We start from the raw sequence: 57,671 nt of genomic DNA, 5'->3' as shown, positions 1-57,671 counted from the left end.
GCACGCTGATGATCATCGGCGGCACGTCGACGCTGTACATCTTCGTGTTCTATATGCCGGCCTATGCGGTACGCACGCTCCACCTGCCGATGGCGACGTCGCTGCTCGCCGGCTGCGCGTCGGGGCTCGCGATGATCGTCGCCGCCCTCGTATCGGGACTGTTGGTCATCGACCGCCTGCCGCGCCGCAAGCCGATGATCGCCGTCACGTGGCTGCTGTCGCTCGCATGCGTGTATCCGGCATTCCGGCTGCTGATCGCCGCGCCGTCGGTCGGGCTGATGGTCGCGATCGTCACCGTCGTGATGGCGTTCGCTACCGCCGGCAGTTCCGCCTTCCTGCTGCTGATCATGGAAGCGTTCCCGCCTCGCGTGCGCGCCACCGCGCTCGCGACGATCTACAGCTTCGGCGTGACGATCTTCGGCGGCTTCGCGCAGTTCAACGTCACGTGGCTGCTGCATCGCACCGGCGACCCGATGTCGCCCGCATGGTATGTGCTCGCGTGCGGCACCGTCAGCATGATCGCGCTGTGGCGCTTCCGCGAACGCCCGGCAGATTCGCTCGACGACGGCCGCTGACCGGCGCACCGCTTCATTCACGGCGACGCCGGGCACCGGCTCCGCCCCTTTCTACCCGACAACAGAATCCGCGACGTCGACGCGTGCGCGGGCGGGCCGTTGCACGCCTGCGATTCGCGCGCCGACGATCGCGACACCACGAGACAAACGTGCGCAATTCAACCCTGATGGCCGCGTGCTTCGCGGCAACCTGCATGTGGGCCGCGCCGGCCCGCGCGAACGTCCAGATCTACGGCGCACTCGACAGCTTCCTGCAATACGCGCGCGTCGGCAGCCAGACGAGCATCGGCCTGATGAGCGGCGGCGCATCGACGTCGCGCTTCGGCTTCATCGGCAGCGAGGATCTCGGCGGCGGCCTGCGCGCGAGCTTCCGCCTCGAAAGCGGCTTCGACCTGATGTCCGGCCGTCAGCAAAGCGCGGCGTCGTTCTACAACCGCGAAGCCAACGTCGCGATCGGTTCGGACGACTGGGGGACGATCAAGCTCGGCAAGCAGTATCCGGCGATCGTGCCGGAAGCGGCCGATCCGTTCTACCTCGTCGGCCAGTTGTCGCCGTTCGCGAGCACCGCGCTGATCGGCAGCGACCTCGGGCGCGGCGCCGCATCGCTGCCGGGGCGCATCGAGAACGCAATCAGCTACAAGACGCCGACCTACGGCGGGCTCGACGTCACCGTGCTCTACGCATTTCGCAACGCGGCGGGCGCGAGCCCGATCGCGAGCAACGCAGGCGCCGTCGCCAACTTCGCGCGCGGCCCGGTGATGCTGAGCGGCGCGTACAACGCGATGTGGGCCGCCACGCAGTCGACACCCGGCGGCGCTCCCGACGGCCCGCGCACCGACTCGGTGATGGCCAGCGCGTCGTACGCGTTCGGCCCGACGCTCGCGTCGTTCGCGTACACGCTGATGCGTCCCACCGCGCCCGGCACGCTCGTCGCGCAGGTCTATTCGCTGGGCGCGATCTGGCAGCGCGGCCCGCACGCACTGCGCGCCGATCTCGCCTACCGCACGATCGCCGGCCAGGCGAGCCACGCACTCGGTGCGCTGCTCGGCTACGACTACCAGTTCTCGAAGCTTACCGGCATGTATGTGCGAATCGGCGGCTTCAGGAACACCGGTCAGTCGGCGCTGTCGTTCGGCTCCGCGCCGATGTCCGCCCCCGGCATGAGCAGCACCGTCTTCGCCCTTGGCCTCCGGCAGAAATTCTGACCGCGCCAGCCTCTTTACAGGAGCAATTCATGACTTCACTCGCCCTCGATTTCATCGACAGCCAGCGTACGCAATTCACCGAACTGTCCGACCGGATCTGGAATCTCGCCGAGCTGCGCTACGAGGAATTCGCGTCGACCGACCTGCACGTCCGGATGCTCGAAGACGCCGGGTTTCGCGTGACGCGCGGCGTGGCCGACATCCCGACCGCGTTCGTCGCCGAAGCCGGCCACGGCGGCCCCGTGATCGGTATCCTCGGCGAATACGATGCGCTGTCCGGGCTCAGCCAGGAAGCCGGTGCGCTCACGTGCCGGCCGTCGGGCGAGATCTCGAACGGCAACGGCCACGGCTGCGGCCACCACCTGCTCGGCACGGCCGCGCATCTCGCCGCGGCCGCGGTGAAGGCGCATCTCGAGCGTACGGGCCAACCCGGCACCGTGCGCTTCTACGGCTGCCCGGCCGAGGAAGGCGGCTCCGGCAAGACCTTCATGGCGCGCGCGGGCGTATTCGACGATCTCGACGCCGCGCTGTCGTGGCATCCGCACGTGTACACGGGCATCTTTCCGGCTGGCTCGCTCGCGAACATCCAGGCGTACTTCCGCTTCACCGGCAAGGCGTCGCACGCAGCCGCGTCGCCGCATCTCGGCCGCAGCGCGCTGGACGCAGTCGAGCTGATGAACGTGGGTGTCAACTACCTGCGCGAGCACATGCTGCCCGAAGCACGCGTGCACTACGCGGTGACGAACACGGGCGGGCTGTCGCCGAACGTCGTGCAGGCGAATGCGGAAGTGCTGTACCTCGTGCGCGCGGCCCGTAACGACCAGGCGGCCGAACTGTTCGAGCGCGTGAAGAACGTCGCGCGCGGCGCGGCGCTGATGACCGACTGCCAGCTCGAGATCGTGTTCGACAAGGCGTGTTCGAACCTGCTGGAAAACGCGGTGCTGAACCAGGTCATGTACGGCCATCTGCAGGCGATCGGCACGGCCGGCTTCGACGCCGACGACGCGGCGCTCGCCGATGCATACCAGCGCCAGACGCTGACTGCGCAGGATATCGAAACGTCGTCGCGTTCGCTGAACCAGGCATGGCGCGATCCGAAGGCGCTGTTCGACGGGATCGACCCGTACGAGCCGGGCAAGGGCCGCCCGATCTGCGGCTCGACCGACGTCGGCGACGTGAGCTGGGTCACGCCGACCGCGCAATGCCACACGAGCTGCTATGCGTTCGGCACGCCGCCGCACTCGTGGCAATGGGTCGCGCAAGGCAAGACGGCACTCGCGCACAAGGGGATGATGCTCGCGGCGAAGACGATGGCCGCGACCGCGATCGACCTGCTCGGCGCACCCGACACGCTCGCCAACGCGAAGGCGGAACTGCTCGAGCGGCGCGGCGGCCGGCCGTACGTGTGCCCGATTCCGGACGACGTCGCGCTGCCGTTCCGCCGCTGAGCATGTCGTGCCGCGCCGGTTGCGTCGTCACGCGAGCGTGGGCGGCGCAGCCTGGCTGACGTCGACGCGTTTCGGCAGGATGCCGGCTTGGTAAAACACGTCCGCGATGCGCTGCTGATACGCAAGCGTGTCGCGCGTGACGGGCTCGACACCGAAGCGTGCGCGGCGAAACGCGAGCGCGACGGCCGGCTCCGGAATCCCCCAGAGTTTCGAGAATTCGGCCGCCCCCTGCGCGCGGTTCGCATCGAGCCAGCGCTGAACGGTCGTCAATTCCGACACGGCGACGTCGAGCACGTCGGCATTGTGCTGCGCATACGTGCGCGACGCGAAGTAGTAGCCGCGATTCTCGACGAGCCCCGTGCCGTCCGCGACGATACGCGCGCCGAACGCCTGCTGAACCACCGCGAGAAACGGATCCCAGATGATCCACGCGTCCACCGAGCGGTTCTCGAATGCGGCGCGCGCATCGGACGGCGACAGCCAGACAGGCGTGACGTCCGCATAGTCGAGCTTCGCGGCCTGCAGCAGCCGGACCAGCAGGAAGTGCGTATTCGATCCCTTCACCAGAGCGATGCGCTTGCCGCGCAGGTCCGCAAAGGTCTTGACCGGCGAATCCTTCGGGACGATCAGCGCCTCGGCTGCCGGACCCGACGGCGTTTGTGCGTAATAGACGAGCGGCGCACCAGCCGCGAGCGCGAAGATCGGCGGCGCTTCGCCGACATCGCCGAAGTCGATCGATCCCGCGTTCAGCGCCTCGAGTTGCGGCGGCCCCGACGGGAACTCGGTCCACGTGACGGTCACGCCGAGCGGCGCGAGCTTGCCTTGCAGCGTGCCGCGCGCCTTCAACAGGCTAAGCGGCCCTTTCTGATAACCGATGCGCAACGTCCGCGCGCCGGCCGCACTCGCCAGCGCGAAGCCCGGGTGCGTGGCGCCGGCCGCAATCGCCAGGCCTGCTTGAAGGAGCCGGCGGCGGGTTCTTGAGTGTCGATCTGCCATGTCGTTTCGGGTTCGATGAAGGGGGCGCGGAGGGCGCGCGCCTGCGATGAAGCAGGTCGAACCGATTCTAGGAGGTTGGCGCCGTGCATCGAACCAACGATGTTCGATATCGAAAGCAAGCGTTCTCATAAGGGCGCGCCGGTTGCACGGGAAACAGTTCCCGGAACCGGCGAGCGCTCACATTCGGCATTCCCTTAAATACAGGACTGCGTACTATTTTCACCGATCAGGCAATGCATGTCACTCACGCACCGGCGATGGCTGAATCAGGCATTGCGTGACGCGCAGGACGCGGCCAGCGCAGCCTCGTCGGCAGCCAGCAACTCGGGCACGCATTCGCGCAGGAAATCGACGAACGTCCGGATCTTGGCGTCGAGATACTGACGCGACGCGTACAGCGTGTAGACCGTCAGCTTCTGCAACCGGTATTCGGGCAGCACGCGTACCAGCGCACCGCTCGCGAGCCCGGGCAGCGCGGCCGACATCGGCAGCGAGCCGATCCCGAGGCCGGCACGCAGCGCGGCGCCGAGCGCATCGGCGATGTTCACCTGGAAATCCGGCAACGGCAGTTCGAACGTTTCGCGTCCGTTGGGGCCGTCGAGATGCCAGCGGTCACGCGGAAAGAGCGGCGTGACGATCTGCAGGCACGCATGCCCTTCGAGATCGCTCACCGTACGCGGCGTGCCGCGCGCCTTCAGGTACGCGGGTGACGCGCACAGCACGCTGCCCACGTCGCCGAGCCGCTGCGACACGAGCCCGGAATCGGGCAGCTCGGTCGTGCTCAACTGCAGCGATACGTCGTAGCCTTCGTCGATGATGTCGGGCACGTGCTGCGACAGCGTCAGTTCGACCGCGACCGACGGATAGCGCTCACGGTAGCGCACGACCGCGGGCACCACGTAGGACTGGCCGAAACTCGTCGTCGCGTGAACGTGCAGCCGTCCCGACGGTTTCGCCTGCGCGTCGGCCGCCTCGGCTTCCGCTTCGTCGATATAACCGAGGATGCGCTGGCAGCGATCGAGATAGCGCTGCCCGGCGTCGGTCAGCGCAATGCGGCGCGTGCTGCGGTTGAGCAGACGCGTGCGCAGATGCGTTTCGAGTTGCGCGACCGAGCGCGATGCATAGGCCGTCGTGATGTCCAGGCGATGGGCCGCGCTCGTGAAGCTGCCCTCCTCCGCGACCCGGACGAAAATGCGCATCATCTGTAACGTGTCCATCGACCTGTCCCCGGGATTGAGATCACGTCGCGCCACCGTGCGGCCTGGGTGCCGGCGGCTCCGGCACCGGCCGGTCTGGCGCGAATTGTGCGGAACAGTACAGCAGCGCTGCAGGCGTGTCCAGTTCGCCGTACGCGGCGTGATCCGGATGCCGAATCATGCGGCGAAACCGCTCGCCTCATGGTATCCGGGCCGCGCGTGCACGCGCCCGAATGCGACTGAATGTTCCAACGGGCAAACGGCATCGAGCCGGCAAAAACTACTCGCCGGCCGCGATGCCGCGGCTCAATTTACGTCCTTCCTGTCTCGCACGTTACGCAGCGGCAGCCACATCGAACGGATTGCGCAACACGATCGTGTCGTCACGCTCCGCACCGGTCGTGATCATCGACACCGGCGCGCCCGCGACCGCTTCGATGCGCACGATGAAATCCTGCGCGGCGCGCGGCAGCGCCGCACGCTCGCGCACGCCCTTCACGGTGCCGCGCCAGCCGTCGAATCGCTCGTATACAGGTTTCGCGCGCGACTGTGCATCAAGGCTCGCAGGCAGATGGTCGACGCGCGCGCCGTCGAGTTCGTAACCGACGCACAGCTCGATGGACTCGAAGCCGTCGAGCACGTCGAGCTTCGTGAGCGCGAGCGAATCGATGCCGGAGATCCTGACGGCCTGACGCAGTTGTGCGGCATCGAGCCAGCCGCAGCGTCGCGGCCGGCCCGTGTTGACACCGAATTCCTTCCCGCGCGCGCGCAGCGTTTCGCCGGTGACATCGTTCAGCTCCGTGAGGAACGGGCCGCCGCCGACACGCGTTGCATACGCCTTGGTCACACCCAGCACATGGCCGAGCTTCGATGCGCCCAGCCCGGTGCCGGCCGCCGCGGCCGAGGCCACGGTGCCCGACGACGTCACGAACGGATACGTGCCCCAGTCGATATCCAGCATCACGGCCTGCGAACCCTCGAACAGGATGCGCTCGCCGCGATCGGTTGCGTCGTTGAGGTCGGCCCAGACGGGGCGCACGAACGGTAGGATCTTCGGCGCGAGGTCGACCAGCGCCGCCAGCATCGCGTCGCGATCATATTCGTCGAGCCCCAGGCCGCGGAACCACGCGTTGTGATGGTCGACGAGCACGTCGAGCTTGGCGGCGAGCCGGCCGGGCTCCGCGAGATCGCCGACGCGCAGTCCGCGGCGCCCGACCTTGTCCTCGTAGGCCGGCCCGATCCCGCGCAGCGTGGTACCGATCGGCTCGCGGCGCAGGCGCTCCTGCGCCTGGTCGATTGCGCGGTGAATCGGCAGCACCAGCGTCGCGTTCTCGGCGATCGACAGATTGTCCGGCGTCACCGACAGCCCGAGCTCGGCCATTCGCCCGATTTCCGCGAGCAGCGCTTCCGGATCGAGCGCCACGCCGTTGCCGATCACGCCGCGCTTGCCGCGCACGACGCCGCTCGGCAGCAGCGCGAGCTTGTACGTCTTGCCGCCGACGACCAGCGTATGGCCCGCGTTGTGGCCACCGTTGTAGCGCGCGACGAGATCGGCCTGGGCCGCCAGCCAGTCCACGACGCGCCCCTTGCCCTCGTCGCCCCATTGGGCGCCCACTACCACCACGTTCGGCATGCTCCGCACTCCATGTGAGAATTTCAGACACTCGTTCGGCCGAGCCGGCCGTTTGTGTGCCATATTGGCGGAGCTGGATCACCCGATCAAACGATTAAACCTGAACCTTCGCGTGAGTAAATCTCACTCGAAACGATGCGATGGCCCGACGACTCCCTCCGTTGAATTCACTGCGCGCTTTCGAAGCTGCCGCGCGGCTCGGCAGCTTCACGCTGGCCGCCGACGAGCTGTGCGTGACGCACGGCGCGATCAGCCGGCACGTGCAACAACTCGAAGCATGGCTCGGGCGGCCACTGTTCGAACGCCACAACCGGCGCGTCGAGCTGACCGACGCCGGCCGCGCGTATCTCGCCGAGGTCGGCGCGTCGTTCGACCGGATCGCGCTCGCCACCGCGCAGCACTTCGGTCACGCGCAGCAGCGCGTGCTGCGCGTCAGCGCGCCCGCGACGTTTTCGCTGCGGTGGCTCGTGCCGAAGCTGTCATCGTTCCAAGTCGCCCATCCGGCCATCGAGGTACGGTTATCGACGTCGAACGAGCCGATCGAGAAATTGCGCGACAAGGTCGACCTGATCGTGCGCGGTGGCCCGCAGGTCATCGACGGGTACGTCGCCGAGGAATTCCTGTCCGAAGTGCGGCTGCCCGTGTGTGCGCCGAAGCTGCTGGAGGGCCGGCCGCTGGACACGCCGGCCGATCTCGCGGGCTTTACGCTGCTGCACGCGGCAACCTATCCCGGCATGTGGCCCGAGTGGCTTGCGGCGGCCGGGTTTCCGAATCTCGTGCCGCGACACTCGCTCACGCTCGAGCATTTCTACCTGACGTTGCAAGGCGCGCTCGACGGGCTCGGTGTCGCGATGGGGCCGATCGCGCTCGTCGCGGACGACATCGCCGAAGGCCGGCTCGTGCAGCCGTTCAGCGAACCGGCACTGCCCCCGTGGCGCTACTTCACCTACGTGGCATCCGCGCGTGCGAACGACGATGCCGTGCGTGCATTCAAGGACTGGCTGAAAATGACGGGGAACGCGACTGCGCAGGACACGCGACACTGACCACGTCGAGGTGCCGGTCGTGCGCGACGAGAAAAGAAGGATTCCAAATCAAATGACGAAAATCAACGGAACGTGATTTTCGGTGTGCATCGCGTGACCGTGATGCATGCGGCAAGCCGCGGTGCGAGCCGCGGCTTGCCGCCGGACGACGCTTACTGGCTTGCTGCGGCGCCGGCCTTCTTCTCTGCGTTTTGCAGGTTCTGCGGATAGTTCGGATCATTGGCCGCCGGCTTGTAACCGGCATCTTCGAGTTTCTTCAGTTCGGCGGTGTTCTTCGCACGTGCAGCCTTGTGCTCGGCCTTGCGTTTGGCCCTGGCCGCCTTGCGTGCCTCGCTCTTCGCTGCCTTGGCATCCTGTGCAGCAGGTGCGCTGGCGGCGTCGGTCTGTGCAAACGCGGGAACTGCCGAGCCAAACAGGAAAGCGGCTGCCGTAGCAGCCAGCGCGAATTTTCTGATCTGGATTTGCATCGCTGAACTCTCTTTTTTGATGACTATCACGGATTGAAAAACCATCGAGATACCGCCCCTGTCCTGATCGGTCGTCATGTCGCGATCAGGACCTGTGCATCATAACCGCGTCGCGAAAAATGTGGCGTGAACGTGCGGACGGAATCGGGATACACGTATGGGAGAAGACGGCGGCTCTGCACGGCCGTCGCATGACAGAGACAGGGCGGCCGTATCGCGCGCTTCGGTAACGGCAATGGGTTACGCACGCGCAGTACGATCCACGACCGATGTGCGACATCGACAGTTGTTTCACTGGTGGTGATGTCGACACGCTTATGCGTGACGTGAGCCTCGTCGCGCATCCACGATCACCGCAGCAGCAGTCGACCTGTGCGTCACGTTGTCATTCGACGCGGCTTGAACGACGGTTCCTCCCATAAACGACCACGATTCGGTTCATCCGGCGACCAATACGATCGCGTCGAGTCGCCGCGCAGTAATGACGGTGGTTACCTGTGGCTTTGGTTATCGGTACGGGTGACGCTCGTCATCGACAGGTACGTATGACGAAAAGCCGAACGTAGTGTGTGAGGTGAAGATGTCGACGGGCATCGCTTCACGCATGCGTCGAGGAACCGCGCGAACGCGTGCTGCTCATCTGGCAGACGTTGTTTCGGTGTCGAAGTCGCGAGAAAGCTTGTCGGTTCGCGCGGCTGTGCACGCGATTACCTCGCACAGCGCGCGTTTGCCACAGGCTTTTCATTTGTCCGCTTCGGTGGTCCGCCAGCTGGACGATACGGCGATCTTCACAGCTTGCTTATACCTGTAGTAATGCCGACCGGTGAGCTTTTACGGGACAAGGCCATCCCGGATGGGTGAGCATGTTCGGGAGCCACTCGCAATTCGACTACGGTGAGCTTCATCGTCGACCGAATCTTCACGTCGGCTCGAAACGATCTCCGGATCGGCCCAGGAGCCGACGACCTGTGCGGATGGCGTTCCGGGCACGACGATCGCTCCAGATCGGTTGTGCGGGCCTCTCGCAGCTTGCCAGGGGCACAGCGCGACGCCTCCACTGATGCATAGGTAGAAAATCGGAAGGCTGCGGCGTGGCGAAGCAGTCCGAGGCGATTTCCTCTGCGCACAGTCCACAGGCTAAATTTGTCGATGCGCGTCGACAGGCGACCGGTAAAAACTTATCCACGGACGGGGAAGCGCGAGTACAAAAAACCACTGACATGCAATCCACGATGATTTCGAACTGCGGCCGGTGAATCCGAAGATGTCGGCTGCCCCGGTTGCGAATCGGCTCCGCCGGCCAATCGCAGTCGCTCTGATGATCGGGAAGTGGATTCTTCGGTCCCATAACCGGGAACCTGTGCGCCAAGTTGGAGGATTTTTTTGCGATTTCCTCCCATAGGTTTCTACGTTTCGGCGTTTGTGAGTAGGTACTCACCTCTCTGGGAAGCCTTGTCGGGCCTGAAGTCCCAGTGGAACAAGGGGCAACCTGATGTTCCGCAGGCCTGGATCGAAGGATCAACGCGCTTTCCGTACCACAGACGGCTCCCATTGGTAGCGGTTTATGGGGTTCGTCTTTCTGTGGCAGCACACGTGTGTTTACATCTTTTGTAAACCACGTTTACTTCTTTAACTACTTTTAGACGGCTCACAGCCTTGTGCCACAAGGGTTTGAGCGGTGTTCGGTACCCATTTATGGGAGCACAGGTGGAAGGGTCTGGGGTTTCAGGTCTGTGGATTTGGGGAATGGGGTACCGCGTTGTGGGGATTCGGGGTTGTGGATATGGGGCGAGCGTACCCGGTTATGGGAAAGGGGTCATAAATCGCACAGGGTAGTCGTCTATGGGAACGTATCAAGGTAGCCTTTTATGGGCCAGTTTTCTCGATCCTCGGGTGCCTCGAGGCACAGCGATTTTCTTCGGGTAGACGTTTATGGGGAATCTCGGAGGTACCTGTTTATGGGAGGAAGTCTGGGCCAATCGGCTACATTTCACCAACCTGCTGCGGAAACCTTTCCCATGGACAGGATCGTTGCTACGGATAGGTTGCCAGCTATGGGGGAACCGGAAGGTTGCCATTTATGGGAGCTATTTCTACCGTCGGGATCGAAAACAACGAAATCGATGAAGTCGACAGGTACCCTCCTATGGGAAACGATGAAGGTAGCAAGTTATGGGAGAAAGACGCGGCTGTGCTGCAGAGCACCACGAATCCGGCCGACGATCTCGATTACGGTCGTTTGTCTCCCATGGATGGTTACCTTCCCGAGGGCAAATCTCGTGCCGGGTTTTGGTGTCGGGACATTAAAGGTAGCGGCTTTTGGGAAGTTTTTTTTTCCAAAGGTAGATGGATATGGGGCTCATCGCAAGTCTAATAAACATGAGTTTCCCTTTAATATCTGATGGTTACACGCGATAGTGAAAGTGATGCTGGAGCGAGGACGTTGCTCCGGCGCGAGAAAAGGTATAAAGTCCGCTATCAACAAGGTCACCTTATCCGGACATCACGATGCCGCGCAAGCCCGCAAGCAAAGGCTCAGACAAACAGGTTTCACTGTTTCAGACACCCGAGCCTCCCGACTTGCTGCGCAAGGCGGTCCAGGCGATTCATATCGCGCCCAAGTCGGGAAAGATCGGGCTGCAGCAGCGCAAGATGTTCAGTTCGCTGATCAAGAACGCCCTTCGGCAGGAGGCGTTCGAGCCTGGCCGGACCAGCTTCTCGATCTCGATCGCTTCGCTTTCTCACGAGAGCGGGTTGAACAGCAACAACACGAAGTACGTGAAGGACACGGTCAACTCGCTGATCAGTACCGTCGTCAACTGGGACTACCTGGCCGCGGACCGTTCGACGGTCTGGAAAGCGTCGGGCCTGCTCGCCGGCGCGGAGCTCGAGCAATCGGTGCTGAAGTACAGCTTCTCCGACCAGATTCGCAGCGAATTGCTGAACCCCGAAATCTACGCGCTGATCGATATGCGGATCGCCCGCGAGTTCCGGCGGTCGCACTCGCTCGCGCTGTGGGAAAACACGGTGCGCTACGAAGGGATCGGCATCACCGCGAAGATCCCGCTGCCGAAATTCCGTGACCTCATTCTCGGCCAGGACAAGGCGTCGCAATCGTACAAGGAATACAAGCTGTTCAAGAGCAAGGTCCTGGTCCCGTGCATTCAGGAGGTGAACGAAGTATCGGATCACACGCTCGAGCTGATCGAACACAAGTCCGGCCGCAGCGTGGAAGCCGTGCAGTTCAAGGTGACGCGCAAGCAGAGCGCTGATACGGTGGAGGACGGCGACGTCAAGAACGAGGCGTTGGTCGAGGAAGTCGCCAAGTTCGGCATTCCGCGTTCGGAGGCGCGCCGCTTGATCACGCAATACGGCGTGCAGCGCATCAAGGCGGCGATCGCCTATACGCTCAATCGGACAACGAAGAAGAATGCGGCGCCGGTCGACAATGTGGCCGCGTATTTCCGCAAGGCACTGACGCACGGCTATACGCTGGCCGACGGGCAGGGAACCGAGGCAGCCGCACCGGCGAAGGAATCCGCGCAGAGCAAGCAGGAGCAGATTCGCGACAAGTATCTGGCGGCGAAGGTCGAGGAAGCCGGCGCGTATTTCCGCGAGCTGGAGATCGACGACCAGACCAAGCTGCTCGAACGCTACAACGAGACGGTGGCGGGCTCGAAGGACCTGACGCTGTCGCCGAAGAAGAAGGCGAGCAAGCTCGCGCAGACCAGCTTCTTCCGATGGCTCGCACTGGATACCTGGGGCGAACCGACCTCGGACGACCTGCTGGAATTCCTGCTCAAAAGCAGTCTCGCAGGTAACTGATCAAGGCCTCGCAGCCGAGGGTGCGTCGTGCGCCGGACTTGGTGTCGTCCGGCTTCGCGGTGCAAGGCGGATGCGAGGCCTTCTGCTTTTGGCGCGTTACTTTTGCGCGGCCGTCGCCAGCTCGGCGACGTAAGCATCGATGACGGTCTTGAGCTGGTCGGCAAGCGCTTCCTGATGGGACGCGTCGACGCCCTTGAGCTGCAGATCCAGACGGCCATCGGGGTAGGTCTTCAACTGGCCGATCGCGCGCGACTCGAGTGCGAAGTCGTGACGAACGCTGTAACGCGTGCGGCCCGTTTTCTTGTTGCCGTCGCTCTGTGCCCGCAGGAAATTCTCGAGATCGCGGACCGATTTTTTCCGGTCGATCACGGCCGTCAGCAGCCGGTCGGCCGTCGGCTCGCCCAGGCGTTCGAAGATCAGCTTCAGGAAATACGCCGCCTGCAGGCCGACCACGTCATTCGCGCTGGCCATCCGCTCCAGCAGCGTGTTGGGCAGTGCGTTGAGCGACAGCGTCTTGCTGATCGATGCCTTGTCCTTGCCGATCTTTTCCGCCAGCGTGTTCTGGTCGGAAAAGACCTTCTCGTCGAGGAGGCGCTTCCACGCAACCGCATCGTCGAAAATCGTCTGGCGCTCGTGGTCGTGGTTCGCGCGATACGCGATCGTATAGAGCTGCTCGGGCGTGTGATCCGTGCGGAACGTGGCGTTGATGGTCTCGTCGCCGTTGATGCTCGTCGCGCGCAGCCGACGCTGCCCGTCGATCACGACGAGCTTGCCGGGAAATTCCGGGAGCCGCGTGACCTTGATCGGCTCGATCTGCCCTTCCCGTTTCAACGTCAGCGCGAGCTCGTGCAAGCTCGACTCGGAGTAGAACACGCGCGGGTTGAACGGGTTCGGGATGCAGTCCTTGACCAGCACCTTCTGCGGCGCGCCGAGATCCGACGTACCGGCGGGCGTGACTGCGGCCGGCGCGCCGGCAGGCGCCGCCTCGACGGCAACATTCGCAGCGGTCGTAGGTTCGGGCAGCCGCGTTTCGAGGGCGGCATTTTCCTGCGCGAGTCCGCGCAACAGGCCGGCAGCGAGGTGCAGGTTGCCGGTCGGCTTCTTGTCTTTCGAAGTGTCCTTAGCCATGGGCGGCTCCGGTAGCGCGCGTCGACGCGATGTATTGGGCCATTTCCGTGACCAGCTTTTCGATTTCCGCGCGGGCTTCTTTCAGGCCCTTCAGGTATCGATTGTGATGGTGGATCGTGGTGCCGAGCGCGAATGTCTGACGGTAGACCTCGCGTTGCGCGATCTGGCTGTCGAGCAGATGCTCCCCTATTTCTTCAGCTCTTAGAATTTTTAAAATTTCTTCACGCATTTTAGTTTTTCCATTGACGCTATTCAGCATCAATGCGGAAGAAAGATTAGGGTTTCGAACGGAGCGCATCGATTCGATCATGCGGATCATCGCGACGGTGCTGTACAGGTCGGCCGGCGACGGCGACAGCGGTACCAGGCAAAAGTCGGCTACTTCAAGGACGGAGGCGATGCGCGGATCTTCGAGGTTGCCAGGACAGTCGACGACGATCACGTCGAAGTTCGCGTCCTGCTTCTTGATCTCGCCACCGATGCCGCGGCCGGCGGGCGCCAGCGAAAGGACCGTCATAGGCAACGTGTTCTCGCCACTCGTTACCCAACGAACAGAAGTGCCTTGAGGGTCGGCATCTATCAGGGCGACCTTGTTGCCACCGGCTTCGAACGCAGCCGCGATGTTGACGGAGATGGTCGTCTTCCCGGTCCCACCTTTTTGATTACTGACGGCGATCTTGAAAGCCATTAAATTCCTCCAAGGAGTTTTGCGTAATATATGCAGTTATTGTTGAAATGTCCAGAAAAGCATTGAATGCAATGCATACCTTGATGGTCGATGTGGTTGTCACGTGACAAGTTGGCCAAACGGCCTACCTGTCATCATCGACAAATGATCGAGTAAAAATAAAATTGTCGATCACACCAACAATGCATTCACTAGAGTGTGGAAAATTCACCTGATTTTAATATCGACGACGAAGGTGAAGCATGGAAGCCGATCGTCACGACTTTTCCATTTCTATCGAAACTCGCTGAGATTCCGATTGACTGGAATCTCGAACGGCGACAGGTTGGTAGTTGTCACGTGACAAGTGGCTGGACATCGATTCGCGTCGTCGCTTTACATCGCTAGGTCGCTTTTGATCACGGAATGGTGCCGGCCTCGGCAGCGCCACTTCTACATTCGATATGCGGCTTTGGGCCTCATGCGATTACTTGCCGACAAGGTGAGTTGTCACGTGACAAGCGCCCGTGATGTGCGCCAGGGTTGGCTTCGTAGCGTCTTCCGAAGATAGTGAGATCGAACAGCGTGTAGAGCGTAGACGCAGTCTATTAAGGAGAGGCTTCGCGGGTGACGGTTCGCCGTTAAACGTGGCTTGCTGAACGGTTCGCTGATGAGTTGTCACGTGACAACCGAAACTCCGGGCGAGGTCGTTTGATCGACAGGAAGTCCTCAGTTGTCGTTGTAGATGCACGCCTGAAGATGGTGAGTCGACGAGTGACCTATCGGTCTGGAGTCGGTGTCACCGGCTACCTGCCCACGCACGCGCTCGTCCTCGCGTGAGCTTAGCGGCTGCACGGACAGATATATCCGGCGAAGCGCGTTGCGGATATCCATGATATGGCCCCATTTATAGAGAGGCCCCGCCGTAGCTCCGTCTCGTCCAACCGTCAGCAGGGGAGGGGTGTGGCTTCGTCGTACGCTCGCGTTGCCGCCAATACATCCTGGAGTCCTGTCTACGACCGCGACGCACTGGAGCGGGCGAATCGGTGGGAATTCGCCCGTCGAGGGACCTGCGACAACGCAAACGGGCCGGATCGTGAAACATTTTCGAAAAATGGAGCGTTCTCGGAAATCCTTGTGTGGCAATGGCTTGCGCTACATTCTTCATGTTGTTTCACGCGAAATGAGCAGGATCGCCGGCGGAAATAGGGGCGTATGATATTTCCACCCGCCGTCGTCATCGATGCACTCATGAGCGACACGATTTGTAGGTTTGGATACGTATTTCGTAGTTAATAAGACGTTTTCGATGATCCAGACCTGAAGGAAGCAGATTTGCTACTGGTCGGGGCCATCATGGAACCATGTCGACGCCCAGATCCGACACGTCATGCCGATAATCAACCCGAGTTGTCACGTGACAACGCATCGCGTCAGTCGCACGATCCGTTGAACCGCGACGTCTCAGGAGAAATCGATCGATGAGAAATTTGCGACCAGGGACGTGAACACTGGAACAGGTGCCTCGGTCGTCGAGAGAGGTGAGCCCACATAGGTTCAGGGATGAGATGGGTGACTGCCTGTCAACAACAGATCGCCCATGAGTCTGGATGCGCGCCCCCTTGAATGCGGTCGTCACGACGCTCAAGGCCTTCAAAGGGAATTCGCCGGACAGATGCTGAACAATTGATCGTGAGTGGGAAAGGCACACACGCCCTGTCGCGCACTCGATTCAACCGACCTGATCACTTACGCATTGAGCCGATCCTGCAATGCTGTGGATCCCGCCAAAGCAGGGCGCCCCGCATCTCCGAGATCGTTGCCTGCGATCAATAGCTTGCCGCGATTGACAGAACGACATCCGTCCCGCTCCGCAGGCTATCGATATCTCGCCGCGGTGAATTGCCGAACAACCGGCTGTATTCCCGATTGAACTGGGTCGGGCTCGCATACCCGACCCTGAACGATGCCGACGCAGCGTCGAGTCGCTCGGACAGCATCAGCCGACGTGCCTCGTTGAGCCGTATCCATTTCTGGTACTGCAGCGGACTCATGCCCGTGAGCTGACGGAAGTGGTGATGGAAGGTCGAACTGCTCATCTGAACCTGCGCCGCGAGATCGTCGACCCGCAGCGACTCGTCATAGTGGGCCCGCAGCCAACGGATCGCACGTGACACGCGGTTGCCCTGGCTGCCGGCGGACGCGATCTGACGCAGGCGAGCGCCCTGGTCGCTCGTCAGCAGCCGATAGTAGATTTCCCGCTCGACGTACGGTGCGAGAACGGGGATGGCGTTCGGGTCGTCCAGCAACGCCAGCAACCGGTTGAGTGCATCGAACAGCGGTTCGGTCATGTCGCCGACGACGAGGCCGCGGCCCACGGGCGCATCGTCGTGATCCGGTGCGACCTGCATCATCAGTTCCGCGAGGACGTGAAAATCGAGCTTGAGCCCGATCCCGAGAAACGGCTCCTCGTGGCTGGCCTCGATGACTTGCGTCGAGCCAGGCAAATCGAGCGACGTGATCAGAAAACGGTTGGCGTCGTAGATATAAGCGTCGCCGCTCTGAATGACCCGCTTCGTGCCCTGAACGACGAGACCGAAGCTCGGCTCGACCATGCACTCCATCGGCTGCGTCGGCGCTTCCCTGCGATGGAAGCTCAGGTTCGGAATGGCCGTGGTGACGTGGTCGGCGCCTTCGGTCCATCTCGCGACGCGCGTTGCGAGTGCCTGCCGCAGATCGCACACGCGGCTGCGGTTGGTCGACTGTTGGTCTGCCTGGTTGGATGCAGCGATGGCGACGTCGTCGTCTCGTTGGCCGGGTGTGTATCGGACGGGTGCCAGATGCATGACTTCTCTATTCAGGTAAGCGGGTGGTCAGGCAGGCCGTCGGTGTACAGGTGCCCCGGCAACACATGCGCCTTTCTTCGGGAGTCGCGGCATGGGCGCGCTCCCGGACGGCAGGCACAACGACCGACGGACCTACTTGGTCGCCTGCGACGCGCAAAATTGCCAGCGGCGCGATTTCGTTGCCGGCGCCGCCGCGTGCTCGTCGACGGCGCGCCACCACCGCTCACCGCGGTGCGGCGTGCCGAGATCGAGGCGCTCGCCGATCCTGGGCGTCGACAGTTCGATGCCGCGCACGAGAGCCAGTGCCGTGACACGCTCGAACGGCTCCTGCCAGCGATGCATTGCAAGATCGAACGTGCCGTTATGGATCGGGACCAGCCAGCGTCCGCGCAAATCGATGTGCGCCTGGACGGTTTCTTCCGGCTGCATGTGCACGTACGGCCATTGCGCATCATAGGCGCCTGTTTCAATCAACGTCACGTCGAACGGTCCGAGGCGCTCGCCGATCGTCCGGAACCCGTCGAAGTAGCCGGTGTCGCCGCTGAAGAACACGCGCAGGTCGTCGTCGACGATGACCCACGATGCCCACAGCGTGCTGTTGCCGTCGAACAGGCTGCGCCCGGAAAAGTGCTGCGCGGGGGTTGCCGTCAGTGTCAGGCCGGCCACGTCGACACTCTGCCACCAGTCGAGCTGCCGGACCTTTGTTGCGTCGATGCCCCATTCGATCAGGCGGTCGCCGACGCCCAGCGTGGTCACGAACACATCGGTGGTTGCGGCAAGCGCCAGCACCGTGTCGCGGTCGAGGTGATCGTAGTGATCGTGCGACAGGATCACACCGCGCAGCGGCGGGAGATCCTCAAGCGCGATCGGCGGCGCATGGAAGCGCTTGGGGCCGACGTGCCGGAACGGCGACGCACGCTCGGCGAATACGGGGTCGGTCAGCCAGAATTCGCCGCGCAGCTTGAGCAGCAGCGTCGAATGGCCAAGCCGGTACAGGCTGCGATCGGGCGCCGCGTCGAGCGCCGCGCGAGTCAGCGAATCGATGGGCAATGCACTGGTCGGCACGGTGTTGCGCGGCTTGTTGACCAGCATGTTCCACGCGATCCCGAGCGTCTTGCCGAATCCTTCGACCGGACGCGGCGCGACATTGGCGAAGCGTTCGCCGTTGTGCTGCGGCGAACCGCCGGACAGCGCGCGGCCGCGCCGGGCGGCCGCAAAACCCAGAATGCGGTGAATCAAAACGAGAGGCGATGCCATGTCGGTTCGTCCGGAGGATAAAGTACACTAAACAGTGTAGTTTATTTTTTGGATAAGTAAACTGTCCGGTGTAAAATTTTCGTATGGATACCAGCACTCCCCACCTGCGCCTGACTGATCGAAAGCGCGCGGCCATCGTCGATGCGGCGATCGAGGAATTTCTCGCGGCGGGCTACGATGCGACCAGCATGGATCGTATCGCTGCGCGCGCGGACGTGTCGAAGCGCACGGTCTATAACCACTTTCCCGGTAAGGAAACGCTGTTTGCAGCGATCCTGCACAAGTTGTGGGAGGCGACGCAGACCGGCGGTTCGCCGACCTATCGCGCCGACGTGCCGCTGCGCGAGCAACTGCTCGCGTTGCTGGACCGCAAATTGCGCTTGCTGAACGACGAGGCATTTCTCGCACTTGCGCGCGTGGCGATCGGCGCGGCGATCCATTCGCCGGAGCGCGCGCGCGACATGGTCGAGCGTCTCGGCGAGCGCGAGGAAGACATGACGGTCTGGGTGCGGGCGGCCGCGGCGGCCGGCCGCCTGTCGGTCACCGATCCGTTGTTCGCCGCGCATCAATTGCATGGCGTCGTGAAGGCATTTGCGTTCTGGCCGCAGATCACGATGGGCCAGCCGCCGCTCACGGCGCAGGAGCAACGGAAAGTCGCGGAATCCGCGGCCGACATGTTTCTCGCGTACTACGCGCGGCCGGACGACGGCGATGCAATGCGCGCCACGCAGGATTGACCATGCATCGGGATGCCCTGCGCGAAGCGGAGCCGGCGCGATGCGCGCGAGCGGTGCGCGCAGCATCGATGCGCCGTCGCACCTGAAGCCGAACGCGAGCGATTACGCATGAAGACGCTGTTGATTGTCTATCACACGATGACCGGGGGCACGCAACAGATGGCCGAAGCGGCTGCCGGCGCGGCGCGCGAGCAGGCCGGCATCGACGTCAGGCTGCAGCGTGCGGACGCGACGAGCGCAGACGACGTGCTGGCCGCCGACGCATACCTGTTTGCGACGCCGGAGAATCTCGCGGCGATGTCCGGGCTGATGAAGGACTTTTTCGATCGCTGCTACTACGCGGCGCTCGATCGCGTGAACGGTCGCCCGTATGCGGCAATGATTTGCGCGGGCAGCGACGGACAGAACGCGTTGCGCCAGATCGACCGGATCGCGACCGGATGGCGGCTGAAGAACGTGGCGCCGGGCCTGATCGTCTGTACGCACGCGCAGACGCCGGAGCGTATTCTCGCGGCGAAGACGATCGACGGCGATGATCTCGTGCGCTGCGCGGAGCTCGGTGCAGGTCTTGCCGCGGGACTCGCGCTGGGCGTCTTCTGATGCAGGTTGTGGCTGCGACGACTTGCCGGCGCGGTTCGGCGGACAGCTCACGCGGTCGTGAAGACAAGCAACCGGCCGAATCCCCAAAACCTAGCTGCTTTTTGCCGCTGACGAAGGCCGGTGGTATTCGGGCCAAAGACGTTTCACGAGATCGCGCGATGCGCCGTACGCGTGGCAACTGTCGATCTTGAGCGGCCTTCCTTCGCTGTCGCGGTAGTCCAGCGACGACTGCCGCACGCCGACCATTGTCTGATAGGCCGTGGTGGCGATCGGGCCGAGCAATTCCTTCAGGTGCGTGCACGTATCGCAGGACGGCAGGCGTTTGCGGACCTCGCTGTTCCAGCCGGCGCCGATGTTCAGTCCGACGAGTGCCTGCAGCGAATCGCCGCCGCCCGGACACTGCGCATACGGATGCGCGCGAATGAACGTCGAAACCGCGCGAACGACCATGTCGGCGTCGAAGACCAGCGTCACGCCGAGGTCGTGGATCGGCGACAGCGCCGCGACCGTCCGCGTGCCGCCCGGCGGCGTGAAATCGCTGGTCTTGCGGTCGGCGAGGCAGGCTGTCACTTCGAACAGGCCGTCGCTGCGCCGATAGCCGCGCATGTCGATGTGTCGATGGTGAATTTCCTCGCGCGTGATGTCGTCGTGCGCGATGTCGTGTCGGGGAACCATGTATCCGCTCCGTTTCGTACAACCGGTTCTTTTCGCAGGCAAAGGGCGAGCATCGCCGGCTGACCGGGCGTGCAGCGAAACTGGCCGAGGTGCGCTGCCGACGACGTCGATGCGGCCATACTACGCATTTTCCGGCATTCTCGTACGCGGCACGATCGATGCGGACGCAACGAGTCGACGGCGTGCCCGGTACAACCGGGAGGGCAGGTGACGTGTCGCGCGACGGCGTTCGGCGTCCGCCACGCGGATTGCAGCACGCCGGATGCGGGCCGGTGCCGAAGCCGGGCCTGGCCCGATTTCCGCGACGGCCTCGAATGGCGTGACATCCGGAAACGTATCCATATAATGCGCAACATGACCGCGCGGACGCCTTTTCGGCCTCCGGGGTCGGGCAAATGCAGACCGGCGAGTCAACCGGCCACCGCGCGTACCGGTATACTTCCACTCCTGCCTTGTCCGGCATCGTGGCCGGGTGCCTGAAAACAGAGTGGCGTGCGCGATGCGGCCCCGTCGTGGTCCGCATCGGCGGCAGACGGGCCGCCCGCACGGCGGCGAAGCTTTCGAGCCGCACGGCATGGCCGCACGAACCACACCTTATATTCCTGGTGGATTGAATTTATGGGTTTTGAACAACTTGCCGAATTGCGGGCGCAGCTCGCAGCGAAGGCCAAGCAGGAGCGCAACGCGAAGCGGCCGGCAGCGCCGGCGGACACCGGTGCGAAGCCGAAGTCCGGCGATCAGCCGTCCCGCGGTGCCAAGCGGGGTGCTGGCGCCAAGGCGGGTGCCGGTGCGAAGGCACCGCATCGCGCGAAGCCCGCTTCGGCCAAGCCGTCGGCGCCGGTCGATCCGGTCATCGTCGCGATCGGCAAACTGCAGCGGAAGTTTCCGAGCGCGTTCCCGAAGAATCCGGCCCCCAAAGTGCCGCTCAAGGTCGGCATCTGGGACGACCTGGCGCGCGAAGCACAGGCCGTCGGCCTTACCGAAGCCGAACTGCGCGAAGCCATGTCGACGTGGTGCCGCGGCAACCGCTACTGGTCGTGCCTCGTCGAAGACGCGGTGCGCGTCGACCTGCAGGGCAACGAAGCAGGGCGCGTCACGCATGACGACGCAGCACGGGCACGCCGGTTGAAGGCACGCCGTCCCGGCAAGGGCGCCGCGCAAGCGGCCAAGGGCGCACAGCAGCCGCCGAAGGCCGAGCAGCAGGCCGAGGCCGTTGCCGCACCGCAAGCGGTGGACGCAGCAGAAGCGCAGACCGATACCGCACCACAGGTCGAGCAGCAAGTGGCCGGCAACGAGTAATACCGCCGCTTACTGCACGGCGCGTACCCGCATGAACGTCGTATGCGGCGCATGACACGATGGACTGACCTGCCTCGATAGAGGCAGGTCAGGACTGCCTCCCCGGCGCTTGCCGGCCAGCACCCACTTATCCCGAGCAAGACAGGCAACGCAACCGGACGAAGAACACTCGTCAATCGGCACTGCGGGCGCTCGCTATCTTCAGGTTAACGATTTGCATACCTGAATGTTACGGTGTCGTCACGTAATAATTCGGTTTCCTAAAACAGGTTCGGCGGAACCGCCGGCCAGGATGCGAACGATCCGGTCGGGGGCGTCGCGACACGATGACGCGCGATAATCCCGACTGGATCGTCGTGCTGCACGCTGCAGCTTGCATTTCGAAAGGTGCGAAAGGCCCGTGCCGACTTGATCCGAAGTCACGTCCATCGACTTTCAACGTCAATTCAAGCCGGATCATGAACCCGAGACATTCCGCGATTCTTGTCGCACTCACCGCCGCCGCGCTGTTCGGCGCCGCGACACCGCTTGCCAAGGCGCTGGTCGGCGCGATGTCGCCGTTCATGGTCGCCGGACTGTTCTATCTTGGCAGCGGCGTCGGGCTCGGCATCGGGATCCTGCTGCGCAGGCTGCACAACCGTCGCGCACCGGTGACGGATGCCGCGCCGCTGCAGCGCGCCGACCTGCCGTGGCTGGCTGGCGCGATCGTGGCGGGCGGTGTGGCCGGCCCAGCGTTGCTGATGCTCGGGCTGTCGAGCACACCAGCGGCGACCAGCGCGCTGCTGCTCAATCTCGAGGGCGTGCTGACGGCCGTCATCGCATGGGTCGTGTTTCGCGAGAACGTGGATACACAGGTGTTTCTCGGCATGGTCGCGATCGTCGTGGGCGGCACGCTGCTGTCGTGGGTGCCGGGTCGGGCCGGCGTGCCGGTGGGCGCGCTGCTGATCGTCGGTGCATGTCTGTGCTGGGCGATCGACAACAACCTGACCCGCAAGGTCGCCGCGAACGACGCGATGGTCATCGCGTGCGTGAAAGGGCTGATCGCCGGGCCGGTGAACATCGGTATTGCGCTGGCGACCGGCGCGACGTTGCCCGCCGCACCGGTCACGGCTGCTGCAATGTTGACGGGGCTCGGCGGCTACGGGATCAGCCTGGTGCTGTTCGTCGTTGCGCTACGCCATCTCGGCAGCGCGCGCACCGGTGCGTATTTCTCGATCGCTCCGCTGTTCGGCGTCGTGCTGTCGCTGCTGATCTGGCCCGCGCTGCCGCCGGCAACTTTCTGGGTCGCCGCCGTGTTGATGGCGCTCGGTATCTGGCTGCACGTGCGCGAACGGCATGAGCACACGCATGAGCACGAGCGGCTCGAGCACACGCACCGGCATCGGCACGACGAACATCACCAGCACACGCATGATTTTGAGTACGACGGCAACGAACCGCACTCGCATCCGCACGTGCATCTGCCGATCACGCACAGTCACGCGCACTTTCCGGACATTCATCACCGGCATCGGCATTGACCGCAGTCATGGACGGCAGGCGACGCGCGCTTCAAGGTGACCATTTATGGGATATGCGTCGCGTACCCGTCCATGACGGCGATGACGCAAGCGCTCAGGTCGCCGTGATGGTTATCGCGCGTGAGGAAAGCAGAAACCGAAATCCTCGCAGCCCGGGCATCCGGGTGCCGGGCCTGGCGGTACGCCGAGTGAGGCGGCCACTTCCAGTGCGAGGAATTTCTTCCAGCGCAGGTGGGTGACGTTGCGCGCGGCAAGCGCGGGGAAATAGCGATCGAGCATCGCGGATACCGCGTCGCGCCCGTCGAGCCCGAGATCGCGCCACAGATGGTCGGGGCGCAGGCACGCATGCGCGATGATCGATGCGAGGCAGTCGGCATCGTCGCGGGCGACGGCGGGATTCGCGTCGTCCATCAGTCGCGTGTGCAGCGTCGCGACGAACTCGGCGTGGGCCGCGGGCAATAGTGCCAACGCGACCGTCGGCGTGAGTGCGGTGGTCTCGGCGGGAGTCAGGTGCGAAAACTGCCGGGCAAGCAAGCCGGCGAATTGTGCTGGAGAGAGACCCAGCAGCGCATGCTCGTTGCGACACGCACGTGCGGCGATGAGTGCGCCGAACAGCGGTGCGTCAGGTGCATCGGCGCGGGCCGCTGCTGATTGCAGCGTTTGCAACGCCTGGTCCCGCACGCGATCGAAAGCGGCTGTCATCGGATGTCTCCGGATGACAGCCGGGCCGCGCGGATGCGCGGCGCAGGACGGTTCGCCATCGCGACCGTCACGCGATCACTCGACGCCGACGATCACGCTCGATGCCTTGAAGATCGCGGACGCGGCCGAGCCGCTCGCGAGGCCGAGACGATCGACGCTGTCGTTGGTGACGATCGCGACGATCTCGGCGCCACCCGTGGCCTTGATCACGACTTCCGAATTGACCGCGCCCTTCGTGACCGTCGCGACGGTCCCTGCGACGCAGTTGCGCGCCGATACCTTGCTGCTGTCGACGTCGACCATCACGATCACCGACGAGGCCTTGACGAGTGCGAACGCCTTCGTGCCGGCCGCGAGGCCCAGCGACGCCGCGCTGCCGTGGGTGATCACGGCGACGATGTCGAGACCGTCCTGCGTGCGGAGCGTGATTTCGTCGTTGACGGCACCGGGCTTGACGGCGCTGACCTGGCCGGCGAAATGGTTGCGAGCGCTGGTTTGCATGATGGATCTCCGGAGTGGATGTCGCTGCCGGACCGGCAGCGAAAGATGAGCGGAATGCATCGGCGAGTTTACCGCCAATGCGGGCGTCCGTCGCCCTCCGGATGCTATGGTGCGAATCACGAAAACCCCTTTGTACACGGCGTTTTGCGATGCTGGCGCTATATACCGAAGTCTATGACGCTCGGGGTATTACTCGTTCGTCGCGGATGCCGAAGCGGCGTGCGCGGTGTCGGGCCGGGCGCCCTGCGCGCTCGCCGTGTTGTCACTGTCCCACCCGCCACCCAGCGCGAGGAAGAGCCGGACCTGATCGGCCGCGACCTGGCCTTCGGCCGCCGCAACCTGCGCCTGCACGCTCGTCAGCGTGCGCGTCGCATCGAGATCGGAGAGGAACGACTCGCGGCCGGCCGCATAGAGACGATGCGTTTCGTCGGCGGAATTGCGCGCCGATTCGTACGCCGTGCGCAGCGCATCGGTGCGCTGCACGTCGGCCGCATAGGTCGCGAGGCTCGACTGCGTTTCGCGCAGCGCGTTCAGCACGACGCCGTCGAAATGTGCGAGCGCGCCGCCCGTCGCAGCCTCGGCTTCGCGCACGCGTGCGCGCTGGCCGTTGACGGGGAACGACCAGCTGATCAGCGGGCCGAACGACCAGCGATTCGTGTTGGACGAGAACAGGTCGGCGGCGACACCGACCGAGCCGGCCGACGCACCGATGCTGATCGACGGATACAGCGCAGCGGTCGCCACGCCGATCCGCGCGGTCGAGGCGGCGAGTTGCCGCTCGGCTTCGCGTACGTCGGGTCGGCGGCGCAGCAGCGCGGCGCCGTCGCCGATCGGGATCGGCTGTCGCAGCTTCGGCAGCCGTTCGCATTCGGCAACGGCTTTCGGCAGGTCGGCTGGCGAGCGCGCGAGCAGCGCGGCAAGCTGGTACTGCGCGACCTTGCGGCGGCCTTCGAAGCGCGGGATGTCGGCGGCAAGCGTGCGCACCTGCGTCACGCCGCGCGTCACGTCGGTCTGGTTGCCGCGCCCGGCATCGCGCAGCCGCTGCGACAGCGCGACGCGCTGCTTCTGCAGCGCGAGCGACTGCTTCGCGATCGCGAGTTCGTCACCGGCCGAGCACGATTCGACGTACGCGCGAACGACGTCGGCGACGACGGTGATGCGCGCCAGGTCGCCGGCCGCCTTGACGGCGTCGCTGTCCGCGCGCGCGGCCTCGACACCGCGCCGCAGCTTGCCGAACAGGTCGATCTCGTACGACACGTTGATGCCGACCGCGCCTTCGTTGACGACCGGCAGCTTGTTCTCGAGCAGGTATTGCTCGGCGGATTCCTGCGCGCGCTGCACGGCGGCTTCGGCGCCGCCAGAGAACCCGCCCTGCTGGCTCGCGACTTCCAGCGCCGCGCGCGAACGCGCGAGGTTGGCCGCGGCGACGCGCAGGTCGGTGTTCGATTTCAGCGCGTCACGCACGAGCGCGTCGAGCACGGGATCGTCGTACAGCTGCCACCAGTTGCCGGGCACCGCGTCGCGCGACACGAGCGTGCCGTTCGCGTCGTTGAGCGCATGGTTCGCGAGCGGCGCATTCACGTACGCCTGCTGCGGCAGCGTGTAGTCGGGGCCGACGGACTTGCACGCGCCGAGTGCGAGCGCAAGCGGCGCGAATGCAGCCGCGAGGCGCAGACGGTGCCGGTTCATTGCGATGCTCCCGCCGCGCTGGCGGCTGCCCCGGATGCCGCGGAGAGCGGCGCCGCGGCCGAGGCCGCGCTGGCACCGGCTGCCGGCTTCGCGTTGCCGTTGCGGCGCGTGTCGGCGTCGCGCATCGAGACGGTCGCGGTGCGGCCGGCGATCATCCGGAAATCGTCGGGCACTTCGTCGAGCACGACGCGCACCGGCACGCGCTGCGCGAGCCGCACCCAGCTGAACGCCGGGTTCACGTTCGGCAGCAGGTTCGCGCCCTGCGTGCGGTCGCGATCCTCGATCGCGGCGACGATGCTTTGCACGTGGCCGCGCAGCGCATGCGGCTCGCCCATCACGATGATGTCGACCGGCTGGCCGATGTGGATGCCGCGCAACTTGGTTTCCTCGAAGTAGCCGTCGACGCGGAACGAATTGCGGTCGACGACCGACAGTACCGCGCGGCCGGCCGGCACGTATTCGCCGACGCGCGGCGCGCGGTCGTTCAGGTAGCCGTCTACGGGACTCACGATCGTCGTGCGCTGCAGGTTCAGCTTCGCGGTGTCGAGCGACACCTGCGCGTCGGCGACGCTGGCTTCGCCTTGCTCGACGCGCGTGCGGCTTTCCTCGACCTGCTCGCTCGCGACCAGGTTGCCGAGCTGCAGGTTGCGCGCGTATTCGCGCTTCGCCTGGGCCAGTGTCGCGCGGCGCTGCGCGAGCGTCGCTTCGGCGAGCCGTTCCGCAAGCGTGTAGCGCGCCTGGTCGATCACGAACAGCACCTGGCCGCGCTTGACCTCCTGGTTGTCGGCGACCTGTACCGACGTGATGAGGCCCGATACGTCCGGCGCGACCTGGATCACGTCGGCGCGCACGTGCCCGTCGCGCGTCCACGGCGAGAACATGTAGTAGTTGATGATCCGCCACAGCACGAGGCCGGCCACGACGACGACGATCAGGGTGAGCAGGATTTGTCCTGCCGAGAGCCAGGATTTTTTCACGTTAGGTAGCCACGAGATGGTGGGAAGCGATGATGACGGCGGCAAGCACGAACACGTAGATGCCGAGGTCGAAGATCGAACGGTGCCAGACGAGGCGGTAGAAGCCGACGCGCTCGAGCACGGCGCGCACGACGATGTTGATCAGGTAGGCGATCAGCATCAGCACGAGCGGAGCCGGCACGAATACGCCGAAGATGTCGATTTCGCCGATCATGGTCGCGGTCGGAAGGACAGGTTGGGAAGCCGGATCATGCGCGTGCTCCGTCCGGAGCCTGGGGCGCCTGGCCGGCGGCGGCCGGATACAGCGACAGGCGCAGCCCGACGAGCGCGTGCAGCGTGTCGCGCAGCCGGCGGTGCGTGGCCGGGGCCGCAGGCGCGGCGCTGCCGTCGACCGGCGCTGCGCCCGGCAGGCTGCGGCCGGCCACGCGATGCAGTGCGTCGTCGATCGTCGCGAGCAACGCCGGCGGCGCCGGCTGGCGCGCGTTCGCGGCCGCGCAGCGCGCGTAGTGATCGGTGACGCCGGCGAGCACGCGATCGATCGCGTCGGGCACGTCGCCCGACAGGCGGCGGCGCGAGCGGCGCAGGTCGAGCGCGTTCAGCGCGATGCGCAGGTCGCGGAAGCTCTCGATCGACGGGTGGCGGTGGTCGTCGGATGCGCCGAGGCGCGGCAGCAGCTGCGTGACGCGGTCGAGCATTCGCGATGCGTGGTTGCGCTGGTCGTCGAGCGGCTGGGTCGACGCGGAGCGCGCGACGTCTTCCCAGCCCGAGCGCAGCAGGCGCCGCACCGCGAGCTCCGCGCCGAACGGCCGTGTCGCGCGCGTCCACACGTACGCGAACAGCAACCCGGCGACACCCGCGAGGTTGCTGTTCAGGAACACGAAGAAGTCGGCCTCGTACGCGCTCTGGATGCTGATGAAGGTGGCCGTGTTCACCGCGACGAGCATCGTCACCATGTTGAACTGCGGGCGCGGCAGCAGCGTGCCGATCAGGATGAACGGGCCCGCGAACATCAGTACGAGCATCGCGAAGTCGTGCACGTGCGGCAGCACGACGAACAGGTACAGGCCCGCGAACACGACGCTCGCGGCGGTCGACAGGAAGAACTTGAACACCAGCGGCGCCGGTTCGTCGAGTGCGGCGAAGAAGCTGCACGACACGGCCACGAGCGTGACGGCCGCCGCGCCGTCGTGCCAGCCGGACGAGATCCACAGCCAGCACGCGAACACGATCGCGAGCACGACGGTCAGCGTCGAGAACAGCATCATCCCGCGATCGAAGAAGCGCTCGGTGCCGCCGAGCCGCCAGTGCCGGTAGCGCGGCTGCCACACGCCCGATTCGTTCGCGATCAGCGCGCGCAGCGAGCGGCAGTCCTGCCAGATGTCGATGACCTGGCGCAGCCGCCACAGCGCGTTCGACAGCAGCGCGCCGTCCCAGCTCGCGAGCGCGCTGTCGGCGGGCTGCAGCGCGGCGATGCGCTCGCGCAGGTTGTCCGCGACCGGATCGTGGGCCATGTCGCCGTCGGTGCCGGTCTTCACGGCCGGCAGCGGGGCGTCGAACCATTTCGCGGCATCGGCCAGCAGCGCATCGAGGGCGGGCGGGCGCACGTGCAGGTCGCGCATCAGCGCGATCAAGGGATCGGCGAGCGATGACATCAGCGGCAGGAACAGCTGCATGCGGCCCGCGAGCGCCTGCGCGCGGGCGAGGATGCGCGGGTGCGCATGGTCGTAGCTCAGCTGGCTCAGCAGGAATTCGAGGCCGGTGATCGTCGCCGCGAGCCGTTGCCGGCATGCCGACAACGCCTTGCCGGCGATCTGCCCGGACAGCGTCTCGCGGCCGTAGAACGCGGCGTCCTTGAACCATGCGTCGGTGCGCTCGATCAGCGTCGGCGCGAGGCGGTTCGGGAACACGGCGCTGCCGACCACGCTGGCGCACACGATGCCGAGCACGATTTCCTCGGTCCGTGCGATCGCGACGTCGAACACGGTGGACGGATCGGTCACGGTCGGCAGCGCGATCAGCGGCATCGTATAGCCGGCGAGCATGAACACGTAGCTGCGCGCGGTGCGGTCGGAGATCGCGAGGTAGAGCAGCGTGCCGCACCAGGTCGCGACGATGATGCTGAAGAGGAGCGGCGTCTCGACGAACGGCGGCACGAAGAAGATCGCGGCGGCCGCGCCGAGCGCGGTGCCGAGCGCGCGGTACAGCGCCTTCGAGCGCGTCGCGCCGACGAACGGGTTCGACACGATGTAGACGCTCGCCATCGCCCAGTACGGACGCGGCAGCTGGAAATACAGGCCGAGGTACAGCGCCAGCATCGACGCGGCGAACGTCTTGCCCGAGAACAGCCAGTCGCGAAGGCTCGGATAGGTCATGACGCGGTGTCGTCGACGTGCGGGAGACGCGTGGCGGGCGAGTGCGACTCGGATGCGTTGAACGCTTCGAGCACGCGCAGCGTCGTTTCGAGATCGGCGCGCGACACGCCCTTGAGCACCTGGGCGCGCAGCACGCGCAGGTCTTCTTCCATCTTCGCGGTGACCGCGCGGCCGGCGGCCGTCAGCGAGATCGTTTTCGCGCGGCGGTCGTGCGGATCCTCGTCGCGACGCGCGAGGCCGGCCGCGCACAGCTGGTCGAGCAGGCGCACGAGTGACGGCCCTTCGATGCCGACGTGTTCGGCGAGCGCGCCCTGCCGGACGCCTTCGCCGAGCCGGCCGGCGATCAGGAGCGGCGTCGCGCAGGCCTCGGACACGTTGTACGCGGTCAGCACGCCGTCACTGGTGCGGCGCCACTTGCGCGCGGACAGCACCAGCAGGCTGCTGACGGCGAGGCGGAGGTCGTGCAGATTGGTCATGGCCGAGATGATAGGGGCAAAAATATTCGATAGCAAACTATCGTTTTTTTCACCCGGATGACATGTCGCTCGTGGCGCGGCCGGTCCGTCAGAAGCAATTTAGGCGGCGTGCCGGCGGTGGTCAAGCTGTAAGCTTGGCGCCAGGAATCGCACGCGGCGCGCGTGGCGACTATATTTGAACGGTTCGAATGGTCAGACGAAAATCGTCCGGCAGGACGGGCAGGGCCGCATGCGTTAAGCAAATTCGAAGCCCCGGTTCGGGAAAGCCGACTTCGCGAAACGGCGTGCGGCGTGCATATTAGGGCCATTGCCAGCGCACCGGAGACTCCATCAGTGTCGAACTCATCCTCGCAACCCGCCGCACCCGTGTCACTCGACGCGTGGGCCGGCAAGACCGAAACGCTCGGCGACGACATCACCGCGTTCCCGTTGAACGCGCTGGCCGCCACGCTCGACCGCCCGTCGCCCGGCGACGTCGTGCCGCCGATGTGGCACTGGCTCTACTTCCTGCCCGTCGCACCGCTGGCCGAGGTTGGCCCCGACGGCCACCCGAAGCGCGGCGGCTTCCTGCCGCCGGTGCCGTTGCCGCGCCGCATGTGGGCCGGCGGCCGGCTGACGTTTCATGCGCCGCTGCGTGCGGGGCGGCGCGCGACGCGCGAATCGACGATCGCGAACATCGAGGACAAGACGGGCCGCAGCGGGCGGCTCGTGTTCGTGACGGTGCAGCACCGGATCGAATCCGATGGCGCGCTGTGCGTCGAGGAAGAGCACGACATCGTCTATCGCGACGCGCCGCAGCCGGGCGCGCCGGCGCAGAAGCCGGTCGCGGCGCCCACGGGCGAAACGTGGGCGCGCACCGTCACGGCCGACGCCGTGATGCTGTTCCGCTATTCGGCACTGACCTTCAACGGCCACCGCATCCACTACGACCGCAGCTACGTGACGCAGGAAGAAGGCTATCCGGGGCTCGTCGTGCACGGCCCGCTGATCGCGACGCTGCTCGTCGATCTCGTGCATCGCGAACGGCCGGACGCGACGCTCGCGAGCTTCGCGTTCCGCGCGGTGCGCCCGACCTTCGACGGGGAGCCGTTCACGCTGTGCGGCAAGCCGTCGGACGACGGCCGCACGATCGAGCTGTGGGCGAAGGATCGCGACGGCTGGCTGACGATGCAGGCGACCGCGACGCTTGCCTGACGCGCGTCGGTGCGCTGACGGCGACGGGGCGCAAGACGCGTCACAGGCGCGGCGCCGGCGCGCGGCGACAGACGACATGTTGCGCGAACGGCACGATCCGATTCCGCTTCCGTGTCCGATGATGACGGGCACGATTCCCGCACCCGGCCTCACGCTCGCGCCGTTCGCGGCGCAACAGCGCGTCGCCGCGATTCCGGCCGGTGTCGTCGCGTGCGCGGTCAATCTCCAAGTCGATTGGCTCGGCTCGGCTCTGCGCTGGCCGGCAAGGGCGCATGGCCGCAAGCGTTCCCGTTTGCAGCGGCGGCAGACCGTTGCCGCGCGTTCAGCCCGGCAACGATGCCACGGTGAGCACGGCCTTCACCGCTTCGTCTTCCATTCCCTTGATATCGGACGGGAAGCGATTGCGCTGCGGGATCAATACGCCCAGCCCTTCGATCTGCGCGGTGATCAGTGCCGACCGGCGCGCGAGTTGCTGCGGCGTCAGGCCGGGATTCACCGCCGTGACGAAGCCGGCAATCATCTGGCGCTGGAACAGGTATGCGTCTTCCATCGCCTGCCGCGCAAACTCGTGCGCATGCGCGAGCGCCCAGATGTTCACGAACAGGCTTTGGGTTCGCGGCAGCTTCGCATCCTCGATCAGCATCCGGACCACTTTCTCCAGCCGCGCTTCGGGCGACAGCGTCGCGTCGGTCCGCACGCTGTCGTAGTTCCTCGAATACTCGGAGGTGGTCTCACTGATGATCGCCGCGAAGAGATCCTCGCGCGACGGGAAGTAGTGCTGCAGGTTCGACAGCGCGAGCCCCGCGCCGGTCGCGACCTTGCGCATCGTCAGGCCGCCATAGCCGTCGACGACGAAGATCTCGATCGCACTCTCCAGAATGCGGCCGACCGTGTTGCGGCCGCGCTGGGTCAGCGCACGCGTGCCATCGGCCGACTTCGCGTCTGACGTGGGCTCTGGCCGACGCGGCGACGCAGGTTCCGCGCGAATGTCATCAGGGCTCGTCGATTTCGGTTCCATCGAGGTTTCTCCTCCGGCGGGCAACGCTTGCCCGCGTCTTGCGGATGCAGCGCTGATTGTAGGTTATCCGACCTAGTGTCTCAAGCCGTGCGGGTTGCACGCGTGCGTCGACCGCGGCCGCGCACGCTGCCGGAGCCCGCCGGTGCCAGTTCGCCCCGAACGGCGCTGCGCGAAATTCTACGTGCGTTTCCGGCGTCGCCCGCCTGGCATGAAGTCCGTTGTTTCACTCGCGACGGCATCTTCGGCGCAACTTGCCTTGGTGCGACGCTTGTCAGTAGGTCAATCAACCTAGGTGGTGGTGCGCACGAAGTGTTTGACCGCGCCATTCGAGCGCGCCGATGACGGCCGTCGACTTGCCGACGAGCGACGTAAGGCGCCCGAAATATTCGAAAAATACGCGATAAATCCAACCAACCAGCCTGAACATGCGACACAAGATGCACCTTTCTCAGGCGAGGGTTTCACCCGACTTGTGACAAAAAACTGCCCTGCGTATAACGCTTATTAGGTCATGTGACATATTTAAGGGGTGGTGGAAATGACGTAAGAACAGGCCCCGGCGTGACCCGCCGCACTTTCCTGCGCGAGGCCCGTCCGGCGATCGCATGACGGCGATCTGCTCGCTGAAGGAGGTGTGCCGACATTCGACATCCGGGCCGGAGACACCGACTCCCGGAGGACGCGCCATCGAGCCGATGGCAGGGACAGCTTGGCGCTGCACGGCGGCTGCCGGCAACGAGGATCAGGAGCGAGAACCATGAACAGGAAGCATGCAATCGGAACGTTGACCGCCGTCGCGGCGGCGTTGTGGCTGGCCGCCGGCAGCGCGGCGGCCGAAGAACTCACGGCGACCGGCGCGGAGCGCGGGCCGAGCAAGGACGGCCTCGTGCCGGCCTTTGCCGGCCGACAGGCGCCGCAATCGGGATGGGAGTACGGGAAAGTCCGCGGCGATTTCTGGAAGCACCGCAACGAGCAGCCGCTGTATTCGATCGACGCGGCGAACCTCGACAAATACGCGGACAAGCTGTCGCCTGGCCAGATCCAGCTGATCAGGCAACTGAAGGGCTATCGGATGGACGTCTATCCGTCGCACCGCGAATGCCAGTTGCCCGACGTGGCCGAACAGAACTCGAAAGCGAACCTGACGGCGGCGAAGCTGGCCGCGAACGGCCAGTCGCTGCAGGCGGCCGTGCTGCCCGGGGTACCGTTCCCGCAGCCGAAGACCGGCGCCGAGGCGATGCTGAACTACGAGACGCGTTATCGCGGCGAAGGGATCGAATGGTCGCCGATCGCGACCGTCATTTCACCGCGCCCGGGCAGCAGCGACTGGATCGACGGGGTCGGCCCGCAGGCCGAATACCTGCCGGCCGGCAAGCTCGGCAAGACGTCGCCGCAGGACGTCGACCAGATGAACATGGCCGTCTACTTCTCGATCAATTCGCCGGCCGCGCTTGCCGGGCAGTCGTTCGTGCAGCGCCAGTATTACGACAAGGACTCGGAGACGTACTACTACTTCCCGGGCCAACGCCGCGTGCGGCGCATGCCGGCCTACACGCACGATGCGCCGCTGATCGGCTTCGAGAATCAGTATCTGGTCGACGACTCGAACATGTTCAACGGCTCGCTCGACCGGTTCGACTGGAAGCTGGTCGGCAAGAAGGAAATGATCGTGCCGTACAACGCGTTCGGGCTGTACTCGTTCAAAAGCAAGCTGCATGACGTCGCGACGCCGAACGGCATTTCCACCGAGCACCGCCGCTACGAAGTGCATCGCGTGTGGGTCGTCGAAGCGACGCTCAAGGCGAGTGCGCGCCACGTCGCGTCGAAGAAGACCTTCTACCTCGACGAGGACAGCTGGCTCGCGCTGACGGCCGAGGACTACGACGCGCAGGGCAAGCTCTGGAAGGTGCGCGAGAGCTACCCGATTCCGGTGTTCGAACTGGGCGGCGCGTGCGACAACCAGCCGTTCGTCCAGTACGACCTGAACAACGGCCGCTACGTGTTCGACGGTTCGTCGATCGGGCAGGGCAAGGACATCCGCTACTACGAACGCGCGAACGATCCGCGCTTCAAGCCGGATTTCTACACGGCCGAATCGCTGCGCTCGGTCAGCGAACGATGACGCACACCGCCTAGCGTGAAGATCCGGCGTGCGCGCGACGCGCGCCGGCGCCGAGAAGGGGAGGGACAGGACATGAAACCGAGAATAATGATTAGGCATACTATGATTTTGCTTGCCGTGACGAGTGCGACGGCAACGAATGCATTCGGCTACCAGTTCGCGACCGGGACCGGTGACCTGCAGGGTTCGTGGGTCACCAACCTGACGGCCGGCGCCGGGATCCGGACCAAGAGCCCGAGCTGCTCGCTCACCGGCGACCCGAACGCGTTCGGATGCGGTGCGAGCGCGAATACGAATCAATGGGGCTTCGGCGACAGCGGCAACCTGAACTACCGGAAGGGCCAGCCGTTCAGCACCTACGTCAGCGCGACCAGCGAGCTGCTGCTGAAGATGCCGGGCGAAGGATTGAAGTTCATGGTGCGCGGCACCGGCATGTATGACTTCATGGCCGGGAATACGAACCGCACGCCGCTGTCGAGCACGGCTGCCGCGCAGGTCGTGTACAACGCGCAGCTGCTCGATCTGTGGGGCGAGAAGGATTTCACGATCGCGGGCCGCAATGCGCATGTGCGCGTCGGCAACCAGGTGATCAACTGGGGCGAGAGCATTTTCGCGCAGAGCGGCATCAACGCGACCAACTCGATCGACGTGCAGAAGCTGCTGATTCCCGGCTCGCAGCTCAAGCAGGCGCTGCTGCCCGCGCCGATGGCGAGCTTCGCGGCGGACCTGTCGCACGGGTTCAGCACCGAGGCGTATTACCAGTTCCAGTGGAACGGCAACCGTTACCCGCCGGTCGGCTCGTACTGGTCGACGTCGAATATCGTCGGGCGCGGCGCCGAGCCCTATACGGTGAATACCGCCAACCCGAACGTCGCGGGTCCGAGCGCGGGAACGATCGCGAGCGCGATCGGCGGGACGAACGCCGCAGGCAACCAGGACGCGTTGAACGCGATCAGGAACGGGCTCGTCAACGGGACGTATGCGGGGCCGCCGTTCAACGATATCGGGCTACCGCTCACGACGACGTTGCCGGCGAAATACCGGCCGCAGTTCGGCGTGAAGTTCAACTTCTCGCCGCGCTCGTTCGATGCGAACTTCGCGCTCTACTACGAAAACTATACGGACAAGTCGCCGGTGCTGACCGCGCTGGCGAATGGCGGCATCCGGGCGTCCTATCTCGGCAGCCGCCAGCTGTTCGGCGCGAGCGCGAACTTCGGCGTCGGCCCGTGGGCGATCGGCACCGAGCTGTCGTACCGGCCGCGCGACGCCGTTGCGTTGACGGGCTGCTACGGGCCTGGCGGCCCGCTCGATGCGATCACGAACGGTGTGACCGGCCTCGACTGCCAGCAATGGGTCGACAAGAAGAAATTCCAGTACGACCTCAACGGGCTGCTGGCGCTGACGCGCAGCGAGTATCCGTTGCTGAAACTGCTCGGCGCCGATTCGGCCGCGCTGACGTGGGAGCTGACATGGATCTACTACCCGGGGCTGAGCGCGAGCGGCGTGACGCGCACCGTCGGCGGGCAGACCGTCACGCAGGCGCCGCAGGCCGGCTATGCGCCGTGGCTGAACAACGGTTCGGGGCTCGGCTACCCGATCGCGATGGCGCAAGGCACCGCGAGCTCGGTGGGCGCGACGATCGATTTCAACTGGACCTACGACGGTTCGCTGATCCACGGCTGGCAGGTGACGCCGGGCGTGACGTTCTCGGACGGCCTGTACGGCTATACGCCGACCTTTACCGCGAATTACCTGCAGGGCGCGAAGTCGGTGAACGTCTACGTGCTGTTCAACCAGAACCCGCCGACCTGGCAGGCGGGCATCAATTTCACCGCGTTCTTCGGCGGACACCAGACGGTCGGGCAGCCGTATGCGGACCGCAATTTCGTCGGGATGTTCGTCACGCGGAATTTCTGATGGTGACGGGGGCAGGCGGTGCGCATCGTTCGCCGTGCACCGTCGCAATACATGAAGGGGTAAGGTCGTGCTCAATCGTTTGGTCAGTCGCCTGGAAAGGTTCTTCTTCGGTCATCGCGTGCTCGTGCTCGCGGCGATCGCGCTGTTCACGGTCGTCATGGCCGTGTTCGCCGTGCAGCTGCGCATGGATGCCGGTTTCGAAAAGCAGATGCCGATCGGGCATGAATACATCCGCACGTTCCAGCAGTACCGGAACGATCTGCTCGGTGCGAACCGGATCACGGTGGTCGTGCGGGCGAAGCACGGGTCGATCTGGTCGAAGGCTGGCTTGACGCGGCTGTACGACGTCACGCAGGCCGTCACGTACCTGCCGAACGTCGACCGGATCGGCGTGCGCTCGCTGTGGACGCCGAACGCGTTCGTCAACGAAGTGACCGATGAAGGTTTTCGCGCGGAGCCGATCATTCCCGGCACGATCACGCCCGACCAGCTGACACCCGAGCGCGTGCAGGGCATTCGCCGCTCGACGACGCTCGGCGGCTACGTCGGCACGCTCGTGTCGCACGGCGAGGACAGCGCGATGATCACGGCCGAGCTGAACGAGCGCGACAGCGCCGGCAAGGTGCTCGACTACGTCGCGTTCAATCATTTGCTCGAAAGCAAGATCCGCAAGCCGTTCGAGGATGCCGGCTACGAGATCCAGATCATCGGTTTCGCGAAGCAGATCGGCGATATCGCCGACGGCGCGACGGCCGTGCTCGGCTTCTGTGGCATTGCACTGCTGCTGACGGCACTCGCGGTGTACTGGTACTGCCATTCGGTGCGCTTCACGGTGCTGCTGATCGCGTGCTCGCTGACGTCGCTCGTGTGGCAGTTCGGCACGCTGAAGCTGCTCGGCTTCGGGCTCGATCCGCTCGCGGTGCTGGTGCCGTTCCTCGTGTTCGCGATCGGCGTGTCACACGGCGTGCAGCAGGTGAACTTCATCGTCCGCGAGATCGCGCACGGGCAGAGCTCATACGATGCCGCGCGCCACAGTTTCCGCGGGTTGCTGATCCCCGGCGTGCTGGCGCTGATTACCGCGTTCGTGTCGTTCATCACGCTGCTGCTGATTCCGATTCCGATGGTGCGCGAGCTGGCGATTACCGCGTCGCTCGGCGTTGCATACAAGATCGTCACGAACCTGATCCTGTTGCCCGTCGCGGCTTCGTGCTTCAACTTCACGAAGGCGTATGCGGACCGCGCATTGAAGCGCGCCGAACGCCGCGCGGCGTGGCTGCGGCCACTCGCGCGCGTCGCACAACCGAAATACGCGGGTGCGACCGTCTTGCTGACCGTCGTGGTGTTCGGTCTCGCCGCGTGGCAGAGCCGCGACCGCGTGATCGGCACGCTGCAGCCGGGCGCACCGGAACTGCGCGCGGACGCGCGTTTCAATCGCGACGCGACGTCGATCGCCGGCAACTACGACATGGGGCTCGACTGGCTGACGGTTGCGATCGAGTCGAACGGCAAGGGGTGCGACAACGCGGCGGTCGGCTTGTACGGGGACGATTTCTCGGCCGCGATGCGCACCGAACCGGGCGTCGTGTCGGTGCAGTCGTATGCCTCGATGCTGCGCGCGTACAACCAGGGTTACAACGAGGACTACCCGAAGATGAATGTCGTGCCGATCGCTGCGGAGAACTACGGCGCGGTGTCGGTCGACGTCGGACGCGCGAAAGGGCTCATGAATGCCGATTGCAGCATGACGGCCGTTCATCTGTTCCTCACGGACCACAAGGCGACGACGATCAACCGGATTCTCGACGACGTGAAGCAGTACCGCGCGGCGCATCCGTTTCCGGGCATCACGGTGCGGCTCGCGGCCGGCAATGCGGGCGTGCTCGCCGCGACGAACGACGAAGTCGAGAAGAGCGAGTTGCCGATGATGCTCTACGTGTACGCGGCGATCCTGATCCTCGTGTTTCTCGCGTACCGCGACTGGCGCGCGATGCTGGCCTGCTGCCTGCCGCTGTCGGTCGCCACCTTCATCGGTTACTGGTTCATGAAGGAACTGCAGATCGGGCTGACGGTCGCGACGTTGCCGGTCATGGTGCTGGCGGTGGGTATCGGCGTCGACTACGCGTTCTACATCTACAACCGGCTGCAGGTGCATCTGGCGGGCGGCCAGGACATCGTCAAGGCCGTGCAGCACGCGCTGCTCGAAGTGGGCGTCGCGACCATCTTCACCGCGATCACGCTGGCGATCGGCGTCGCGACGTGGAGCTTCTCGGCGCTGAAATTCCAGGCCGACATGGGCAAGCTGCTCGCATTCATGTTCATCGTGAACCTCGTGATGGCGATGACTGCCTTGCCCGCGCTGGCGTCGCTGCTCGAGCGCTGGTTTCCGCGCCGCAAACCGGCCCGTGCGCCGGGCCTGTTCAGCCACTGACCGGAGTTCCAGCCATGATCAAGACACTCGTTGCAGGTATCGGATTCTTCATCGCCGCCGCCGCGTTCGCGCAGGAGGGGGGCGGCACGGTTGCCGCGTGGGCCAGCCGGCCGGCTCACGCGTGGGCCGCGCCGACGCACATGATGCTGATGGACGCCACACGTGCCGGTTCACGGATCGTCGCGGTCGGCGAACACGGCATCGTGTTGCTGTCCGACGATGACGGCAAGAGCTGGCGGCAGGCGCGGCGCGTGCCGGTGTCGGCGACGCTGTCGGCCGTGGCGTTCGCGGATGCGAAGCACGGCTGGGCCGTCGGCCAGTGGGGCGCGATTCTCGCGACCGACGACGGCGGCGATACGTGGGTCACGCAGCGGCTCGACACGTCGATCGATCAACCCCTGTTCTCGGTGCTGTTCACGAATGCACGGGACGGCATCGCGGTCGGCCTGTGGTCGCTGATGCTGCAGACGCATGACGGCGGCAAGACATGGACGCGCACGACGCTGCAGAAGCCGCCGGGCGGCGGCAAGGCCGACCGCAATCTCTATCACGTGTTTGCCGATCCCGCGCACGCGCTCTACATCGTGTCCGAGCAGGGGATGGTGCTCAAGTCGGCCGATGGGGGCGCGAACTGGGCCTATCTGCCGACGGGCGGCAAGGGCACGTTGTGGTCGGGCGTCGCGATGCCCGATGGGCGGATCGTGGTCGGCGGGCTGCTCGGCAGCCTGTTCGAGAGCAGCGACGGCGGCACGACGTGGGCCGCGCAGCACACCGGCACGCGCAGCTCGATCACCGGTCTCGTCGCGACAGGCGGCGGGCTGACCGGCGTCGGCCTCGATGGCCTCGTGCTGACGCAGCGCGTGGCGGGTGGCCCGGTTTCGGTGTCGCAGCGCGAGGATCGCGCAACGATGACCGCCGCGCTCGTCAACGGGCGCGGGAAGCCGCTGCTCTTTTCGCAGGCCGGCGTGCTCGACACGCCTTGACTCGTTTTCCGAACGAGCGCATGCGTGTCGGCGGTCAACGAGGACCGCACGCGCGTGCTGCGGATACGAGCGCATCTGGATGCCTCGATGTTGGCGTCGCCGATGTTCCGCGCGGCGCACACGGGCGGTTGCTCCGGCCGGCCGGATGCTCAGGCGCGCGTATCGTCCGACGGCAGCAGCGCGGCGAAACGGTCCGCGAGCGTCGGACGCGACCGTGCGGGCCAGATCGCGCTCAATTCGAAATTCGGCAGCGCGGCGCCGTCGCGGACCGGGCTGTATGTGACGCCGTCGAACGCGAACGCGTGGATCGAGCGTGGCAGCAGCGACACGCCGCATCCGGCAGCGACGCACGCGACGACGGTCAGCGTGCGGTTCACGTCGAGCACGATGTCCACCGGATGCCCGGCCTGACGGAACGCGCTGAGGATGCCCGCGCGGATCAGCGGCAGTTGATCGTGCGGAAACCACACGAGGCCGACGGCAGAGAGATCCTGCAGCGTAACCGTGCCGTCGGGCTGGCGCCGGAAATCCTTCGGCAGCACGGCGACGAGCGGGTCGCGCCGGATCAGCTTCTCGCGCATCCGGCCGTTCACGGCCACCGGCGTGTGCAGCAGCCCGATGTCGATCTCGCCGCGCTCGAGCGCGATCGCCTGTTCGGCATTGCTCATCTCGCGCATCACGAGCTCGACGTCGGGTGCGCTTTCACGCAACGCGCGGATCGCACGCGGCAGCGTGTCGAACAGCGCGGCGCTGACGAAGCCGATCGTCAGGCGCCCGGCGCGTTGCGCGCCGATCTCGCTGGCCCGGTGCGCGGCCGCGTCGAGCCGCGCGAGACTCAGCCGCAGGTCGTCGACCATCGCGAGGCCGGCCGGCGTCAGCGTCGCCCCGCGCCGCGAGCGGTCGAACAGCCGGACACCCAGTTCCTTCTCCATCCGGTTCAGCGCCTGGCTGAGCGCCGGCTGCGCAATGCCGAGTTCGTTGGCCGCGCGCGTGAAGCTGCCCGTATCGACGATCGCAAGGAAGTAGCGGACGTGCCTGATTTCCATAAGCTTGCGTTATGAATAATTATTCAAAACATGGTAGCGAATTATCCCAGCGCTTCATAGGATGCACATCGGGCCACGGCATCGCCGCGCGCCGCGATGGAACGACGACACGAGGAGACCCGCATTGAACTGGACCCGCGAACTATCGACGACCGAACGGCGCACGTTGCGCGGCTGCTTTGCCGGCTGGGCGCTCGACGGCCTCGACACGCAGATGTTCAGCCTCGTGATCCCCGTGCTGCTCACGACCTGGGGCATCGGCAAGGGGCAGGCCGGGCTGATCGGCGGGGCGACGCTCGTGTCCGGTGCGCTCGGCGGGTTGCTGGCCGGCATGATCGCCGACCGCTACGGCCGCGTACGCGCGCTGCAGATCACCGTGTGCTGGTTTTCGCTGTTCACGTTCCTGAGCGCGTTCGCGCAGAACTTCGAGCAGTTGCTCGTACTGAAGGCGCTGCAGGGCCTCGGTTTCGGCGGCGAATGGACCGCGGGCGCCGTGCTGCTCGCCGAAACGGTCGGCGCGCGCCACCGCGGCAAGGCGATGGGCGTCGTGCAGAGCGCGTGGGGGTTCGGCTGGGGCGGCGCCGTGGTGCTGTACATGCTGGTGTTCGCATGGGTGCCGGCCGAGTGGGCGTGGCGCGTGCTGTTCGCGATCGGCGCATTGCCCGCGCTGCTGGTGCTGTATATCCGCCGTGCGATTCCGGAGCCGCCGCACGCGACGCCGGTCCAGGCATCGGCGCAAGCGAGCGCCGACGATGGGCCGACCGTCGGCATCTTCGACCGGTCGGTGCTGCGCGCGACGGTGGTCGGCGGCCTGATCGGCGTCGGCGCACACGGCGGCTATCACGCCATCACGATCTGGCTGCCGACCTACCTGAAGACCGAGCGCCACCTGTCGGTGCTCGGCACCGGCGCGTATCTCGCGGTCGTGATCGTCGCGTTCATCTGCGGCTGCTTCCTGAGTGCGTACCTGCAGGACCGGATCGGCCGCCGCCGCAACGTGATGCTGTTCGCCGCGTGCTGCGCGGTGATGGTGAACCTGTACGTGTTCCTGCCGCTGAACGATGTCGCGATGCTGCTGCTCGGGTTCCCGCTCGGCCTGTTCTCGGCCGGCATTCCGGCGACGCTCGGCACGCTGTTCAACGAGCTTTACCCGCGCAACGTGCGCGGGCGCGGCGTGGGCTTCTGCTACAACTTCGGCCGGATCGTGTCGGCCGGCTTCCCGGTGCTGGTCGGGCGCATGGGCGAGTCGCTGCCGCTCGGCACGGCACTCGGCATCGACGCGGGCATCGCCTACGGGCTCGTCGTGATCGCGGTGTGGTTCCTGCCCGAAGCCCGCAGCCACCGGTTGTCCGGCGTCGCGCCTGGCGGTGACGCGAATGCCGAGGGCCAGCCGCGCGCAGAGGCGTCGCTGTAGCGTTCGCCGCGTCGCCACCGAACCGCCCGGCACTGCGGCCGGGCGCCTCTTGCAGACTTCATGGATCGACTCGTGACTCACCTCGTCGAACAGATTCCGGCTGCGCGGTCGATGGACGCGTGGTGTACAGCGGACCCGGCCGTCGCCGCCATCGATGCGCATGCGCATGTATTCGCGCGCGGCCTGCCGCTCGCGCCGGTGGTGCGGCACGCGCCCGACTACGACGCGTCGCTCGACACGTACGTCGCGCATCTCGCCGAACACGGCATCACGCACGCGGTACTGGTGCAGCCGAGCTTTCTCGGCACCGACAACGCGTTCTTCGTCGACGTGCTGCGGCGTTACCCGCGCCGCTTTCGTGGTGTCGCGGTGGTCGACCCGACGATTTCGGATCGCGACCTCGATGCGCTCGACCGGGCGGGCGTGGTCGGCATGCGGCTGAACCTCGTCGGGCTGCCGATTCCGGATTTCGGCGCACCCGCTTGGCGCGCACTGTTCGCCCGCATCAACGCGCTCGGCTGGCACGTCGAGATCCATCGCGGCATCGAGGACCTGCACACCATCACGGCGCCGCTGCTCGCGCAATCGTGCACGCTGGTGATCGACCATTTCGGCCGCCCGTCGCCCGCGCTCGCCGAACGCGCGCCCAGCTTCCGCCGCCTGCTGCTGCTCGCGGATACCGGCCGCGTCTGGGTCAAGCTGTCGGCCGCGTATCGCAACAGCGTGGCCGGCGACGGCGCGATCGACGCGTTCGGCGCCGCGCGCGCGCTGCGCACCGCGTTCACGGCCGAGCGGCTCGTGTGGGGCAGCGACTGGCCGCACACGCAGCACCGCGAACGCGTCGACTTCGACGCGACGTATGCGGCGCTCGCGCGCTGGCTGCCCGACTCCGGCGAGCGCCTGCGCGTGCTGCGCGATTCGCCGCGCACCCTGTTTCGTTTCGACCAATGAGGCCCCGCATGTCCGATCACACCGCACTTCGTCGCGCCGGGTTCCGGCGCAGCATCGCTTCCCGCCAGGGGCTGCTCGTCGCCGGCACGTTCAATGCGCTCAGCGCACGCGTCGCGGCCGATCTCGGCTTCGGCGCGCTGTACCTGAGCGGCGCGGGCGTCACCAACATGTCGCTCGGCCTGCCCGATCTCGGCTTCGTCGGGCTCGGCGAGCTGGCCGAACACACGGCGCGCGTGCGCGACGCGGTCGAGCTGCCGCTGATGGTCGATGCCGATACCGGTTTCGGCAATGCGCTGAACGTGCTGCACACGGTGCGCACGCTCGAGCGCAGCGGCGCGGACGCGATCCAGCTCGAAGACCAGGTGCTGCCGAAGAAGTGCGGCCATTTCGCGGGCAAGGAAGTGATCGAGGCCGGCGAGATGGTCGGCAAGCTGAAGGCGGCCATCGACGCGCGCGTGGATCCGAACCTGCTGATCGTCGCGCGCACCGATGCGGCCGCGGTCCACGGCATCGACGACGCGATCGAGCGAGCCCATCGTTATGCGGAAGCGGGCGCGGACGTGCTGTTCATCGAGGCGATGGAGTCAGCGGAGGACGTCGAGCGTCTGCCGGCGCTGTTCGACACGCCGCAGCTCATCAACATCGTGATCGGCGGCAAGACGCCGACGCGTTCGCGCGACGCGCTCGCGCGCCTCGGCTACGGCGTGGTGCTGTATGCGAACGCGGCGCTGCAAGGCGCGGTGCGCGGGATGCAGGCCGCGCTGACGGAGCTGCGCGACACGGGGCGGCTCGACGAGAATCCCGCGCTCGTCGCGCCGTTCGCCGAACGGCAGCGGCTCGTCGACAAGGCGCGCTTCGACGCGCTCGACGCCCGCTACGCGGCCGACCGCGCATAACGCGCATAACGCGTGTAACGCCCGTCCGCAGCCGGCACGGGCGATATCGGCAGCCGCCCGGCACATACGAACAAAACCTGGAGACAACCGTGGCACCTTCTTCTCCCGAAGCCGCCGGCGAACCGCCGCGCATCGGCTCGATCGTCGGCGGGCTGGCCGGCAACCTGATCGAGTGGTACGACTTTCTCGCCTACAGCATCTTCTCGATCTACTTCGCGCCGTCGTTCTTTCCCGCCGACCGCCCGACCGTGCAGTTGATGAACACCGCGGCGATCGCGGCCGTCGGGTATATCGCACGGCCGGCGGGAAGCTGGCTCGTCGGCCTGTATGCGGACCGGCGCGGGCGCAAGGCCGCGCTGACGAAGTCGGTGCTCGCGATGTGCGCGGGATCGATGCTGATCGCCATCACGCCCGGCTATGCGACGATCGGCGTGCTCGCGCCGGTGCTGCTCGTTGCCGCACGGTTGCTGCAGGGGCTCAGCATGGGCGGCGAATACGGCACCAGCGCAACCTACCTGAGCGAGATCGCCCCGCCGAACCGGCGCGGCTTCTACGTCGGCTTCCTGCAGGTGAGCGTGGTGGCCGGCCAGCTCGTCGCGCTCGGCCTGATGCTCGCGATGCAGCGGATCTTCGCCGGCACGCACGACATCGAACGCTGGGGCTGGCGGATCCCGTTCTTCGTCGGCGGCGTGCTCGCGCTGTTCGCGCTCTACATGCGCCGCAACGTCGTCGAGAGCGATGCGTTCATCGCCAGCCGCGCGCGTGCGGCGAAGACACGGGTGTCGGCCGATCTCGCGGCCCACTGGCGCGAACTGCTGCTCGCGATCGGCATCACGATCGGCGGCACCGTCGCGTTCTACACGTATACCGTCTACATGCAGAAGTACCTCGTCAACTCGGTCGGGCTGCACAAGGAGACGGCGACCTGGATCTGCACGGCCGCGCTGCTGCTGTACATGCCGCTGCAGCCGCTGTTCGGCCTCGTGTCGGACCATGTCGGCCGCCGGCCGGTGCTGCTGTGGTTCGGGATCGGCGGCACGCTGCTGTCGGTGCCGATCTTCACGACGCTCGCACACGTGCACGATCCGCTCGCCGCGTTCGCGCTGGTGTTCGCGGGGCTCGTCGTGCTGAGCGGGTTCACGTCGGTGCACATGCTGGTCAAGGCCGAGCTGTTCCCGCCGCAGATCCGTGCGCTGGCGGTCGGGCTGCCGTATGCGCTGACGACGGCGATCCTCGGCGGCACGACCGAGTTCGTCGCGCTGCGGCTGAAGGCGAGCGGCAGCGAGACGATGTTCTTCTGGTACGTCGCGGCCTGCGCGGCGATTTCGCTGCTCGTGTACTGGCGGATGCCGGAAACCCATCCGGCGAAGCGCGTGCGGGCGAGCGGGGCGGCGGCCGCCGCCGCCGTGTCCCGCTGAGCGGGCGCGAAGCCGCCCGCGGCACGCGGCCGGGCGCCGGCAGGCGCGGGCCGCTGCGCCGGCGGCGCGGTACCGGCGAAGCCGTTGAGCCGAAGGGCGGCCGGCCCGCGTATGGCAGAATCGCGACGATCTTCCGCACGCGATGACACGATGAACCCGACGACGCCTTCCTCCGCGCCCATCCGTGAGCCGATGGGCCGCGCGGCCACCGCACTGCTCGCCGCCAGCATGCTGTGCTATCTCGTCGCGATGTTCACCGCGCCGTTCCGCGTCGGCGCGCCGGACCCGCACCCGTGGGCCGATGGCTGGCAGGTGCTGTTGACGGGCTGGATGGGCGTGCTCGGCGGCATCTTTGCGTGGCTCGCGAACCCGCTCGTGTTCGGCGCGTGGTTACTGACCGTGAAGCGCCTGCGCGTGCAAGCGGCCGTGCTGGCCGCGCTCGCGCTGCTGTTCGGGCTGAGCTTCCTGTCGCAGCACCGGATCGTCGTGAACGAAGCGGGCACCGTCGAGCCGGTTCACCTCGATGCGATCGGCTACTGGTGCTGGCTCGCGAGTTTCGGCGCGGCGCTGGTCGGCGCGATGCTGTTGCCCGGGCGGATGAAGGCAGGCTGATGCGGGCGGCGCGACCGCCTTCCCGCATCGCGCGCGTCGCTGTTCAGCGCACGTGCGGCTGCAACGCGCGCAACCAGTACGACACGGCTACCGCGCCGCCATCCGGCGTGCCGATCGCACGCTCGCCGAGATAGCTCGCACGCCCCGCGCGCGGTGTCATGCGCGCGGTGGCCTCCGCGCCTTCGACGGCCGCTTCGACGGCCGCCGTCCATGCGCTTGCGGTGTCGCGATCGCTGTCGAGCGCGCGGCTGAATGCGTCGACGGCCGGCACCAGCGCATCGAGCATCGTCCGGTCGCCGGCGTGCGCGCCACCCAGTTCACTGATCGAATCCACGGCCGCGCGGAATGCCGCGGCCCAGTCGCGCGCCGACGGCTCGGCGACATCCGCCAGCCTGCGCGCCGCGCGCAGCAGCGCGGTTGCATAGAACGGCCCGGAGCTGCCGGCGATCGCGCGGCGCAACGCCGCGCCGAGCGCCGCGAGTGCGCCGGCCGGCGTGGCGTACGCGGTGTCGGGCAACGCGAGGATCGCTTGCGCGGCGCGCAGCATGCTCGCGCCGAGGTCGCCGTCGCCGGCCGCCGCATCGAGATCCGTCAGCGTCTGCTCGTGGTCGATCAGCGTTTGTGCAACCGCCTGCAGCGCCGGCCGCAGACGTGCAGCCCATGCGCGGCCGGCCGCGTCGAGCGGCGGCAGCGGCGCATCCTGCGACGCCGCTGCGGCCACGCGGATCTGCGCATTCACCGCGCCACCGCCCGGCCACGCACGCGCCTGCGTCGGCGCGTCGAGCAGCGAAGCGCGTTCGTCGTTCAGCCGCAGCACCGAGATCGAGCAGCCGGGCATGTTCAGCGCGGACAGGAACGTGCCGGCCCAAGCACGCGCGACGACGATGCCGCGCCGGGTCAGGTTGTCGTACGCGGCACGCAGCACGATCGCGAGCTCCATGTCCGGTGTTGCGCCGAGACCGTTGACGAACAGCGCGACGCGTTCGCCGCGGTCGAGCACGAGATCGGCGGCGATGCTCGACAGCAGTGTGTCGACCAGCGCATCGGCCGGCAGCGGCGCACGGCGTTCGACGCCTTTCTCGCCATGAATGCCGAGGCCGAGCTCGATCTCGTGATCGCCGAGGCTGAAGCCGGACTTGTCGGCGCCCGGGATCGTGCAGCCGTCGAGTGCGACGCCCATCGTGCCGAGCTCGGCCGCCGCGTCGCGCGCGACGGCCGCGACGCGGGCAAGCGGCAGCCCGCGCGCGGCGGCCGCGCCGGCGAGCTTGTGGATCAGCACGGTGCCGGCGATCCCGCGCCGCTGGCCGCGGTCGACACGGCCGCGCAGCGATACGTCGTCGGCGACGATGACCGTTTCGACCGGAATGCCTTCGGCGCGTGCAAGCTCGGCGGCGAGCCCGAAATTGAGCCGGTCGCCCGTGTAGTTCTTCACGATCAGCAGCGCGCCGTTGGGGCCGGCGCTCGCGCGGATCGCGGCGAGCACGGCGTCGGTGGACGGCGACGTGAACACCTCGCCGCAGACGGCCGCGCTCAACATCCCTTCGCCGACATAGCCGCCGTGTGCGGGCTCGTGGCCGCTGCCGCCGCCGGACAGGATTGCGACGGGGCGCTGAGACGGTTCGGGCAGCGGCTGGCGGACGAGCACGTGCTCGTCGCCGAGGATCGCGAGATGCGGCGATTGCCGCGCGATGCCTTCCAGCATTTCTCGCACGACATCGGACGGGCGGTTTACAAGCTTTTTCATGGCAGCGGATTCCGGACGGGTGAACGGGGCGCGACCGGGCCCGCACGGGCGCCGGCCGGCTTTCGTATTGCGGAGAATCGTGCGGGTGCCTGGCCGCCGGGTGCGGGCGGTTGCGTGACGGGCAACCGGATGCGGGAGCGGCAACGCAGCACGTGCTTCGCGCCACGATACATCAGGTTCGGACGTCAATGCACGGATTGCGGCGCGATCGCACCGTCGGCTGCGGTCACTTCAGCGCTGCAATGACCTTCGCGCGGATCAGCCGCGCGCGCAGCACGTTGCGGCTGATGCCGAGCAACTGCGCGGCCCGGATCTGGTTGCGGTGGCTGAAGTCGAACGCGACGCGCATCACGGTGTCCTCGATGTGTTCGAAGAGGTTGCCGTGTCCGTCGTCGAACAGGTCGCGCAGCGCATGTTCGAACGCTGCCTGAGCGTGGGCGGACGGTTCCTGCGCAGGCATGACGGCCGGCGGCGCGCATGGCGGCGCAAGGTGCAGGTCGGTGTCGCGCAGCACATCGTGGCGGCACACGAGCAGCGCGTGATGGATCACGTTCTCCAGTTCGCGGATATTGCCGGGCCAGTGATGCGACACGAGCCGGCGCTCGGCGCGCGGATCGATGCTGCGTGGTCCGTCGCCGAGGCGCGCGCGGTAGCCGTCGAAGAAGTGACGCGCGAGCGGCAGGATGTCGCCCGGCCGCTCGCGCAGCGGCGGTACCGCGAGCTGCACGACATTGAGACGGTAGTACAGGTCGCCGCGGAAATGCCCGGCGGCCACCGCCTGTTGCAGATCGACGTTGGTCGCCGCGACCACGCGCACGTCGACCGGAATGCCCGTGCGCGAACCGAGCCGCACGACCTCGCGCTCCTGCAGTACGCGCAGCAGCTTGACCTGCATCGACAGCGGCAGGTCGCCGATCTCGTCGAGAAACAGCGTGCCGCCATGCGCGGCTTCGAACCAGCCGGGCTTCGCGCTGACGGCGCCCGTAAACGCGCCTTTCTCGTGGCCGAACAGTTCGCTGTCGACGAGCGTGTCGGAGAACGCGCCGCAGTTCACCGCGACGAACGGCCCGTCGCGGCGATCGCCAAGATCGTGCACGTGCCGCGCGATCAGTTCCTTGCCGGTGCCCGTCTCGCCGACGATCAGCACGTTCGCGTCGCTCGGTGCGACACGGCGCACCTGTTCGAGCAGTGCGAGCGAACGCGGATCGGCAAACACCTGCGCCCGTGCGCGGGCCGGTGCGGGGCGTCCGGGCATCGTCAGGACGGAGGCGGTGCGTTCCGCAGCGTGCAGGTCGGACGGATCGTGTGTTTCCGACGCGTCGCGGCGCGCGGCGACGACACGAAGGTTGAGCGGGCGCGGCGATGCGGAAATGGAAGTCATGGCGATGAACCGTTGAATGGCCGGGTGAGCCGGGTGAAGCGGACCCGTGCCGACGGGCGCAGCGAGTCCGGCTGCTGCGTGGTCAGCAGAGTGTTCAACGTTTCGCCACGCGCGAAAAGCATCGATTTCTGATAACCAAAGCGCGATTGCTGCGGAACCTGCAATGGTGCGGGTGAGCGGGCTTGCTCCGATGCATGAGCGCCGGATTCGATGTGATGACGTGCGATGCGCTGCTTCCTGGGCAGCAGTTCGCAAGCACGATCGCTTCACCCGGTTCATCACGCCGTGGAATATCGATGTGACACGCGCACCGGAACGCTTGCCGCGCGCGTGCATTTGGGCGAATGCCGCGCCAGGCGGGCGATCGCGAAAAACTTCGCGATGCAGACGATCACGCCGCGAGACAGTCGTGCGAATGGCACGCTCCTTGCTGACCCGAAGCGGTATCGCCGCATCGACACGCGGCTCGACAACGGGAACGCATCGCATGAGCAACACCCTCAACGTGGTCGCGATATCGGGCAGCCTGCAACGGCCGTCGCGCACGCTGACGCTGACCAACGAGATCGTCGCGGCACTCGGCGCCGCGCTGCCGATCGATACGCGGCTGATCGAACTCGGCGAGATCGGCAGCCGGCTGGCCGGCGCGCTGACGCGCGCGCAGGTGCCGGCCGACCTTGAAGCACTGATCCGCGCGATCGAGACGGTCGACGCGCTCGTTGTCGCGAGCCCGGTCTATCGCGCGTCATACACGGGCCTGTTCAAGCACCTGTTCGACCTCGTGCGCCACGACGCGCTCGTCGACGTGCCCGTGCTGCTCGCGGCCACCGGCGGCAGCGAGCGACATGCGCTCGTGATCGACCATCAACTGCGGCCGCTGTTCAGCTTCTTCCAGGCGCGCACGCTGCCGATCGGCGTGTACGCGTCCGAAAGCGACTTCGACCAGTACCGGATCGCGAACCCGGCGCTGCGCGAGCGCATCGCGCTCGCCGTCGATCGCGCCGTGCCGCAACTGCGCCCGCATGCGCTTTCCACCGTGGCCGCGTAGGCCGCTTTCGTTTCTCCTTCGACCAGGACACCTTCATGAGCCTTACCGACCCTTCCGCCGACGGCGTCAAATTCGCGTACTGGGTGCCGAACGTCAGCGGCGGCCTCGTCGTCAGCACGATCGAGCAGCGCACCGACTGGAGCCTCGAATACAACCAGCAGCTCGCGCGCACGGCCGAGGCGGCCGGCTTCGACTATGCGCTGAGCCAGATCCGCTTCACGGCCGGCTACGGCGCGGAATACCAGCACGAGTCGGTGTCGTTCAGCCAGGCGCTGCTGCATGCGACGACGAAGCTCAAGGTGCTCGCCGCGATCCTGCCGGGGCCGTGGCATCCGGCCGTGGTCGCGAAGCAACTCGCGACGATCGACCACATCTCGAACGGTCGCATTGCGATCAACGTCGTGAGCGGCTGGTTCAAGGGCGAATTCACCGCGATCGGCGAGCCGTGGCTCGAACATGATGAACGCTATCGGCGCTCGAAGGAATTCATCCAGGCGCTGAAAGGCATCTGGACGCAGGACAACTTCACGTTCAAGGGCGACTTCTACCGCTTCAACGACTACACGCTGAGCCCGAAGCCGGTGCAGAAGCCGCATCCGGAAATCTTCCAGGGCGGCAGCTCGCGCGCGGCGCGCGACAACGCGGCGAGCGTGTCGGACTGGTATTTCACGAACGGCAATACGCCGGAGAACCTGAAGGCGCAGATCGACGACATCCGCGCGAAGGCGGCCGCGAACAACCATCGCGTGCGGATCGGCGTCAACGCGTTCGTGATCGCGCGCGACACCGAGGAGGAGGCGCAGGCCGTGCTCGACGACATCATCCGGCACGCGCACGTGGAGGCCGTGCATGCGTTCGGCGATGCGGTGAAGGAGGCCGGCAAGGCATCGCCCGAAGGCGAGGGCAACTGGGCGAAATCGACGTTCGAGGATCTCGTTCAGTACAACGACGGCTTCCGCACGAACCTGATCGGCACGCCGCAGCAGATTGCCGAGCGGATCGTCGCGCTGAAGGCGATCGGCGTCGATCTCGTGCTCGCCGGGTTCTTGCACTTCATCGAGGAAGTCGAGTACTTCGGCCAGCGCGTGCTGCCGCTCGTGCGCGAACTCGAAGCGCAGCGGCAGGCAGTGGCTGCGTGACGCGGGTGGATTGAAGCGGGCCGGCCGGGGGCTGTCATCACCGGCCGGCCCGGCTCGACGTTGCGGAAAGGGAAACAGGAGGTCGACGAATGCCTTCGCGGCATCGTCGGCCGGTTCAGGGGTTTTGCCGGAAATCTTATGTCCACGGAAATCATCGAAGCAGGTGCATCGCAGCAAGCAGAAACCCACCGCGTTCCCGTGATCGGCTCCGATGCCGAAGCGATCGACGTCGCGCATCGCGTTGCCGCCCAACTTCAGGAGCACGCGGCGCTGCGTGACCGCGAGCGGAAACTGCCGTTCGACGAGATCGAACTGTTTTCGTCGAGCGGCCTGTGGGGCATCACCGTCCCGAGCGAATACGGCGGCGCGGAAGTGTCGAGCGTGACGCTCGCGGAAGTGATCGCGATCGTGTCGCAGGCCGACCCGTCGCTCGGCCAGATTCCGCAGAATCACTACTGCCTGATCGAAGACATCCGTCTCGAAGGCAGCGATGCGCAGAAGCGCTTCTTCTTCGACCTCGTGCTGAAGGGTACGCGCTACGGCAATGCCTTTTCCGAAGCCGGCGGCAAGAACGTGCTCGACATCCAGACGCGCGTGCGCCGCGATGGCGACGCGTTCGTGCTGAACGGGCGCAAGTTCTATTCGACCGGCACGCTGTTCGCGCACTGGATTCCGGTGCTCGCGCTCGACGAGTCGGATCAGGCGGTGCTCGCGTTCGTGCGGCAGGGCGCGCCGGGGCTGACCGTGGTGGACGACTGGAGCGGCTTCGGGCAGCGCACGACCGCGAGCGGCACGGTGATCGTCGAGAACGTGCGCGTGAGCCCGTTCGAGATCTTCCACACGCAGCGCTCGTACGACCGCCCGACCTTCGCGGGGCCGTTCGCGCAGATCACGACTGCCGCGATCGATCTCGGCATCGCGCGCGCCGCGCTCCAGGACACGATCGCGTTCGTGCAGCAGCACGCGCGTCCGTGGATCGACAGCGGCGTCGAACGCGCGAGCGACGACCCGCTGACCGTCGCGCAGATCGGCGACATCGCGTACCGCATCCACGCGGCCGAAGCGCTGCTCGCGCGTTCGGGGCGTTTCGTCGACGCGGCGAAGCGCGAGCCGGGCGAGGAAACGGTCGCGCAGGCCGCGATCGCGGTCGGCGAGGCGAAGATCGCGACGACCGAAGTGTCGCTGCTGGCCGCGAGCAAGCTGTTCGAACTCGGCGGCAGCAAGTCGACACTCGCGAAATACAACTTCGACCGGCACTGGCGCAACGCGCGCGTGCATACGCTGCACGACCCCGTGCGCTGGAAGTACCACGCGATCGGCAACTACTACCTCAACGGTGTGAAGCCCGCGCGCCATTCGTGGAACTGACCGGCACACGGTGCGGGGTTTTCCGATACGTACGACAGCTCGGTTTCGCGCGGCCCTGGCGGCAGCCAAGGCCGCCGCGCCGCGCCATTCCTGACGAGACAGACCAATGAGTCATCCAGCCACCTCCGCGCAGGCGCGCCCTGTGCAGGACACCGCACCGCAGGCAGGCGGCCTGCGGCGCAACTACCTGAGCCTGCCCGAACTGATCGCACAGTCGATCGGCCTCGTCGGCGTGTCGGGCGGAATCGGCGTGCTGATCCCCGCCGTGTTCGCGACGGCCGGCAACGGCACATGGCTCGCCTACCTGTTCGCGATCGTCGCGCTGCTGTTCTCGTCGTGGAGCATCTCGGTGTTCGCGCGCGATTCGGCGTCGCCGGGGGCGCTGTATGCGTATGTGTCGGCCGGTATCGGGCCGATCTGGGGCGCGATCTGCGGCTGGTCGCTGCTGATCGCCTATGCGGTGGCCGCCGCAGGCATCCTGCAGGGAACGATCAACACGTTCCTCGTGCTCGGCCGCGAAACGGGGCTGCTCGGTGGCGCGACACCGGTCGGCACGGTGCTCGGCCTCACGGTCGCAACCGCGTTCGCCGCGTGGTACATCGCGTTTCGCGACATCCGGCTTTCCACGCGTTTCACGTTGTTCGTCGAGCTGGCGACGCTGCTGCTGATCGCCGTCGTCGTGATCGCGACGATCGCGTTCGGCGGTCATCCGGTCGATCGCGCGCAACTGACGCTCGAGGGCGTGAAGCCGACGCAACTCCAGCTCGGCATGGTGCTCGCGTTCTTCAGCTTCACCGGTTTCGAGAGCGCGACCGTGCTCGGCGCCGAGGCGCGCGACCCGTTCCGCGCGATTCCGCGCGCGGTGCTGATCAGCGTCGTCGGGCCCGCGCTGCTGTTCGTGATCGGCGCGTACGGGATGGTGAGCGCGTTCCACGGGCAGACGCCGCCGCTCGACCGGGTCGACGGCCCGCTTGCCGTGCTCGCGCACCGGCTGGGGGCCGGGTGGGTCGGCGTGCTGATCGACGCGGGCGTCGCGCTGAGCTTCTTCGCGGCCTTCTTCTCGTCGATCAACGCGGCGGCGCGCATCGTCTATACGTTCGGGCGGCAGGGTGTGCTGCATGCGTCGACCGGGCGCGCGCACGCGCGGAATGCAACGCCACACGTCGCGGTCGCGGTGATCGCTGCGTCGGCGCTCGTCACCGCGCTGGTGTTTACCGCGCGCGGCACTGCGCTGCTCGATTCGTACGGCTATCTCAGCTCGATCGCGACGTATGGCTGGCTGCTCGCATACGTGCTGGTGGCGATCGGCGCGCCGCTCTACTTGCGCCGGCAGCGCCGGCTGCGCGCGCGGCATGTGGCGATCAGCATCGTCGCGGTCGTGCTGCTCGCGATTCCGCTCGCCGGCAGCGTGTATCCGGCGCCGGACGGCGTTTATGCATGGCTGCCGTATGTGTTCGTCGCGCTGCTGGCGATCGGGCTCGGGTGGTTCCTGGTGCTGCGCATCCGGTTTCCGGAGCGGCTGCGCGAGCTCGAGGCCGAGTTGCTGACGAAATGACGGCGCGGCGCCGGCGCGGCGCGGCCAGCCGGGCATGCGTGCCGGCTGGCCGGTTTCATTGGACGCGTGTGCCGGCCGCTGTCACGCAACCCCCGCCAGCTTCGATGCTTCGACCACCATCTGCACACCGAGCCCGCCGAGGATGACACCCATCGCCCAGCGCTGCGCGAGCAGCAGCGTCGGGCGCCCGTGCAGGAACTTCGCGATGCTGCTCGAGCAGATCGCCACCAGCCCGTTGGCCGACGCAAACGCGGCGATCAGCAGCGACCCGAGAAACAGCGACTGGCCGAACACGCTGCCCTGCCGGTAGTCGATGAACTGCGGCAGCAGCGACACGAACAGCATCGCGAGCTTCGGGTTCAGCACGCTGGTCGTCGCGCCCATCGCGAGCAGGCGCATCGGCTGCTCGTCCGGCAGTGCCTGCACCTCGAACGGCGAACGTCCGCCGGGCCGGACCGCCTGCCACGCCAGGTACAGCAGGTAGACCGCGCCGACCGCGCCCAGCACGGTGCCTGCATAGGGCACGCTCATGAACAGCGTCGTGATGCCGAACGCCGCGCCGAACATGTAGAACAGGTAGCCGATCATCACGCCGGCCAGTGAAATGAGCCCGGCCGTACGGCCTTGCGCGATCGAGCGCGACATCACGTAGACCATGTTCGGCCCGGGCGTGACCGCGAGCATGCCGCCGATGGCGAGAAATCCGTAGAGCGATCCGGAGGGTTGCATGTTTCCGCTTCCTGCATCGAGTGAGTGCTGACGGGATTCATTGTCCGGCCGTGGAGGTGAACAGTAAAACGGGATAAACTGAATCGATTGATCAGATTTCCTGAAGCGACATGAAAAAGCTCGACCTCGATGTGCTCGCGATGGTGGTGGCCGTCGCCGAAACCGGATCGTTCGCGCAGGGCGCGCAGGCCGTGCATCGGTCGCCGTCGGCGGTGAGCATGCAGATCAGGGCGCTGGAAGACGCGCTCGGCAAGCCGCTGTTCATCCGCGACACGCGCAACGTGACGGCGACCGGCGACGGCACCATGCTCGCCGAGTACGGCCGCCGGATGCTCGCGCTGCGCGACGAGGCATGGGCGTCGGTGGTGCGCCCGGAGATCCGCGGCCGCGTGACGATCGGCGTGCCGGACGATTACATTTCGTCGCTGCTGCCGCAGGTGCTCGGCAAATTCGCCGCGATGCATCCGCGCGTGGAATTGCGCGTGATCGGCCAGCCGAGCAGCGCGCTCGTGCCGATGCTGAAGGACAACACGGTCGACCTCGCATGCCTCACGCGGATCAAGGGCGTGACCGGCGAGCTGATCCGGATGGAGCCGCTCGTCTGGGCCGGGTCGCCGAAGCGCAACGTATGGGAAGAGCGGCCGCTGCCGGTGGCTTTTTTCACGCACGGCGGCAGCATGGCGCGCGATCAGGCGGTCAAGGCGCTGAACCGGCAGAAGATCCCGTACCGGATGTCGTACGAAAGCCCGAGCCACCTCGGGCTGCTGAGCATGGTGGAGGCCGGGCTCGCGGTCGCGCCGCTGGCGCGCTGCTGCATTCCGGATCACCTGATGCAGCTGTCGGAAAGCCACGGGCTGCCGCCACTGGGCGAGCTCGAAGTCGTGCTCGCGCGCAGCGCGCAGTCCGCGCGCCCGCCGTGCGATTACCTGGCCGAGCAGATTCTCGGCGAATGGCGCACCTGAGCGGCCCGCTGCCGGCCGCCCGTCAGCACGACGTCAGCAGCCATTCGCGGAACGCAACGAGCGACGGCAGTGTCTCGTTGCCTGGCGGATAGACGAGGTAGTAGCTGCGCTGGCTCGTAATCGCGTCGCCGATCGATACCAGCTCGCCGCGGCTCAATTCATCTTCCACCAGCACCTTCGGCACCAGCCCGATCCCCATCCCGGCGCGCACGGCCTGGATCAGGTGTGACGTCAGCTCGAAGCTCGGGCCGATGCGCATCTGGCGATGGTCGAGCCGATAGTGCGAGAACCACTCGGCCCACGCGTGCTGGTTGCTCGTCACGCCCAGCAGCGTCTGCTTCGCGGCCCACGCCGGCGTGCGCGCGTCGGCCTTGCGGCCGCTGCCCGGGTCGGGCGGCGCGATCGCGATCAGGAACTCGTTGTACAGCCGGTGCGCGTGCAGGCCAGGCCAGTCGCCCGCGCCGACGGTGATGGCCGCGTCGAGGTCGTCGTTGAGGAAATCGATCGCGCCGATCCGCGAATGAAGGTGCACCGTCACGCCCGGATGCGCGGTGTAGAAGTCGTGCAGGTGCGGCAGCAGCCATTTCGAGCCGAAGGTCGGCAAGGTGGCGAGCCGCAGCGTGCCGGCGCCCGCCTGGTGCGACATCGCCTGCAGCGTCGCGCCGCGGATGCGCCCGAGCGCGCCGCTCAGTTCCGCGAAGTAGCGGCGGCCGACTTCGGTCAGCTTCACCGAGCGCCCCTCGCGCCGGAACAGCGGGACACCGAGCTGATCCTCCAGCGTCTGGACCTGCCGGCTGATCGCGCTCTGGCTCAGCGACAGTTCCTCGGCCGCGCGCGTGTAGCTTTCATGCCGCGCGGCGGCCTCGAACACGAGCAGCAGTGACATCGACGGGGTCAGACGACGGTAATTCATGAGTTTTATGCAATATTCGCCGGGCGAGAATTCGTTTGTTCCTCAAGGAATATCCGAAGATACTGGAATTCCCGGTCGCGTGGAAACTTGCCAAAAAATCATGTTTCGGAGCGCGCGAATCGGCCGGCTCCACCCACACTGCGCTTTTACCCATGTCGATCGCCCCGTTGCCCCGTCCCGCCAGCCCGCCCGCCCACGCGTACCGCGACTTTCTTGCCGCGCTGCGGGCCGCCGGATTCGCCGGGGAGATTCGCGCGGACCACGCGAACCGGACGGTGCAGGCCACCGACAACTCGATCTACCAGCGCCTGCCGCAGGCGGTGATCTGCCCCGCGCATGCCGATGACGTGCGGCTGCTGGCGCGGCTGCTGGCCGAACCCGCGCACCACGTCGTCGCGGTCGCCGCGCGCGGCGGCGGCACGGGCACCAACGGGCAGTCGTTGACGGACGGCGTCGTCGTCGACCTGTCGCGCAACATGAACCGGATCCTCGAAATCGACGTCGAGCAGCGCTGGGTGCGCGTGCAGGCAGGCGTCGTCAAGGATCAGCTCAATGCCGCGCTGAAGCCGCACGGGCTGTTTTTCGCGCCGGAGCTGTCGACGTCGAACCGCGCGACCGTCGGCGGGATGATCAACACCGACGCGAGCGGGCAGGGCAGCTGCACGTACGGCAAGACGCGCGACCACGTGCTCGAACTCGATTTCGTGCTGATGGGCGGCGAGCAACTGCACAGCGACGCGCTCGACGACGAAGCGCTGGAGCGCCGTTGCGCGCGGCAGGACCGCATCGGCAAGGTCTACCGCACCGCGCGCCGCATCAGCGACGACAAGGCGGCGCTGATCGACGCGAAGTTTCCGAAGCTCAACCGCTGCCTGACCGGCTACGACCTCGCGCACCTGCGCGAACCCGACGGCCGCTTCAACCTGAACAGCGTGCTGTGCGGCGCGGAAGGCTCGCTCGGCTTCGTCGTCGAGGCGAAGCTCAACGTGCTGCCGA

47 protein-coding genes and 1 pseudogene (2 of these 48 only partly in view) are annotated in these 57,671 nt (G+C 66.2%); 26 read left to right on the top strand and 22 right to left on the bottom strand.

Annotated elements, in window-relative coordinates:
• The 3 genes from HWX87_RS08755 to HWX87_RS08745 form a co-directional block, all read left to right on the top strand.
• Positions 1-575: the 3' end of an MFS transporter gene (locus HWX87_RS08755; protein ID WP_244137637.1), read on the top strand. It extends 742 nt beyond the left edge of the window; 575 of the gene's 1,317 nt are visible here — the last part of the coding sequence; its start codon lies beyond the left edge, outside the window; the stop codon is at positions 573-575.
• Positions 576-724: 149 nt separating this feature from the next.
• Complete coding sequence (locus HWX87_RS08750) at positions 725-1,780, top strand: porin (protein ID WP_176046759.1); 1,056 nt, start codon at positions 725-727, stop codon at positions 1,778-1,780.
• A 29-nt stretch (positions 1,781-1,809) separates the two neighbouring features.
• Positions 1,810-3,228 (top strand): M20 family metallopeptidase, encoded by a 1,419-nt coding sequence (locus HWX87_RS08745; protein WP_176046758.1) that lies wholly within the window; start codon positions 1,810-1,812, stop codon positions 3,226-3,228.
• A 27-nt stretch (positions 3,229-3,255) separates the two neighbouring features.
• Here HWX87_RS08745 and HWX87_RS08740 read toward each other — a convergent pair whose 3' ends face one another.
• The 3 genes from HWX87_RS08740 to HWX87_RS08730 form a co-directional block, all read right to left on the bottom strand.
• Entirely contained in the window at positions 3,256-4,224 is a 969-nt protein-coding gene (locus tag HWX87_RS08740) for a sulfonate ABC transporter substrate-binding protein (protein WP_176046757.1), read from the bottom strand.
• 266 nt (positions 4,225-4,490) lie between these two features.
• Positions 4,491-5,441, bottom strand: coding sequence for a LysR family transcriptional regulator (locus tag HWX87_RS08735; protein WP_176046756.1), 951 nt, complete (start codon positions 5,439-5,441; stop codon positions 4,491-4,493).
• 313 nt (positions 5,442-5,754) lie between these two features.
• Positions 5,755-7,053: an adenylosuccinate synthase gene (locus HWX87_RS08730; protein ID WP_176046755.1), complete on the bottom strand. Its 1,299-nt coding sequence runs from the start codon at positions 7,051-7,053 to the stop codon at positions 5,755-5,757.
• Positions 7,054-7,193: 140 nt separating this feature from the next.
• On the opposite strand from HWX87_RS08730, the gene gcvA reads away from it, so the two are divergent.
• The gene (gene gcvA, locus HWX87_RS08725) at positions 7,194-8,099 is read left to right on the top strand and encodes a transcriptional regulator GcvA (RefSeq protein ID WP_176046754.1); all 906 of its coding nucleotides are present in this window, start codon (positions 7,194-7,196) and stop codon (positions 8,097-8,099) included.
• A gap of 152 nt (positions 8,100-8,251) precedes the next feature.
• On the opposite strand, the gene HWX87_RS08720 is transcribed toward gcvA, so the two are convergent.
• Positions 8,252-8,566 (bottom strand): DUF4148 domain-containing protein, encoded by a 315-nt coding sequence (locus tag HWX87_RS08720; RefSeq protein ID WP_124456725.1) that lies wholly within the window; start codon positions 8,564-8,566, stop codon positions 8,252-8,254.
• Positions 8,567-11,074: 2,508 nt separating this feature from the next.
• Between HWX87_RS08720 and HWX87_RS08715 the strand changes: the two genes are divergently transcribed.
• Positions 11,075-12,391 (top strand): replication initiation protein, encoded by a 1,317-nt coding sequence (locus tag HWX87_RS08715; protein ID WP_176046753.1) that lies wholly within the window; start codon positions 11,075-11,077, stop codon positions 12,389-12,391.
• A gap of 96 nt (positions 12,392-12,487) precedes the next feature.
• On the opposite strand, the gene HWX87_RS08710 is transcribed toward HWX87_RS08715, so the two are convergent.
• The 4 genes from HWX87_RS08710 to HWX87_RS08695 form a co-directional block, all read right to left on the bottom strand.
• Positions 12,488-13,519 (bottom strand): ParB/RepB/Spo0J family partition protein, encoded by a 1,032-nt coding sequence (locus tag HWX87_RS08710; protein ID WP_176046752.1) that lies wholly within the window; start codon positions 13,517-13,519, stop codon positions 12,488-12,490.
• Entirely contained in the window at positions 13,512-14,207 is a 696-nt protein-coding gene (locus HWX87_RS08705) for a ParA family protein (protein WP_011350423.1), read from the bottom strand. Before HWX87_RS08705 ends, HWX87_RS08710 begins: the two co-directional genes overlap by 8 nt.
• A gap of 1,808 nt (positions 14,208-16,015) precedes the next feature.
• The gene (locus HWX87_RS08700) at positions 16,016-17,032 is read right to left on the bottom strand and encodes an AraC family transcriptional regulator (protein WP_176046751.1); all 1,017 of its coding nucleotides are present in this window, start codon (positions 17,030-17,032) and stop codon (positions 16,016-16,018) included.
• A gap of 132 nt (positions 17,033-17,164) precedes the next feature.
• Entirely contained in the window at positions 17,165-18,289 is a 1,125-nt protein-coding gene (locus HWX87_RS08695; RefSeq protein ID WP_176046750.1) for an MBL fold metallo-hydrolase, read from the bottom strand.
• Between the two features lie 83 nt (positions 18,290-18,372).
• Here HWX87_RS08695 and HWX87_RS08690 point away from each other — a divergent pair, with 83 nt between their 5' ends.
• Together HWX87_RS08690 and HWX87_RS08685 are read left to right on the top strand one after the other, a co-directional pair.
• On the top strand, positions 18,373-19,026 hold the full coding sequence (locus HWX87_RS08690) for a TetR/AcrR family transcriptional regulator (protein ID WP_176046749.1): 654 nt from the start codon (positions 18,373-18,375) through the stop codon (positions 19,024-19,026).
• 108 nt (positions 19,027-19,134) lie between these two features.
• Positions 19,135-19,626, top strand: a complete 492-nt coding sequence (locus HWX87_RS08685) for an NAD(P)H-dependent oxidoreductase (RefSeq protein WP_176046748.1) — start codon at positions 19,135-19,137, stop codon at positions 19,624-19,626.
• A gap of 90 nt (positions 19,627-19,716) precedes the next feature.
• Here HWX87_RS08685 and HWX87_RS08680 read toward each other — a convergent pair whose 3' ends face one another.
• Positions 19,717-20,301, bottom strand: a complete 585-nt coding sequence (locus HWX87_RS08680; protein WP_176046747.1) for a DUF2889 domain-containing protein — start codon at positions 20,299-20,301, stop codon at positions 19,717-19,719.
• Between the two features lie 618 nt (positions 20,302-20,919).
• Here HWX87_RS08680 and HWX87_RS08675 point away from each other — a divergent pair.
• Positions 20,920-21,600: a ProQ/FinO family protein gene (locus HWX87_RS08675; protein ID WP_176046793.1), complete on the top strand. Its 681-nt coding sequence runs from the start codon at positions 20,920-20,922 to the stop codon at positions 21,598-21,600.
• A gap of 458 nt (positions 21,601-22,058) precedes the next feature.
• Positions 22,059-23,120, top strand: a complete 1,062-nt coding sequence (locus HWX87_RS08670) for a DMT family transporter (RefSeq protein ID WP_176046746.1) — start codon at positions 22,059-22,061, stop codon at positions 23,118-23,120.
• Between the two features lie 111 nt (positions 23,121-23,231).
• Here HWX87_RS08670 and HWX87_RS08665 read toward each other — a convergent pair whose 3' ends face one another.
• The 7 genes from HWX87_RS08665 to HWX87_RS08635 all read right to left on the bottom strand — a co-directional run bounded on the left by HWX87_RS08665 (position 23,232) and on the right by HWX87_RS08635 (position 29,837).
• Positions 23,232-23,822, bottom strand: a complete 591-nt coding sequence (locus HWX87_RS08665; protein ID WP_176046745.1) for a nitrogen fixation protein NifQ — start codon at positions 23,820-23,822, stop codon at positions 23,232-23,234.
• A gap of 75 nt (positions 23,823-23,897) precedes the next feature.
• Complete coding sequence (locus tag HWX87_RS08660) at positions 23,898-24,323, bottom strand: TOBE domain-containing protein (RefSeq protein WP_176046744.1); 426 nt, start codon at positions 24,321-24,323, stop codon at positions 23,898-23,900.
• A gap of 189 nt (positions 24,324-24,512) precedes the next feature.
• On the bottom strand, positions 24,513-26,012 hold the full coding sequence (locus HWX87_RS08655) for an efflux transporter outer membrane subunit (RefSeq protein ID WP_176046743.1): 1,500 nt from the start codon (positions 26,010-26,012) through the stop codon (positions 24,513-24,515).
• Positions 26,009-26,989, bottom strand: coding sequence for an HlyD family secretion protein (locus HWX87_RS08650; RefSeq protein ID WP_176046742.1), 981 nt, complete (start codon positions 26,987-26,989; stop codon positions 26,009-26,011). The genes HWX87_RS08655 and HWX87_RS08650 overlap by 4 nt, the downstream gene beginning before the upstream one ends.
• A 1-nt stretch (position 26,990) precedes the next feature.
• Positions 26,991-27,203, bottom strand: coding sequence for a DUF1656 domain-containing protein (locus HWX87_RS08645; RefSeq protein ID WP_176046741.1), 213 nt, complete (start codon positions 27,201-27,203; stop codon positions 26,991-26,993).
• Between the two features lie 34 nt (positions 27,204-27,237).
• Positions 27,238-29,361, bottom strand: coding sequence for an FUSC family protein (locus tag HWX87_RS08640; protein ID WP_176046740.1), 2,124 nt, complete (start codon positions 29,359-29,361; stop codon positions 27,238-27,240).
• The gene (locus HWX87_RS08635; protein WP_176046739.1) at positions 29,358-29,837 is read right to left on the bottom strand and encodes a MarR family transcriptional regulator; all 480 of its coding nucleotides are present in this window, start codon (positions 29,835-29,837) and stop codon (positions 29,358-29,360) included. Before HWX87_RS08635 ends, HWX87_RS08640 begins: the two co-directional genes overlap by 4 nt.
• A 333-nt stretch (positions 29,838-30,170) precedes the next feature.
• Between HWX87_RS08635 and HWX87_RS08630 the strand changes: the two genes are divergently transcribed.
• Positions 30,171-31,031, top strand: a complete 861-nt coding sequence (locus tag HWX87_RS08630) for a MaoC family dehydratase N-terminal domain-containing protein (RefSeq protein ID WP_176046738.1) — start codon at positions 30,171-30,173, stop codon at positions 31,029-31,031.
• A 121-nt stretch (positions 31,032-31,152) separates the two neighbouring features.
• Positions 31,153-31,294 (top strand): annotated as a pseudogene (locus tag HWX87_RS37985) (MmgE/PrpD family protein); the annotation flags it as partial.
• Positions 31,295-31,353: 59 nt separating this feature from the next.
• On the opposite strand, the gene HWX87_RS08625 reads toward HWX87_RS37985, so the two are convergent.
• Positions 31,354-32,049, bottom strand: a complete 696-nt coding sequence (locus HWX87_RS08625; RefSeq protein WP_176046737.1) for a TetR/AcrR family transcriptional regulator — start codon at positions 32,047-32,049, stop codon at positions 31,354-31,356.
• Between the two features lie 757 nt (positions 32,050-32,806).
• On the opposite strand from HWX87_RS08625, the gene HWX87_RS08620 reads away from it, so the two are divergent.
• From HWX87_RS08620 to HWX87_RS08605, 4 genes are all read left to right on the top strand, one after another.
• The gene (locus HWX87_RS08620) at positions 32,807-34,171 is read left to right on the top strand and encodes a DUF1329 domain-containing protein (RefSeq protein ID WP_176046736.1); all 1,365 of its coding nucleotides are present in this window, start codon (positions 32,807-32,809) and stop codon (positions 34,169-34,171) included.
• Positions 34,172-34,243: 72 nt separating this feature from the next.
• A complete protein-coding gene (locus HWX87_RS08615; protein ID WP_176046735.1) occupies positions 34,244-36,088 on the top strand; it encodes a DUF1302 domain-containing protein in 1,845 nt (614 codons plus the stop codon).
• Between the two features lie 67 nt (positions 36,089-36,155).
• Positions 36,156-38,516 carry an efflux RND transporter permease subunit gene (locus HWX87_RS08610; RefSeq protein ID WP_176046734.1) on the top strand — a complete coding sequence of 787 codons (2,361 nt, stop codon included), beginning with the start codon at positions 36,156-36,158 and terminating at the stop codon, positions 38,514-38,516.
• Between the two features lie 14 nt (positions 38,517-38,530).
• Positions 38,531-39,499, top strand: coding sequence for a YCF48-related protein (locus HWX87_RS08605; protein WP_176046733.1), 969 nt, complete (start codon positions 38,531-38,533; stop codon positions 39,497-39,499).
• Positions 39,500-39,648: 149 nt separating this feature from the next.
• On the opposite strand, the gene HWX87_RS08600 is transcribed toward HWX87_RS08605, so the two are convergent.
• A complete protein-coding gene (locus tag HWX87_RS08600) occupies positions 39,649-40,545 on the bottom strand; it encodes a LysR family transcriptional regulator (RefSeq protein WP_176046732.1) in 897 nt (298 codons plus the stop codon).
• A 124-nt stretch (positions 40,546-40,669) separates the two neighbouring features.
• Here HWX87_RS08600 and HWX87_RS08595 point away from each other — a divergent pair, with 124 nt between their 5' ends.
• From HWX87_RS08595 to HWX87_RS08575, 5 genes are all read left to right on the top strand, one after another.
• Positions 40,670-41,959: an MFS transporter gene (locus HWX87_RS08595; protein WP_176046731.1), complete on the top strand. Its 1,290-nt coding sequence runs from the start codon at positions 40,670-40,672 to the stop codon at positions 41,957-41,959.
• A gap of 60 nt (positions 41,960-42,019) precedes the next feature.
• The gene (locus tag HWX87_RS08590) at positions 42,020-42,910 is read left to right on the top strand and encodes an amidohydrolase family protein (RefSeq protein ID WP_176046730.1); all 891 of its coding nucleotides are present in this window, start codon (positions 42,020-42,022) and stop codon (positions 42,908-42,910) included.
• An 8-nt stretch (positions 42,911-42,918) separates the two neighbouring features.
• Positions 42,919-43,806 (top strand): oxaloacetate decarboxylase, encoded by an 888-nt coding sequence (locus tag HWX87_RS08585; protein ID WP_176046729.1) that lies wholly within the window; start codon positions 42,919-42,921, stop codon positions 43,804-43,806.
• 89 nt (positions 43,807-43,895) lie between these two features.
• A complete protein-coding gene (locus tag HWX87_RS08580; protein WP_176046728.1) occupies positions 43,896-45,224 on the top strand; it encodes an MFS transporter in 1,329 nt (442 codons plus the stop codon).
• A 150-nt stretch (positions 45,225-45,374) separates the two neighbouring features.
• A complete protein-coding gene (locus HWX87_RS08575; RefSeq protein ID WP_176046727.1) occupies positions 45,375-45,836 on the top strand; it encodes a hypothetical protein in 462 nt (153 codons plus the stop codon).
• A gap of 43 nt (positions 45,837-45,879) precedes the next feature.
• Here the strand turns inward: HWX87_RS08575 and HWX87_RS08570 are convergent, their stop codons facing one another.
• Positions 45,880-47,580: a dihydroxyacetone kinase family protein gene (locus HWX87_RS08570; RefSeq protein ID WP_176046726.1), complete on the bottom strand. Its 1,701-nt coding sequence runs from the start codon at positions 47,578-47,580 to the stop codon at positions 45,880-45,882.
• 226 nt (positions 47,581-47,806) lie between these two features.
• A complete protein-coding gene (locus HWX87_RS08565; RefSeq protein ID WP_176046725.1) occupies positions 47,807-48,961 on the bottom strand; it encodes a sigma 54-interacting transcriptional regulator in 1,155 nt (384 codons plus the stop codon).
• A 487-nt stretch (positions 48,962-49,448) separates the two neighbouring features.
• On the opposite strand from HWX87_RS08565, the gene msuE reads away from it, so the two are divergent.
• The 4 genes from msuE (at position 49,449) to HWX87_RS08545 (ending at position 54,071) form a co-directional block, all read left to right on the top strand.
• A complete protein-coding gene (gene msuE, locus HWX87_RS08560) occupies positions 49,449-50,009 on the top strand; it encodes an FMN reductase (protein ID WP_176046724.1) in 561 nt (186 codons plus the stop codon).
• Between the two features lie 35 nt (positions 50,010-50,044).
• A complete protein-coding gene (gene sfnG / locus HWX87_RS08555; RefSeq protein ID WP_176046723.1) occupies positions 50,045-51,148 on the top strand; it encodes a dimethylsulfone monooxygenase SfnG in 1,104 nt (367 codons plus the stop codon).
• Between the two features lie 138 nt (positions 51,149-51,286).
• Entirely contained in the window at positions 51,287-52,516 is a 1,230-nt protein-coding gene (locus HWX87_RS08550) for an SfnB family sulfur acquisition oxidoreductase (RefSeq protein ID WP_176046722.1), read from the top strand.
• 106 nt (positions 52,517-52,622) lie between these two features.
• Positions 52,623-54,071, top strand: a complete 1,449-nt coding sequence (locus HWX87_RS08545) for an APC family permease (protein WP_176046721.1) — start codon at positions 52,623-52,625, stop codon at positions 54,069-54,071.
• Between the two features lie 81 nt (positions 54,072-54,152).
• Here the strand turns inward: HWX87_RS08545 and HWX87_RS08540 are convergent, their stop codons facing one another.
• Positions 54,153-54,800: a LysE family translocator gene (locus HWX87_RS08540; protein ID WP_176046720.1), complete on the bottom strand. Its 648-nt coding sequence runs from the start codon at positions 54,798-54,800 to the stop codon at positions 54,153-54,155.
• 110 nt (positions 54,801-54,910) lie between these two features.
• Here HWX87_RS08540 and HWX87_RS08535 point away from each other — a divergent pair, with 110 nt between their 5' ends.
• Positions 54,911-55,762: a LysR substrate-binding domain-containing protein gene (locus HWX87_RS08535; protein ID WP_176046719.1), complete on the top strand. Its 852-nt coding sequence runs from the start codon at positions 54,911-54,913 to the stop codon at positions 55,760-55,762.
• Between the two features lie 22 nt (positions 55,763-55,784).
• Here the strand turns inward: HWX87_RS08535 and HWX87_RS08530 are convergent, their stop codons facing one another.
• Entirely contained in the window at positions 55,785-56,675 is an 891-nt protein-coding gene (locus HWX87_RS08530; protein WP_176046718.1) for a LysR substrate-binding domain-containing protein, read from the bottom strand.
• A 152-nt stretch (positions 56,676-56,827) separates the two neighbouring features.
• Here HWX87_RS08530 and HWX87_RS08525 point away from each other — a divergent pair, with 152 nt between their 5' ends.
• A protein-coding gene (locus tag HWX87_RS08525) for an FAD-binding and (Fe-S)-binding domain-containing protein (RefSeq protein WP_176046717.1) crosses the window boundary here: on the top strand, positions 56,828-57,671 show its 5' portion. Its footprint extends 2,204 nt past the window's final position; 844 of the gene's 3,048 nt are visible here — the first part of the coding sequence; the start codon lies at positions 56,828-56,830; its stop codon lies beyond the right edge, outside the window.

The sequence above is a fragment of the Burkholderia sp. BCC1644 genome, from assembly GCF_902833225.1.
GTDB lineage: Bacteria > Pseudomonadota > Gammaproteobacteria > Burkholderiales > Burkholderiaceae > Burkholderia.
The sequence above is the reverse complement of the archived record's forward strand: the minus strand, read 5'-3'. Positions and strand labels throughout refer to the sequence as shown.

What these genes read in the sequence shown, in the direction of transcription:
- HWX87_RS08570 (WP_176046726.1), bottom strand. Translation starts at nt 47,580, where the DNA reads ATGAAAAAGCTTGTAAACCGCCCGTCCGATGTCGTGCGAGAAATGCTG.
- HWX87_RS08695 (WP_176046750.1), bottom strand. Translation starts at nt 18,289, where the DNA reads ATGGCATCGCCTCTCGTTTTGATTCACCGCATTCTGGGTTTTGCGGCC.
- HWX87_RS08600 (WP_176046732.1), bottom strand. Translation starts at nt 40,545, where the DNA reads ATGGAAATCAGGCACGTCCGCTACTTCCTTGCGATCGTCGATACGGGC.
- HWX87_RS08620 (WP_176046736.1), top strand. Translation starts at nt 32,807, where the DNA reads ATGAACAGGAAGCATGCAATCGGAACGTTGACCGCCGTCGCGGCGGCG.
- HWX87_RS08730 (WP_176046755.1), bottom strand. Translation starts at nt 7,053, where the DNA reads ATGCCGAACGTGGTGGTAGTGGGCGCCCAATGGGGCGACGAGGGCAAG.
- HWX87_RS08700 (WP_176046751.1), bottom strand. Translation starts at nt 17,032, where the DNA reads ATGCATCTGGCACCCGTCCGATACACACCCGGCCAACGAGACGACGAC.
- HWX87_RS08540 (WP_176046720.1), bottom strand. Translation starts at nt 54,800, where the DNA reads ATGCAACCCTCCGGATCGCTCTACGGATTTCTCGCCATCGGCGGCATG.
- HWX87_RS08605 (WP_176046733.1), top strand. Translation starts at nt 38,531, where the DNA reads ATGATCAAGACACTCGTTGCAGGTATCGGATTCTTCATCGCCGCCGCC.
- HWX87_RS08660 (WP_176046744.1), bottom strand. Translation starts at nt 24,323, where the DNA reads ATGCAAACCAGCGCTCGCAACCATTTCGCCGGCCAGGTCAGCGCCGTC.
- HWX87_RS08720 (WP_124456725.1), bottom strand. Translation starts at nt 8,566, where the DNA reads ATGCAAATCCAGATCAGAAAATTCGCGCTGGCTGCTACGGCAGCCGCT.
- HWX87_RS08575 (WP_176046727.1), top strand. Translation starts at nt 45,375, where the DNA reads ATGAACCCGACGACGCCTTCCTCCGCGCCCATCCGTGAGCCGATGGGC.
- HWX87_RS08550 (WP_176046722.1), top strand. Translation starts at nt 51,287, where the DNA reads ATGTCCACGGAAATCATCGAAGCAGGTGCATCGCAGCAAGCAGAAACC.
- HWX87_RS08740 (WP_176046757.1), bottom strand. Translation starts at nt 4,224, where the DNA reads ATGGCAGATCGACACTCAAGAACCCGCCGCCGGCTCCTTCAAGCAGGC.
- HWX87_RS08745 (WP_176046758.1), top strand. Translation starts at nt 1,810, where the DNA reads ATGACTTCACTCGCCCTCGATTTCATCGACAGCCAGCGTACGCAATTC.
- HWX87_RS08670 (WP_176046746.1), top strand. Translation starts at nt 22,059, where the DNA reads ATGAACCCGAGACATTCCGCGATTCTTGTCGCACTCACCGCCGCCGCG.
- HWX87_RS08680 (WP_176046747.1), bottom strand. Translation starts at nt 20,301, where the DNA reads ATGGTTCCCCGACACGACATCGCGCACGACGACATCACGCGCGAGGAA.
- HWX87_RS08715 (WP_176046753.1), top strand. Translation starts at nt 11,075, where the DNA reads ATGCCGCGCAAGCCCGCAAGCAAAGGCTCAGACAAACAGGTTTCACTG.
- HWX87_RS08675 (WP_176046793.1), top strand. Translation starts at nt 20,920, where the DNA reads ATGGGTTTTGAACAACTTGCCGAATTGCGGGCGCAGCTCGCAGCGAAG.
- msuE (WP_176046724.1), top strand. Translation starts at nt 49,449, where the DNA reads ATGAGCAACACCCTCAACGTGGTCGCGATATCGGGCAGCCTGCAACGG.
- HWX87_RS08685 (WP_176046748.1), top strand. Translation starts at nt 19,135, where the DNA reads ATGAAGACGCTGTTGATTGTCTATCACACGATGACCGGGGGCACGCAA.
- HWX87_RS08590 (WP_176046730.1), top strand. Translation starts at nt 42,020, where the DNA reads ATGGATCGACTCGTGACTCACCTCGTCGAACAGATTCCGGCTGCGCGG.
- gcvA (WP_176046754.1), top strand. Translation starts at nt 7,194, where the DNA reads ATGGCCCGACGACTCCCTCCGTTGAATTCACTGCGCGCTTTCGAAGCT.
- HWX87_RS08655 (WP_176046743.1), bottom strand. Translation starts at nt 26,012, where the DNA reads ATGAACCGGCACCGTCTGCGCCTCGCGGCTGCATTCGCGCCGCTTGCG.
- HWX87_RS08710 (WP_176046752.1), bottom strand. Translation starts at nt 13,519, where the DNA reads ATGGCTAAGGACACTTCGAAAGACAAGAAGCCGACCGGCAACCTGCAC.
- HWX87_RS08565 (WP_176046725.1), bottom strand. Translation starts at nt 48,961, where the DNA reads ATGACTTCCATTTCCGCATCGCCGCGCCCGCTCAACCTTCGTGTCGTC.
- HWX87_RS08690 (WP_176046749.1), top strand. Translation starts at nt 18,373, where the DNA reads ATGGATACCAGCACTCCCCACCTGCGCCTGACTGATCGAAAGCGCGCG.
- HWX87_RS08585 (WP_176046729.1), top strand. Translation starts at nt 42,919, where the DNA reads ATGTCCGATCACACCGCACTTCGTCGCGCCGGGTTCCGGCGCAGCATC.
- HWX87_RS08705 (WP_011350423.1), bottom strand. Translation starts at nt 14,207, where the DNA reads ATGGCTTTCAAGATCGCCGTCAGTAATCAAAAAGGTGGGACCGGGAAG.
- HWX87_RS08615 (WP_176046735.1), top strand. Translation starts at nt 34,244, where the DNA reads ATGAAACCGAGAATAATGATTAGGCATACTATGATTTTGCTTGCCGTG.
- HWX87_RS08665 (WP_176046745.1), bottom strand. Translation starts at nt 23,822, where the DNA reads ATGACAGCCGCTTTCGATCGCGTGCGGGACCAGGCGTTGCAAACGCTG.
- HWX87_RS08625 (WP_176046737.1), bottom strand. Translation starts at nt 32,049, where the DNA reads ATGGAACCGAAATCGACGAGCCCTGATGACATTCGCGCGGAACCTGCG.
- sfnG (WP_176046723.1), top strand. Translation starts at nt 50,045, where the DNA reads ATGAGCCTTACCGACCCTTCCGCCGACGGCGTCAAATTCGCGTACTGG.
- HWX87_RS08530 (WP_176046718.1), bottom strand. Translation starts at nt 56,675, where the DNA reads ATGAATTACCGTCGTCTGACCCCGTCGATGTCACTGCTGCTCGTGTTC.
- HWX87_RS08640 (WP_176046740.1), bottom strand. Translation starts at nt 29,361, where the DNA reads ATGACCTATCCGAGCCTTCGCGACTGGCTGTTCTCGGGCAAGACGTTC.
- HWX87_RS08535 (WP_176046719.1), top strand. Translation starts at nt 54,911, where the DNA reads ATGAAAAAGCTCGACCTCGATGTGCTCGCGATGGTGGTGGCCGTCGCC.
- HWX87_RS08645 (WP_176046741.1), bottom strand. Translation starts at nt 27,203, where the DNA reads ATGATCGGCGAAATCGACATCTTCGGCGTATTCGTGCCGGCTCCGCTC.
- HWX87_RS08735 (WP_176046756.1), bottom strand. Translation starts at nt 5,441, where the DNA reads ATGGACACGTTACAGATGATGCGCATTTTCGTCCGGGTCGCGGAGGAG.
- HWX87_RS08545 (WP_176046721.1), top strand. Translation starts at nt 52,623, where the DNA reads ATGAGTCATCCAGCCACCTCCGCGCAGGCGCGCCCTGTGCAGGACACC.
- HWX87_RS08635 (WP_176046739.1), bottom strand. Translation starts at nt 29,837, where the DNA reads ATGACCAATCTGCACGACCTCCGCCTCGCCGTCAGCAGCCTGCTGGTG.